This is a genomic window from Halorubrum sp. 48-1-W (assembly GCF_003287355.1).
Lineage (GTDB): Archaea > Halobacteriota > Halobacteria > Halobacteriales > Haloferacaceae > Halorubrum.
In genome coordinates, this window is the sequence record NZ_QMIM01000033.1 from 1 (window position 1) to 51,800 (window position 51,800).

Annotated in this window: 49 protein-coding genes and 1 tRNA gene; 28 read left to right on the top strand and 22 right to left on the bottom strand. The window is 70.2% G+C overall.

Annotated features, from left to right (window positions below; all coding sequences use genetic code 11):
* The first annotated feature begins 325 nt into the window (after positions 1-325).
* Positions 326-775 carry a DUF6653 family protein gene (locus tag DQW50_RS14245; protein WP_112079936.1) on the top strand — a complete coding sequence of 150 codons (450 nt, stop codon included), beginning with the start codon at positions 326-328 and terminating at the stop codon, positions 773-775.
* Between the two features lie 13 nt (positions 776-788).
* Here DQW50_RS14245 and DQW50_RS14250 read toward each other — a convergent pair whose 3' ends face one another.
* Positions 789-1,958 (bottom strand): twin-arginine translocase subunit TatC, encoded by a 1,170-nt coding sequence (locus DQW50_RS14250; RefSeq protein ID WP_112079937.1) that lies wholly within the window; start codon positions 1,956-1,958, stop codon positions 789-791.
* A 111-nt stretch (positions 1,959-2,069) separates the two neighbouring features.
* On the opposite strand from DQW50_RS14250, the gene DQW50_RS14255 reads away from it, so the two are divergent.
* The 3 genes from DQW50_RS14255 (at position 2,070) to DQW50_RS14265 (ending at position 7,881) form a co-directional block, all read left to right on the top strand.
* Positions 2,070-4,316, top strand: coding sequence for a twin-arginine translocase subunit TatC (locus DQW50_RS14255; RefSeq protein ID WP_112079938.1), 2,247 nt, complete (start codon positions 2,070-2,072; stop codon positions 4,314-4,316).
* Between the two features lie 108 nt (positions 4,317-4,424).
* Positions 4,425-7,379 carry an excinuclease ABC subunit UvrA gene (gene uvrA / locus DQW50_RS14260; protein ID WP_112079939.1) on the top strand — a complete coding sequence of 985 codons (2,955 nt, stop codon included), beginning with the start codon at positions 4,425-4,427 and terminating at the stop codon, positions 7,377-7,379.
* Between the two features lie 118 nt (positions 7,380-7,497).
* Positions 7,498-7,881, top strand: coding sequence for a RidA family protein (locus DQW50_RS14265; RefSeq protein ID WP_112079940.1), 384 nt, complete (start codon positions 7,498-7,500; stop codon positions 7,879-7,881).
* Between the two features lie 50 nt (positions 7,882-7,931).
* On the opposite strand, the gene DQW50_RS14270 is transcribed toward DQW50_RS14265, so the two are convergent.
* On the bottom strand, positions 7,932-9,986 hold the full coding sequence (locus DQW50_RS14270; protein ID WP_112079941.1) for a helix-hairpin-helix domain-containing protein: 2,055 nt from the start codon (positions 9,984-9,986) through the stop codon (positions 7,932-7,934).
* A 172-nt stretch (positions 9,987-10,158) separates the two neighbouring features.
* On the opposite strand from DQW50_RS14270, the gene larE reads away from it, so the two are divergent.
* The 7 genes from larE (at position 10,159) to DQW50_RS14305 (ending at position 15,895) form a co-directional block, all read left to right on the top strand.
* Positions 10,159-11,121, top strand: coding sequence for an ATP-dependent sacrificial sulfur transferase LarE (gene larE / locus DQW50_RS14275; RefSeq protein WP_112079942.1), 963 nt, complete (start codon positions 10,159-10,161; stop codon positions 11,119-11,121).
* Between the two features lie 112 nt (positions 11,122-11,233).
* Positions 11,234-11,437 carry a hypothetical protein gene (locus DQW50_RS14280; protein ID WP_112079943.1) on the top strand — a complete coding sequence of 68 codons (204 nt, stop codon included), beginning with the start codon at positions 11,234-11,236 and terminating at the stop codon, positions 11,435-11,437.
* A gap of 73 nt (positions 11,438-11,510) precedes the next feature.
* Complete coding sequence (locus tag DQW50_RS14285; protein ID WP_241964442.1) at positions 11,511-11,813, top strand: glutaredoxin family protein; 303 nt, start codon at positions 11,511-11,513, stop codon at positions 11,811-11,813.
* A gap of 62 nt (positions 11,814-11,875) precedes the next feature.
* Complete coding sequence (locus DQW50_RS14290) at positions 11,876-13,105, top strand: DHHA1 domain-containing protein (RefSeq protein WP_112079944.1); 1,230 nt, start codon at positions 11,876-11,878, stop codon at positions 13,103-13,105.
* On the top strand, positions 13,102-14,091 hold the full coding sequence (locus DQW50_RS14295) for an AIR synthase family protein (RefSeq protein WP_112079945.1): 990 nt from the start codon (positions 13,102-13,104) through the stop codon (positions 14,089-14,091). The genes DQW50_RS14290 and DQW50_RS14295 overlap by 4 nt, the downstream gene beginning before the upstream one ends.
* 77 nt (positions 14,092-14,168) lie before the next feature.
* Complete coding sequence (locus DQW50_RS14300; RefSeq protein ID WP_112079946.1) at positions 14,169-15,344, top strand: acyl-CoA dehydrogenase family protein; 1,176 nt, start codon at positions 14,169-14,171, stop codon at positions 15,342-15,344.
* Positions 15,341-15,895 (top strand): HAD-IA family hydrolase, encoded by a 555-nt coding sequence (locus DQW50_RS14305; RefSeq protein ID WP_112079947.1) that lies wholly within the window; start codon positions 15,341-15,343, stop codon positions 15,893-15,895. Before DQW50_RS14300 ends, DQW50_RS14305 begins: the two co-directional genes overlap by 4 nt.
* Before the next feature lie 51 nt (positions 15,896-15,946).
* Here DQW50_RS14305 and DQW50_RS18535 read toward each other — a convergent pair whose 3' ends face one another.
* Positions 15,947-16,327, bottom strand: coding sequence for a DUF5822 domain-containing protein (locus tag DQW50_RS18535; protein ID WP_241964443.1), 381 nt, complete (start codon positions 16,325-16,327; stop codon positions 15,947-15,949).
* A 121-nt stretch (positions 16,328-16,448) separates the two neighbouring features.
* Between DQW50_RS18535 and panB the strand changes: the two genes are divergently transcribed.
* A complete protein-coding gene (gene panB, locus DQW50_RS14315; protein WP_112079948.1) occupies positions 16,449-17,267 on the top strand; it encodes a 3-methyl-2-oxobutanoate hydroxymethyltransferase in 819 nt (272 codons plus the stop codon).
* Positions 17,268-17,316: 49 nt separating this feature from the next.
* Positions 17,317-18,933: an ATP-binding protein gene (locus DQW50_RS14320; RefSeq protein ID WP_112079949.1), complete on the top strand. Its 1,617-nt coding sequence runs from the start codon at positions 17,317-17,319 to the stop codon at positions 18,931-18,933.
* A gap of 151 nt (positions 18,934-19,084) precedes the next feature.
* Here DQW50_RS14320 and rpl12p read toward each other — a convergent pair whose 3' ends face one another.
* From rpl12p to DQW50_RS14335, 3 genes are read right to left on the bottom strand one after another with little or no spacing between them, the layout of a single operon-like run.
* Positions 19,085-19,414: a 50S ribosomal protein P1 gene (rpl12p, locus tag DQW50_RS14325; protein ID WP_112079950.1), complete on the bottom strand. Its 330-nt coding sequence runs from the start codon at positions 19,412-19,414 to the stop codon at positions 19,085-19,087.
* A 15-nt stretch (positions 19,415-19,429) separates the two neighbouring features.
* Complete coding sequence (locus tag DQW50_RS14330; RefSeq protein WP_112079951.1) at positions 19,430-20,461, bottom strand: 50S ribosomal protein L10; 1,032 nt, start codon at positions 20,459-20,461, stop codon at positions 19,430-19,432.
* Entirely contained in the window at positions 20,458-21,096 is a 639-nt protein-coding gene (locus tag DQW50_RS14335; protein WP_112079952.1) for a 50S ribosomal protein L1, read from the bottom strand. The genes DQW50_RS14330 and DQW50_RS14335 overlap by 4 nt, the downstream gene beginning before the upstream one ends.
* 280 nt (positions 21,097-21,376) lie before the next feature.
* Here DQW50_RS14335 and DQW50_RS14340 point away from each other — a divergent pair, with 280 nt between their 5' ends.
* Positions 21,377-22,921: an acyl-CoA carboxylase subunit beta gene (locus DQW50_RS14340; RefSeq protein ID WP_112079953.1), complete on the top strand. Its 1,545-nt coding sequence runs from the start codon at positions 21,377-21,379 to the stop codon at positions 22,919-22,921.
* Between the two features lies 1 nt (position 22,922).
* Positions 22,923-23,183 carry an acc operon protein gene (locus tag DQW50_RS14345; protein WP_112079954.1) on the top strand — a complete coding sequence of 87 codons (261 nt, stop codon included), beginning with the start codon at positions 22,923-22,925 and terminating at the stop codon, positions 23,181-23,183.
* Positions 23,184-23,239: 56 nt separating this feature from the next.
* Here DQW50_RS14345 and DQW50_RS14350 read toward each other — a convergent pair whose 3' ends face one another.
* Positions 23,240-23,458 (bottom strand): hypothetical protein, encoded by a 219-nt coding sequence (locus tag DQW50_RS14350; protein ID WP_112079955.1) that lies wholly within the window; start codon positions 23,456-23,458, stop codon positions 23,240-23,242.
* Positions 23,459-23,539: 81 nt separating this feature from the next.
* Between DQW50_RS14350 and DQW50_RS14355 the strand changes: the two genes are divergently transcribed.
* The gene (locus tag DQW50_RS14355; protein ID WP_112079956.1) at positions 23,540-25,378 is read left to right on the top strand and encodes an acetyl-CoA carboxylase biotin carboxylase subunit; all 1,839 of its coding nucleotides are present in this window, start codon (positions 23,540-23,542) and stop codon (positions 25,376-25,378) included.
* A 1-nt stretch (position 25,379) separates the two neighbouring features.
* Here DQW50_RS14355 and DQW50_RS14360 read toward each other — a convergent pair whose 3' ends face one another.
* Positions 25,380-25,757, bottom strand: coding sequence for a hypothetical protein (locus DQW50_RS14360; RefSeq protein WP_112079957.1), 378 nt, complete (start codon positions 25,755-25,757; stop codon positions 25,380-25,382).
* A 154-nt stretch (positions 25,758-25,911) separates the two neighbouring features.
* Here DQW50_RS14360 and DQW50_RS14365 point away from each other — a divergent pair, with 154 nt between their 5' ends.
* The 7 genes from DQW50_RS14365 to pyrE all read left to right on the top strand — a co-directional run bounded on the left by DQW50_RS14365 (position 25,912) and on the right by pyrE (position 32,376).
* Positions 25,912-26,958 carry an MBL fold metallo-hydrolase gene (locus DQW50_RS14365; protein WP_112079958.1) on the top strand — a complete coding sequence of 349 codons (1,047 nt, stop codon included), beginning with the start codon at positions 25,912-25,914 and terminating at the stop codon, positions 26,956-26,958.
* A gap of 96 nt (positions 26,959-27,054) precedes the next feature.
* A complete protein-coding gene (locus tag DQW50_RS14370; protein WP_112079959.1) occupies positions 27,055-28,008 on the top strand; it encodes a DUF4129 domain-containing protein in 954 nt (317 codons plus the stop codon).
* Positions 28,008-28,643 carry a hypothetical protein gene (locus tag DQW50_RS14375; RefSeq protein WP_241964444.1) on the top strand — a complete coding sequence of 212 codons (636 nt, stop codon included), beginning with the start codon at positions 28,008-28,010 and terminating at the stop codon, positions 28,641-28,643. Before DQW50_RS14370 ends, DQW50_RS14375 begins: the two co-directional genes overlap by 1 nt.
* Positions 28,640-30,106, top strand: coding sequence for a DUF58 domain-containing protein (locus DQW50_RS14380; RefSeq protein ID WP_112079960.1), 1,467 nt, complete (start codon positions 28,640-28,642; stop codon positions 30,104-30,106). The genes DQW50_RS14375 and DQW50_RS14380 overlap by 4 nt, the downstream gene beginning before the upstream one ends.
* Positions 30,103-30,660, top strand: coding sequence for a hypothetical protein (locus DQW50_RS14385; protein ID WP_241964445.1), 558 nt, complete (start codon positions 30,103-30,105; stop codon positions 30,658-30,660). The genes DQW50_RS14380 and DQW50_RS14385 overlap by 4 nt, the downstream gene beginning before the upstream one ends.
* A gap of 104 nt (positions 30,661-30,764) precedes the next feature.
* Complete coding sequence (gene kdgK1, locus DQW50_RS14390) at positions 30,765-31,721, top strand: bifunctional 2-dehydro-3-deoxygluconokinase/2-dehydro-3-deoxygalactonokinase (protein ID WP_112079981.1); 957 nt, start codon at positions 30,765-30,767, stop codon at positions 31,719-31,721.
* A 106-nt stretch (positions 31,722-31,827) separates the two neighbouring features.
* Positions 31,828-32,376 carry an orotate phosphoribosyltransferase gene (gene pyrE / locus DQW50_RS14395; protein WP_112079962.1) on the top strand — a complete coding sequence of 183 codons (549 nt, stop codon included), beginning with the start codon at positions 31,828-31,830 and terminating at the stop codon, positions 32,374-32,376.
* A gap of 52 nt (positions 32,377-32,428) precedes the next feature.
* Here the strand turns inward: pyrE and DQW50_RS14400 are convergent, their stop codons facing one another.
* Positions 32,429-33,391, bottom strand: coding sequence for a MoxR family ATPase (locus tag DQW50_RS14400; RefSeq protein WP_112079963.1), 963 nt, complete (start codon positions 33,389-33,391; stop codon positions 32,429-32,431).
* Positions 33,392-33,515: 124 nt separating this feature from the next.
* Between DQW50_RS14400 and DQW50_RS14405 the strand changes: the two genes are divergently transcribed.
* Positions 33,516-33,600 (top strand) — tRNA-Ser (locus DQW50_RS14405).
* 96 nt (positions 33,601-33,696) lie between these two features.
* On the opposite strand, the gene DQW50_RS14410 is transcribed toward DQW50_RS14405, so the two are convergent.
* The gene (locus tag DQW50_RS14410; RefSeq protein WP_112079964.1) at positions 33,697-34,008 is read right to left on the bottom strand and encodes a hypothetical protein; all 312 of its coding nucleotides are present in this window, start codon (positions 34,006-34,008) and stop codon (positions 33,697-33,699) included.
* Positions 34,009-34,115: 107 nt separating this feature from the next.
* On the opposite strand from DQW50_RS14410, the gene DQW50_RS14415 reads away from it, so the two are divergent.
* Positions 34,116-35,762, top strand: a complete 1,647-nt coding sequence (locus DQW50_RS14415) for an alpha-amylase family protein (protein WP_112079965.1) — start codon at positions 34,116-34,118, stop codon at positions 35,760-35,762.
* Positions 35,763-35,792: 30 nt separating this feature from the next.
* Here DQW50_RS14415 and htpX read toward each other — a convergent pair whose 3' ends face one another.
* Together htpX and DQW50_RS17915 are read right to left on the bottom strand one after the other, a co-directional pair.
* On the bottom strand, positions 35,793-36,668 hold the full coding sequence (gene htpX / locus DQW50_RS14420; protein ID WP_112079966.1) for a zinc metalloprotease HtpX: 876 nt from the start codon (positions 36,666-36,668) through the stop codon (positions 35,793-35,795).
* 24 nt (positions 36,669-36,692) lie between these two features.
* The gene (locus DQW50_RS17915) at positions 36,693-36,857 is read right to left on the bottom strand and encodes a hypothetical protein (RefSeq protein WP_157964876.1); all 165 of its coding nucleotides are present in this window, start codon (positions 36,855-36,857) and stop codon (positions 36,693-36,695) included.
* A gap of 56 nt (positions 36,858-36,913) precedes the next feature.
* Between DQW50_RS17915 and DQW50_RS14425 the strand changes: the two genes are divergently transcribed.
* Entirely contained in the window at positions 36,914-37,684 is a 771-nt protein-coding gene (locus DQW50_RS14425) for an HpcH/HpaI aldolase/citrate lyase family protein (protein WP_112079967.1), read from the top strand.
* Positions 37,685-37,754: 70 nt separating this feature from the next.
* A complete protein-coding gene (locus DQW50_RS14430; protein WP_112079968.1) occupies positions 37,755-38,675 on the top strand; it encodes an NAD(P)-dependent oxidoreductase in 921 nt (306 codons plus the stop codon).
* Between the two features lie 417 nt (positions 38,676-39,092).
* Here the strand turns inward: DQW50_RS14430 and flaJ are convergent, their stop codons facing one another.
* The 10 genes from flaJ to DQW50_RS14480 form a co-directional block, all read right to left on the bottom strand.
* Positions 39,093-40,829, bottom strand: coding sequence for an archaellar assembly protein FlaJ (flaJ, locus tag DQW50_RS14435; RefSeq protein ID WP_112079969.1), 1,737 nt, complete (start codon positions 40,827-40,829; stop codon positions 39,093-39,095).
* A 4-nt stretch (positions 40,830-40,833) separates the two neighbouring features.
* Entirely contained in the window at positions 40,834-42,507 is a 1,674-nt protein-coding gene (locus tag DQW50_RS14440; protein WP_112079970.1) for a type II/IV secretion system ATPase subunit, read from the bottom strand.
* A gap of 54 nt (positions 42,508-42,561) precedes the next feature.
* Positions 42,562-43,314 (bottom strand): ATPase domain-containing protein, encoded by a 753-nt coding sequence (locus DQW50_RS14445; protein WP_112079971.1) that lies wholly within the window; start codon positions 43,312-43,314, stop codon positions 42,562-42,564.
* Positions 43,315-43,818, bottom strand: a complete 504-nt coding sequence (locus tag DQW50_RS14450; RefSeq protein WP_112079972.1) for a flagellar protein G — start codon at positions 43,816-43,818, stop codon at positions 43,315-43,317.
* Positions 43,819-44,286: a flagellin gene (locus DQW50_RS14455; protein ID WP_112079973.1), complete on the bottom strand. Its 468-nt coding sequence runs from the start codon at positions 44,284-44,286 to the stop codon at positions 43,819-43,821.
* A complete protein-coding gene (locus DQW50_RS14460) occupies positions 44,276-46,156 on the bottom strand; it encodes a FlaD/FlaE family flagellar protein (protein WP_112079974.1) in 1,881 nt (626 codons plus the stop codon). Before DQW50_RS14460 ends, DQW50_RS14455 begins: the two co-directional genes overlap by 11 nt.
* Positions 46,157-46,246: 90 nt before the next feature.
* The gene (locus DQW50_RS14465; protein ID WP_112079975.1) at positions 46,247-46,798 is read right to left on the bottom strand and encodes a chemotaxis protein CheD; all 552 of its coding nucleotides are present in this window, start codon (positions 46,796-46,798) and stop codon (positions 46,247-46,249) included.
* Positions 46,795-47,997 carry a chemotaxis protein CheC gene (locus DQW50_RS14470; protein WP_112079976.1) on the bottom strand — a complete coding sequence of 401 codons (1,203 nt, stop codon included), beginning with the start codon at positions 47,995-47,997 and terminating at the stop codon, positions 46,795-46,797. Before DQW50_RS14470 ends, DQW50_RS14465 begins: the two co-directional genes overlap by 4 nt.
* Positions 47,997-48,353: a chemotaxis protein CheY gene (gene cheY, locus DQW50_RS14475; protein ID WP_112079977.1), complete on the bottom strand. Its 357-nt coding sequence runs from the start codon at positions 48,351-48,353 to the stop codon at positions 47,997-47,999. Before cheY ends, DQW50_RS14470 begins: the two co-directional genes overlap by 1 nt.
* An 87-nt stretch (positions 48,354-48,440) precedes the next feature.
* Entirely contained in the window at positions 48,441-50,855 is a 2,415-nt protein-coding gene (locus DQW50_RS14480; RefSeq protein ID WP_127341341.1) for a hypothetical protein, read from the bottom strand.
* A 233-nt stretch (positions 50,856-51,088) separates the two neighbouring features.
* Between DQW50_RS14480 and DQW50_RS14485 the strand changes: the two genes are divergently transcribed.
* Positions 51,089-51,568: a zinc ribbon domain-containing protein gene (locus DQW50_RS14485; protein WP_112079979.1), complete on the top strand. Its 480-nt coding sequence runs from the start codon at positions 51,089-51,091 to the stop codon at positions 51,566-51,568.
* Positions 51,569-51,800 lie beyond the last annotated feature (232 nt).

Below are 51,800 nucleotides of genomic sequence, written 5' to 3' on the forward strand. Positions count from 1 at the left end.
GTAAGCACCGCAGCGAAGGAGCGGGAGCGACTGAGCGAGGAGCGCAACGAGCCGCGCGAGTCCTCGCGGCTGGGGCTTTGAAGGTGTTCTCCGAAGTCGTACTCACTGCTCTGTAGTACCGAGCGACTGGGGCTTTGGAGGTATTCACCTCGCCAGCAACGATCTCGTTCCTATCAAGTCGATCTCTCACGAAACAACTGTACTATTAGCACTCGTCAGCGACCAGCTGGTTCAGACTAGAATACAGCTGAAGAACAGAACGTCAACGAAACCTGATCGACCGGGTCGGGGGAACCGCTATGCTCCCGGCGGACCGAGACGGAGCATGACTGTCCTCGAGTCGATCCGCGACGCAGTCTGGCGGCGACACGCGAACCCGAAGAGCGGGTGGAGCCGGGTCCTCGTCACGCCGGTCCTGCTGTACGCCGTGTACCGCCGCGACGGGAGGCTCGCTGTCCTCGCGGTCGCGTTCACGATCGTGAACCCGGTTCTGTTCTCGCCGCCCGCGGACGACGACGCGTGGATGACCCGCGTCGTGCTCGCCGAGCGGTGGTGGGTCGAGGAACGCGGGGAGGCGGTCCTCTCGCGGTCGTACCCCGCCGTGCTCAACCTGCTCAACCTCCCCGTCTTCGCGTCCGCGCTCCTGGCCGCGTACCTGAAGCGTCCGGTGTGGGCTGTGCTGGCGGGGCTGGCGTCGATCGGGTTGAAACTTCGCTTCGTCGACGAACTGGTCCAGCGGTACGACGCGGAGGGGTCGACATCGGGCGGGGAGTGAGTCGGCCACTCCGTCAGTTCCCGGTCCAGCGCAGGATCGCGAGCGTCCCCTCGAAGAGGACGATCATCGTGAGCGTGACGATGATCGGGGCCATTCCGGTCGGGTCGGGGCTGAACAGGAACGCGATCCCGAGGAACGAACCCCAGAAGATGAGGCGTTTGTCCTCCAGCCACTGCCGCGTGACGAGGTTCATCATGATCGCGAGCATGATGAAGAGCGGGATCTGGAAGACGATCGCCATGAACGCCAGCATGATCACGATCAGGTTGAACGTCTCCGCGAGCCCGAAGGCGATCGTCGCGGCGTCGGAGGTGTAGGTGGTGAAATACGAGAAGATCGCGGGCAGCACGAGGAAGTGGGCGAACGCGATACCGATCCCACCGAGCACCAGGCTCGTGGGGACCGCTGCGAGGTAGTACCGGCGCTCGTTCTCGTAGAGTCCGGGCTTCATGAACCGATACGTCTGGTAGACGAACGCCGGGAGGCCGACCACGACGCCCGCGAGACCGGCGACCTTCAGCCGCGTCAGCGGCAGTTCCAGCGGCGCGTACAGCCGGGGCCGGTTCTCGAGCGGCGCGGGGATGTGGTACCCCCAGAAGTAGTTGATGAGTTCGGCCGACTCCGTCACCGCGACGAGCGTCGCGAGACCGCCGAAGAGGAAGACGACCGCGAGCCGACGCATCATCTCCTCGATGTGCTCCGCGAGCGGCATCTCCTCGTCGGTCTCGGGCCCTTGAATCCCGCCTACGTCCCCGACGTCTACCGCCGGCGAGGTGCCGCCGTCGCCGGTGACGTCGGGGTCGGAGTCGTCTGAGTCCTCGGCGTCCCCGTCCTCGTCTGAGTCCTCGGCGTCCTCGTCACTGTCGGAGTCGTCGTGATCGTCCCTGTCTTCGCCGGAGTCGTCAGCATCCCCGTCGACCGTTTCGCTCTCGTCGGCGCCGAGATCCGTGCCATCGTCGGGACCACCGCCGTCAGCCTCGCCGGCGGCGGCCTCGATACCCGTGTCCTCGACACCCGTGTCACCGTTCGCACCCGCGCCCTCATCGCCGTCCCCGTCGACCGCGTCTTCGTCGGTCGTGGCGGGCTCCCCCTCGTCGGGCGCGGGCGATCCCCCGGATTCGACCGACTGCGACGGGTCTTCGGGGTCCGATGACTCGTCGCTCGGCCGGTCGTCGTCGTCCATTCACCTTAGGTACGCCACCGGGTGATTATAGGCCTTTTCGGATGGCGCCGCCGGGAGGGGGCGCGGACGCGGTCGAAAAGGTTGATAACGACGACGGTCCTCTCCCGCCGTATGGCGAGTGCCCTCGACGAGGACACCCAACAGTCGCTCGCAGCCGGCCGCGAGTCGGCTCGGGCGTTCCTTCGGTCGATCCAGAAGGACCTTCAGAAGGTGTTCGTCGTCTTCCTGATCGGTTTCGTCGGTACGTTCTGGGCGCTCCGCGTACACGTGTGGGACTACCTCTTCGCGATGACGCGGGAGAACATGTCCGCCGACGTCGCCGCCGAGGCCGACGTCATCGCGACCACGCCCTTCGAGGTCATCCTCCTCCAGGCGAAGATCGGCCTCGTCATCGGCGCGATCGTCTGTCTGCCCGCGTTGGTCTACTTCGCCCGCGACGAACTGCGAGCACGCGGGATGTGGCCGCAATCGCCCGTTTCCCGCTGGAAGCTCGCGGCGATCGGGCTGCTCGGCGCGGGTCTGTTCGCCGTCGGCGTCGCCTACGGCGTCTACGCCTTCTTCCCGATCATGTTCTCCTTCCTGGCGGGCTTCGGGCTCGAGGCCGGCATCGAGCCGACCTACGGCATCGTGATGTGGACGGAGTTCATCGTCTTCCTCTCGCTTTCCTTCGGGCTCGCCGGGCAGATGCCGCTCCTCATCACCGGGCTCTCGTACGCCGAGATCGTCCAGTACGAGACGTTCCGCGACAAGTGGCGCTACGCCGTCGTCGCCATCTTCGTCTTCGGCGCGGTGTTCTCCCCGCCGGACCCCTTCACCCAGCTGATGTGGGCGTTCCCGCTCGTCGCGCTGTACGGCTTCAGCCTCTACCTCGCGAAACTGGTCGTCACCGCGAAGCGCAGTTCCGACCGGATCCGCGTGCTCGGGGCGGTCCGGAACCACTGGAACGTCGTCGGCGGCGCGGCCGTCCTCGGCGCGGGCCTCGTGTACGCCTTCTACGAGTACGGCGGCCGAACCGGGGTCAACGGTCTCCTCCGCACGCTCGGTAGCGACTGGCGCTTTCTCGCACCCGGCGAAGGACTCGGCCTCGATCCGGCGACCGCCACCGCGATATACGTCACGGCGTGGGCGCTCGCGTTCGTGGCCGTCGCGATCCTGTGGGCGGTGTACACCGACCTCGACACCACGAGCGCGGGGTACCGGTACGGCGACCCGACAGCGATCGACCTCGACGAACTCGACGCCGCCGGGATCCGCGCGGCTCCGGAGGAGCCGTTCCTCGAGATGTCCGAGGAGGAGTCGCTCGCGCGGGCGCAGGCCGCGATCGACGACGGCGACCCCGAGAAGGCGCAGGCGATCTTGGACCGCTTCGACGAGGTGACGGCAGACGACGACGAGGCGGGCGACGACGCCGCGGGCGACGCGGACGGCGAGACAGCAGGGGGAGGCGGCGGGGACAGCACCACGGCCGGCGGCGGCGGCAACGTGGGCGGTGGGCTCGCCGGGTCGGTCGGCGACCGCACCTCGCGAGCCTCGTCGACGTTCCTCTCCGAGCTCACCGGCGACGACGAGGCCGAGGAGGACATCGGCGGCTACTACACCGACCTCAAGTTCATCTTCGACTCGGTCCGCTCGAAGTCGTTCGTCCTCCTCGTGGTGTTCGGCGGCGTGATGGGCGCGGCGTTCACCTGGCTGTACCTCGGCGGGTTAGCGGCGGTGCGGGCGGACCTCCAAGGGCGGGTTCCGGCGGAGGTCGGCGGCGGGATCAACATCATCACGCTCCACCCCGTCGAGGCGCTGATCTTCATGGTGAAGTTCTCGCTGCTTCTCGGCGGGATCGCGGTGTTCCCGTTCCTCCTCTACTCGGCGTGGCCGGCGCTCCGTGAGCGCGGGTTCGTCGCCGGGCGGCTCCACCAGGTGTACCTCTGGACGGGCGCGCTCTTCGGCGGGCTGATCGGCGGGTTCGCGCTCGGGTACGCGTACATCGCCCCCCGGCTCATCGGCTGGCTCGTCACCGACGCCGCGAACGCCGACATGATCATCACCTACCAGGTGAGCGACTTCATGTGGCTCGTGATCTTCACCACCATCGGGATCGGCTTCCTCGCGGACATCCCGATCGCGATGGTACTTCTGAACAACGCCGGCGTCCCCTACGACGGCTTCCGCGGGCGCTGGCGGGAGGTCACCGTCGGGATCATGCTGTTCGCGGCGGTGTTCACCCCCGCCGACGTGATCACGATGTTCCTCGTGACGATCCCGCTCATGGTCGCGTACGGGATCGGACTCGGCGTCCTGTACCTCGTCACGCTCGGCGGCCGGCGGAACCTCTCGCCACCGGCCGACATCGTCGGGCGGTAGCGGTCCTGCCCGCGGGACCGCGCTCCGCCCCACGATCGCCGAAATCGACGGCCTCCGATCGCCGAAACCGACGAGTATTCCCGCGCGCGGGCGTAACCCGCGAGCAGAATGAGCAAGGACTACATCGAGGTCCGCGGCGCGGAGGAACACAACCTCACGGACCTCGACGTCCGGATCCCGCGCGAGGAGTTCACGGTCGTCACCGGCCTCTCCGGGTCGGGCAAGTCGTCGCTCGCGTTCGATACGATCTACGCGGAGGGCCAGCGCCGGTACATCGAGTCGCTGTCGGCGTACGCCCGCAACTTCCTCGGGCAGATGGACAAACCGCAGGTCGAGGCGGTCGAGGGGCTCTCGCCCGCCATCTCTATCGACCAGAAGAACGCCGCCAACAACCCGCGGTCGACGGTGGGCACGGTCACCGAGCTCCACGATTACCTCCGGCTGTTGTACGCCCGCGTCGGCGTCCAACACGACCCGATCACCGGCGAAGAGGTGGGCGAACAGTCCGCCCAGGACATGGTGAACCAGATCCTCGAACTCCCCGAGGGGACCCGCGCGAAGGTCGCCGCACCCGTCGTCCGCGACCAGAAGGGCGCGTTCGAAGACCTGTTCGAGGACCTGGTGTCGGACGGGTACGCCCGCGTCGAGGTCGACGGCGAGCCGATGGACCTGACGCTCGACGACCCGGAACTCGACCAGAACTACGACCACACGATCGACGTGATCGTCGACCGCGTGACGGTGAGCCCCGACGCCCGCTCGCGGATCACGGACTCCGTCGAGACCGCCCTCGAGGAGGCCGGGGGCGCGCTCAAGCTGATCGTTCCGGACCCGCCCGCCGACACCCCGTTCGCCTCGAACGCGCGGTCGACCGGGTCGCTGGCGGCGGACGCCGAGGGTGACGACCGGCTCGTCGTCGAGTTCTCCGAGGAGCTCGGCAACCCCAACTCCGACTTCCAGTTCTCGGCGATCGAGACGCGCTCGTTCTCCTTCAACAGCCCGTACGGCGCGTGTCCCGAGTGTGAGGGGATCGGGTCGACGAAGGAGGTGGACGAGGACCTCGTCGTCGTCGACCCCACGAAGCCGCTGAAACACGTCTTCGAGCCGTGGAGCTACAACCGGACGTACTACTCCAGGCAGATCGACAACGTCGCCGAACACTTCGGCGTCGACCTCGAGACGCCCTTCGAGGAGCTCGACGAGTCGGTCCGACGGCAGTTCCTCTACGGCACCGACGACGTCGTCCACTTCGAGTGGACCACGAGGAACGGCACCCGTGAGAAGACCGAACGCTTCGAGGGGGTCATCCCGAACCTGGAGCGCCGCCACGTCGAGACCGACTCCGAGCGGGCCCGCGACCACATCGAGGAGTACATGGCCGTGACGACCTGTCCGGAGTGTGAGGGGACGCGGCTCAAGGAGCAGTCGCGACACGTCCGCGTCGCCGGCACCCCGATCACCGAGGTCAACCGGCTGTCGATCGCGGAGGCGCGCGAGCACTTCGAGGGGATGGAGGACGAACTCGGCGAGCGTGACACGACGATCGCCGTGGAGATCTTAAAGGAGATCCGCGCCCGGCTGGGGTTCATGGAGGAGGTCGGGCTGGAGTACATCACGCTCGACCGGGAGGCCTCGACGCTCTCCGGCGGCGAGAGCCAGCGCATCCGGCTGGCGACGCAGGTCGGCTCCGGGCTCGTCGGGGTGTTGTACGTGCTCGACGAGCCCTCCATCGGGCTCCACCAGCGCGACAACGACCGGCTGTTGAACACGCTCGACGGGCTTCGCGACCTGGGAAACACCCTGATCGTCGTCGAACACGACGAGGAGACGATGCGGCGGGCCGACGAGATCGTCGACATGGGCCCGGGTCCCGGCAAGCGCGGCGGCGAGGTGGTCGCACAGGGCGACTTCGAGGCGATCGTGGACGCCGACGAGTCGGTCACCGGCGACTACCTCGCCGGTCGAAAGTCGATACCCGTCCCCGAGGAGCGGCGCGAGCCCGAGGGCGAACTGGTCGTGCGGGGCGCGCGCCAGCACAACCTGACGGACCTCGACGTGCCCATCGAGCTCGGCACGCTCACGACCGTCACCGGCGTCTCCGGCTCCGGGAAGTCGACGCTGATCAACGACGTCCTCTACAAGGGGCTCGCCCGGGAGATGAACGACAACACGAGCGTCGACCCCGGCGAGCACGACGCGATCGAGGGGATAGAGGGGATCGAGACCGTGCGGCTCATCGACCAGTCGCCGATCGGGCGGACGCCGCGGTCGAACCCCGCGACGTACACCGACGTGTTCGATCACGTCCGCGAGCTGTTCGCGGAGACGAAACTCGCGAAGCGCCGCGGCTACGAGAAGGGACGGTTCTCCTTCAACGTGAAGGGCGGTCGCTGTGAAGAGTGTGGCGGCCAGGGGACCGTGAAGATCGAGATGAACTTCCTCTCGGACGTCCACGTCCCCTGCGAGCAGTGTGGCGGGGCGCGCTACAACGACGAGACGCTGGAGGTGACGTACAAGGGGAAGACGATCGCCGACGTGCTGGAGATGAGCGTCGCGGAGGCGTACGACTTCTTCGCGAGCTACGGGGCGTTGAAGCGCCGCCTGAAGCTGTTGAAGGACGTCGGGCTCGGCTACATGGAACTCGGCCAGCCCTCCACGACCCTCTCCGGCGGCGAGGCCCAGCGCGTGAAGCTCGCCGAGGAGCTGGGCAAGAAGGCCACCGGCGACACCCTCTACCTGCTCGACGAGCCGACGACCGGGCTCCACAAGGAGGACGAGCGGAAGCTGATCGAGGTGCTCCACCGGCTCGTCGACGCCGGCAACACGGTGGTCGTCATCGAACACGAGCTGGACCTCGTGAAGAACGCCGACCGCGTGATCGACCTCGGCCCCGAAGGCGGCGAGGGCGGCGGCGAACTCGTCGCCAGCGGGACGCCCGAGGCGGTCGCCCGGACCGACGACTCCCACACCGGGCGGTACCTCCGTGACCTGCTCCCCGACGTCGACATCGAGGGCCCCCGGAGCGACCGCCGGAAGCCCGCGACGGCAGCCGACGACGACTGATCCGGACCGTCGAAGCGTCTCGGTGGGATCGATCTCACCGGGTCCCGGTCCGATCGCGTCCGTCCGTGCCCCTCCCTGACCCGTAGCTTGATATGCTGGCCCGTCGTCGCTGACGACGATGAGAGAGATCACGAGCGACGACGTTCCGGACGCGCTGGGCCCGTACTCGCAGGCGATCGTCTCGGACGGTACGGTTCACGTCTCGGGCAAGACCGGCGTCGACCCCGAGACCGGCGAGGCCCCGGAGTCGGTCGGCGCACAGACGACACAGACGCTCGCGAACGTCGAACGGATTCTGGAGGCGGCCGGCATCGACGCGGACGCGATCGTCCGGGCAACCGTCTACCTCACCGACATGGACGACTACGACGAGGTGAACGAGGCGTACCAGTCGTACCTCTCCGAGCCGTATCCCGCCCGGACCTGCGTCGAGGTGTCGCGGCTCCCCGCGCCGCTCGACGTCGAGATCACGGTCGACGCGGAGCTCGACGGCGACGAGTGAGGCGGGAACCGGCGACGAGTGAGGCGGGAACCGGCGACGAGTGACCGCGTTCAGAACTTCTCCAACAGGCCGGTGTAGAACCCGCCGCCGCGGTCCTCGGCCAGCTTCTCGACGATGAGCTCCGGCGTCGACCGCGCGAGGTGTCCCTCCCGCGGCGAGCGGTTCACGCGGAGCTCGCCGTCGACGAGCCCGACCGCCTCGATCCCGTCGACGGCCACGTCGTAGTCGGCAGCCTCGCGGATCTCGCGGGCCAGGTGCGAGACGAAGACGGCGGTCGCGTCCTGGTCGTCGAGCGCCTCGAGGATGCCCGCGATGATCTTCGCGGACGCGCCCGGCTCCGTTATCGACTCCAGCTCGTCGACGAGGACGAGCCGGCCGTCCGCGCCCTCGACGAGATCGCCGAAGTCGCGAAGCGTCGCCTCGAACGCCCCCGCGTCGAGGGTCCCCTGGGATTTGGCGTAGTAGTGGACCTCCTCGAAGCGGTCGAGTTCGACCGTCTCGGCCGGGACGGGCATTCCCATCTGCGCGAGGACGACCACGAGCGCGACCAGGTCGAGCGTCGACGTCTTCCCGCCGGAGTTCACCCCCGAGAGCAGCCGTACCCCGTCGACCGCGTAGTCGACCGGCTCGACCGCCTCGAACGGGACGTCGAGCAGCGGCGAGCGACCTCCTTCGATCCGGAAGCCGCCGGGCCGACCGCCCCCGCCGTCATCGTCGCCCGCACCGCCCCCGCCGTCATCGTCGCCCGCACCGCCCTCGTCGCCCCCGCCCGGATCGTGGACCTCGGGCATGACGCAGTCGAAGTCGCGGGCGAACCGGGCGACCGCGAGCTCCACGTCGAGTTCGAGGGCGTCCCGCACGAGCGTCTCGACGGGCTCGCGGAGGTCGCCGAGGTCCGTCGCCAGTTCGGCTTTCAGCCGGGCAGCCCGTCGGTCGCGGCCGGCCGACAGCTCGGTCCGTAGCTGTGAGACGGCCGACCCGTCGCGTTCGACCGGAAACGAGGGGTCGTCGGCGAAGACGCGCTCGGCGAGGTCGACCTCCTCGGGCGCGAGGTCGAGCGCGTCGACGAGGTGCTCTCGGGCGCGCCGTATCGCGGTGTCGTACTCGTCGGCGAGCTCGCGGTCGAGGAGCGAGTCGACGCGCGCGCCCTGCTCGACGAGCGAGAGGAAGTCCGTCCCCTCGATGGTGACGTCGCGCTCGCGGATCGCCTCGCGGAGGTGGTCGTCCGCGACCGACTCCGCGGTCGAGACCGCCGCGTCGAGGTCGTCGACGGCGGCGGTCAGCCGCTCGAGCTCCGCGTCGCCGACGACCGTTCCGTCGTCGTCGAGCCGCGAGAGGGCGTCCCGGAGCGCGTCGGGGTCGACGGCTGGGGGGCGGTCGGCTGCCTCGTGGACCGCCACAGCCGCCTCCAGCCGAGCGCGGTTCTCGGCGAAGAACGCGAGCAGGCGCTCGGGAACCGTCTCGGCGGGCGTCGAGAGCGCGTCCGGCCGGACGTGGACGTCGCCCTCGACGTCCATCCCGGCGAACTCCTCGTCGAGGACGATCACGGTCGCGTACGACCGCGCGAGCTCCCCCACGTCCCGCACCGCCTCTACGGTCTCGACCGACAGCTCCGGCACGCGGGCCTCGGCGCGGGCGTACACCTCGGCGTCGGCGGTCGCCAGACAGCGGTCACGCACCCTGACGGTCGGCGGGTCCGCGAGCGGCTCGACGCCGGAGAGCGCCTCGATGACCGCCGGGTCGGGGTCGCGTTCCGTCGCCTCGGCGGCGAACGCCTGTGCCTCCGCGATCCGGGAGGCCGACGCGCTCGGGTAGAACGTCTCCAGCCGCTTCTCGGCGTAGTCGGTCACCGTGCGCTCCTTCAGCAGACCGAGCGCGTCGCGGTACACCTCCCGTGCCCGGTCGGTCGCCAGCACGCGGCTCGCGTCGTCGTGTCTGCGGCGGATCGCGCCGCGGGCGACGCGGGCCGCCCGCGCCTCGTTCACCCCCGGCGCGCGGGCGATGGCCGCCACGTCGCCGGACTCGACGGTCGCCTCGGGGTCGTCGAGTTCGCGGAGCGCCCGCGCCGTCTTCTCGCCCACGCCGGGGATCGCCTCCAACTCCATTCACCCCTCATATCGCGGCAACCCGCAAAAGGGTGCGGGTGTCGGTGGTCCGAGGCCGTCACGGTGGAGGTCGTCACGGCGGAAGCCGTCACGATGGCCCTCTCACGACGGCGGCACGCTCGCCCCCGGCCGACGCCGATGACCTTTTTCCCCAGGACGACGAACCGCGGCCATGGACCAGGACGCTTCCGCGGTCGGGATCGACGACCCCCTCACAGTGGGAACCGACCGGCTGGACCCCGAGACGGCCGAGAAGGCGCGATCCGCGCGCGATCGGCTCGCAGCCCGCGACGGGGTCCTCGTCGCCTTCTCCGGCGGCGTCGACTCCTCGGTGGTCGCGGCGCTCGCACACGACGCGCTCGGCGAGGACGCGGTCGCGTGTACCGCCCGCAGCGAGACGCTCCCCGCAGCCGAACTCGACGACGCGAAACGGGTCGCCGGGGAGATCGGGATCCGCCACGATACGGTGACCTTCTCGGAGCTCGACGACCCGAACTTCGTCGCCAACGACGGCGAGCGGTGTTACCACTGCCGGACGATGCGGCTCGGCCGGATGTACGACCGGGCCCGCGAGCTCGGGATCGGGACCGTCTGTGACGGGACGAACGCCGACGACCCCGGCGAGGGTCACCGCCCCGGCCTGCGCGCGGTCGAGGAGCTCGACGTCTCCTCGCCGCTCCTCGACGCCGGGATCACGAAAGAGGAGGTCCGCGCGATCGCCGAGGCGTACGGCCTGTCGGTCGCCGACAAGCCGTCGATGGCGTGTCTCTCCTCGCGTATCCCGACCGGACTCGAAGTGACCGAGGAACGCCTCTCGCGCGTCGAACGCGCCGAGACCGTCCTCCGCGAGTGGGGCTTCGAGGGGTTCCGCGTGCGCGACCACGACGGGCTCGCACGGGTCGAGATCGCCCCCGACGAACTGGAGCGCGCGCTCGATCCGGCCTTCGCCGACGCGGTCCACGAGCACCTCACCGACGTCGGCTTCGAGTACGTCACTCTCGACATGGCGGGCTACCGGACCGGCAGCGTCAGCCCCGACAGCGACGGGGCAACCGAAGACGGCGGCGAGGTGGCCGAAGACGGCGACCGGTCCGAAGGCGACTCCCTCGATCTGGATCGACGGTACCCGCGCTGACGCCGCCGGGCGAGGCCGAGGAAGCGTCACCGAGACACGTCAGTCGACTCATATTATCAATCGGGAGAATCCGGCACGAACGCTTATAACTCGTATCGGCCGATCCAACGGCATGGGCGAGGCCAACACGCTCGCGGTGCTCGCGGGCGGGGTCGGCGGCTCCGTCGGCGCGTTCGTCGGCGTCGCGGTCGGCGGGGACCCGATGCGCGTCACGCTGACCACGCTGGCCGTCGCGCTCGTCGTCGGGAGTGCGGTCGTCGCCAGCGCGGTCATCGCCGGCGACGTCGAGTTCTTCGTGGACCCGGACGGCGAGTAGCCGGGGCCGGGCGGTTCAAACCCTCGGGACTCGGATCGAAACGCACTGGTCCCCGGAGGGCGTTTCGACGACCGTGAGCGACACCGACGAGCCGGACCGGGGCGTGGCGACCGCAACCGACACGGACCCGGTCCCGGTCACGATCTACACCCGCGAGGACTGTCACCTGTGTGTCGTCGCCCACGAGACGGTCAGGGACGTCGCGGCCGACCTGGCGGTGGACGTCGACCTCGAACTCGTCGACGTCGACGAGGACCCCGAACTCGCGGACGAGTACGGCGAGCGCGTCCCGTACGTGTTCGTCGACGGAACCCCGGCGTTCAAATACGAGGTCGACGAGCGGGAGCTCAAGCTGAAGCTGCTCGCGGCGTCGTGATCGGCGGGTGAAGACGGGAGCGACCGGTCAGCTATTTACCCGACCGCGACGACGACCCCTCCATGACGGCATCACGCGCGCCGGCGGAGCCGGCGGTCCGGGAGTTCGAGTCGACGGTCGAACGGGTCGACGGCCGGGAGGTCGTGTTATCGGAGACGTACTTCTACGCCGAGTCGGGCGGCCAGCCGGCCGACCGCGGCACCCTCGCGGGCGTCCTCGTCGACGACGTACGCGAGCGCGACGGCGAGGTCGTCCACGTGCTCGCCGAGGACCCGGACGACGCCACCGGAGCGGAGGGAAGTGTGGCGCCGGGCGAGGTCGTGACGGGGGTCATCGACGACGAGTTCCGGACGTACTGTGCCCGGGCACACACCGCCTCACACGTCCTCTACGGTGCGGCCCGCCGGACATGCGAGGACCTCGGGTACGCGGGTTTCGACATCTCTCCCGAGAAGGTTCGCGTCGACCTCACGACCGCCGAACCGCTCGACGACGCTGCCCTCGTCGAGCTCGAGCGGCTCTCGAACCGGGCGGTGTGGGACTCACGCCCGGTCACCTGGGAGGTGCTCCCCGACGCGGAGGCGCGCGACCGCGAGGGGATCGCGTTCAACGCCAAGACCGAGGAGGGCGCGATGGGCGACGGCGCGTCGGTCCGCGTCGTCACCGTCGAGGACTGGGACGTGGCCGCCTGCGGGGGGACCCACGTGGAGAACACGGCGGAGATCGGCCCGATCACGGCGCTCGACCGGTCGAACCCCGGCGAGGGGGTCACCCGCGTCGAGTTCGCGGTCGGCCCGACCGCGGTCGACCGCGGGGCAACGATCCACGCGGCCGCGCTGGAGTCGGCCACGGCCGCCGACACCAACGTCGACGACCTCCCCGGAGAGGTCCGGCGGCTCCGCGGGGAGGTCGACCGGCTGGGGTCGGCGCTCCGGGACGCGCGGTCGGACCTGCTCCGCGCGCGACTCGGCGAGTTCCCGACGGCGGAGGTCGACGGCGTCGCCTGGGCGGTCGGGTCGCTCGCGGACGCCGACCCGAACGACCTCCGAGAACCCGCGACGGAACTGCTCGAGTCGGACGCCGGCGTCGACGCGCTCGCGGCGGTCGGGACCGGGAACGCGCCGTTCGTCGTCGTCGCCACCGCGCCGGACGCCGACGCGGACGCCGGCGCGGTCGTCGATGCGGTCACCGACGAGTTCGGGGGCGGCGGCGGCGGCGGGCCGACGTACGCGCAGGGCGGCGGGCTCGACGCCGACCCCGACGAGGTCGTCGCGTGGTTGCGGGATCGATGACGGGAAAGGTCCCCCCCGAGGCGCTCACGGAGCTCCTCGCAGCGACGGGTGCGACGGACCCGGCGGTCTCGACGGGGCCCGCCCACGGCGAGGACGCGGCCGCGATCGACCTCGGCGACCGGACGCTCGTCGTCGCCACGGACCCGCTGTCGCTCGCGACCGACGCAGTCGGGCGACTCGCGGTCCACGTCGCCTGTAACGACGTCGCCGCGAGCGGCGCGGACCCGCGGTGGCTGACGAACACCGTCCTCGTCCCCGACGCCGACCCGGACCGGCTGTCGGCGATCGCGGCCGACGTCGACGCGGCGGCGACCGACCTCGGCGCGGCGGTCGTCGGCGGTCACACCGAGACGGTGCCCGCGCTGGAGCGCCCGATCCTCTCGATGACGGCGCTCGGGACGACCCACCGCTTCCTCTCGACCGGGGGGGCGACGCCCGGCGATCGACTCCTGCTCACGAAGGGCGCGGGCATCGAGGCGACCGCGATCCTCGCGACCGACTTCCGGGAGGCGTGTGCGGCTGGGGGTGTCGACGAGGCGACGCTCGAGTCCGCTGTGGGCTTCCTCGCGGACGTGAGCGTCGTCCCCGACGCCGCCGCGATCCGGGATGTCGCGACCGCAGCACACGACCCGACCGAGGGCGGGGTCGCCGGCGCGCTCGTCGAACTCGCGACGGCGAGCGCGGCGGTCGTCGACGTCGACCGCGACCGGGTGCCGGTCCGTCCGGAGACGCGCGCCTGCTGTGACGCCCTCGGGATCGACCCGCTCCGCGCGTTCGGCTCGGGCGCGCTGCTCGCGGCGGTCCCCCCCGAACGGGTCGACGGGGCGCTCGACGCGCTCACTACTGCCGGGATCGCTGCTGCCGAGATCGGGTCGGTCCGCGAGCCGGGAACGGGGTCGGGCGGGGACCCGGCCGGCACGCTCCGGCTCGACGGCGAGGCGATCCGTGAGCCCCCGCGGGACGAGCTGTACCGCCTCTGGGAGTGAGGCAGGGGATCCTCCTCGCCCCCAGCCACGCCCGACCCCCCCGCGCACTTTTGCCGGCCGAGGTCGAATTCCGTGGTATGACTGGCGCGCGTGTCGGGTCGGCACTGACCGACGAACAGGCGGCGGTGCGCGACCTCGTCCGGGAGTTCGCACGCGAGGAGGTCCGGCCCGGCGCACGGGCGGCCGACGCGGCGGCGGCGTTCCCCGAGGACGTGTGGGACCGGCTCGCCGAGCTCGGGCTGACCGGGCTCACCGTTCCCACGGCGTACGGCGGGTTCGACGCGGACGCGACGACGTACGCGGTCGTCAACGAGGAGCTGGCCCACGGCTCGCTCGCGGTCGCGACCGCCCTCTCCGTCCACTGTCTCGTGACCTCCTGTCTCGCCGAGTTCGGGAACGCGTCCCACCGCGAGCGGTGGCTCCCCGAGATGGCTGCGGGCCGCCCGGTCGGGGCGTTCTGCCTCTCCGAGCCGCACGCGGGGTCGAACCCGGCGGGCATGTCGACGACCGCAGTGTACGACCCGGACGCCGACGAGTACGTTCTCGACGGCGAGAAACAGTGGATCACCAACGGCTCGCGGGCGGGCGTCGCCGTCGTCTTCGCGAAGGCCGTCGACGGCGACGCCGACGCGCCCGACCCCGACTCGATCACCCAGTTCCTCGTCCCCATGGACGCCGAGGGGGTCGCGGTCGGCAAAAAAGAGGAGAAGCTCGGCCTGCGCGCCTCCGACACGACGCCGATCACGTTCGACGACTGCCGGGTCCCGACAGCGAACCGACTGACCGAGGAGGGTCGCGGGCTCTCGGCCGCGCTCGAGACCCTGACCGGCGGCCGGATCGGCATCGCGGCACAGGCCGTGGGGGTCGCACGGGCCGCCCTCGAGGCGGCGACGGCGTACGCGCGCGAGCGGGAGCAGTTCGGCGAACCGCTCTCCGAGATCGGGGCGATCCGTCACAAGGTGGCGGAGATGTCGACGGACGTATCGGCCTCGCGGCTGCTCGTCCGCGAGGCGGCCCGGAAGGTCGAGGCGGGCGAGGACGCCCGCGTCACAGCCGCGCAGGCGAAGTACCGGGCGAGCGAGGCCGCGATGTCGACCACGAACGAGGCGGTACAGATCCACGGCGGTTACGGGTACACGACCGCGTTCGACGTCGAGCGGTTCTACCGCGACGCGAAGGTCACGGAGATCTACGAGGGGACGACGGAGATCCAAAAGGAAGTCATCGCTCGGGGCACCTTCGACACACGATGACCACCGCCCTCGACACGGCCGACGCGATCGTGTACGACCTCGACGGCACCCTCCTCGAACTCGCGGTCGACTGGGACGCCGTCGCCGACGACGTCGTCGCCGCGTACGCCGCACACGCGCTGGTCCCGCCGACGGGCGACCTCTGGTCGCTGCTCGACGCCGCCGCCGACTACGGCGTCGAGGCCGTCGTCGGGGAGACGATCGCCGGACACGAGCGGACCGGCGCGAGCGCGTCGACGCTCCTACAGCTCGGCGAACGGCTCGCTGCCGGCGAGGACGACCGCCCCGCCGCGGTCTGTTCGCTCAACTGTGAGGACGCCTGCCGGATCGCCCTCGAGACCCACGGCCTCGAGGGGGCGATCGACGCCGTGGTCGGCCGCGACACCGTCGAGACGCACAAGCCCGAGCCGGAGTCGTTGCTGGCGGCGGTCGACGCGCTCGGCGTCGAGCCGGAGCGGGCCGTCTTCGTCGGCGACTCCGAGAGCGACGCGGTCACCGCCGACCGCGCGGGCGTCCCGTTCGTCCCGGTCGCCCACGCGTTCGGGGAGTAGGTCGACCGCTATCGGGAGCCACGGGGCGGGTCGAGGAACGGGCCGACCCAGTCACTTTCCGCCGACTTCTTCGGGCGGCCTCGAGAGGTCGGCGTCGGAACGTGAGGGGTCGGCGTCGGAACGTGAGGGGTCGGCGTCGGAACGTGAGGGGTCGTCGCCGGAACGTGAGGGGTCGGCGTCGTCCGGGTTCGAGTAGCCGTCGCCGGCCTCGGTGCGCCTGGCGTAGACCGCGACCACGACCGCCGTGAGGAACCAGATCGGCGCGCCGACGCGGACCGCGAACGCGGCGCGGGCTCCCCAGGTCTCCAGCGTGACGAAGGTGGAGAGGAGGGCGACGATCGGGGCCCCGACGAGGATCGTGACGACGAACGTCGTCTGCATCACCCATCCGTAGTCGACGCCTTCGACTTCGACCTGCTCGACGGGTTGCACGGGTGGGCTACCGGCGTGGACGGACATATCGATGGCGGTCCGCGGTTCCACCCGCGAGCGATCGAGCCGTCCACCGCGGGATCCCGGCGGTTTTAATCGGACGGGAGACGTTCGTCGATCGATGACCACGACGCGGGGACTCCGGGACCGCGAGGAGCCGATCACGATGCTCACCGCCTACGACGCCCAGACCGCGGCGGTCGTCGACGACGTCGGGATCGACGTCGTCCTCGTCGGCGACAGCATGGGCAACACCGCCCTCGGCTACGACTCGACGCTCCCGGTGACGATGGCGGACGTGCGCTCCCGGACCGCCGCCGTCGCGCGCGCGGTCGAGGACGCGCTCGTCGTCGCCGACATGCCGTTCCTCTCGTTCGGCGTCGAGGAGGCCGAGTCGGTGCGGAACGCCGGGAAGCTCCTCAAGGAGGCCGACGCGGACGCGGTGAAGATCGAGAGCGGCCCACACACCGTCGAGACCACACAGCGGATGACGGACGTGGGCATTCCGGTGATGGCCCACCTCGGGCTCACGCCCCAACACGTCAACCGCCTCGGCGGGTACACCAGACAGGGAACCGACGAGGAGGCGGCAGCGGAGATCCTCGACCTCGCCCGCGCCCACGAGGAGGCGGGCGCGTTCGCGCTGGTGTTGGAACACGTCCCGTCCAACCTCGCAGCCGTCGTCACCGACGCCCTCGAGACCCCGACGATCGGGATCGGCGCGGGCCCCGACTGCGACGGACAGGTCCTCGTCGTCGACGACGTGATCGGGCTCGGCGAGTGGTCTCCGCCGTTCTCCCGGCAGTTCGGCGACGTTCGCGAGGAGATGACGCGAGCGATCGACGAGTACAAGCAGGCCGTCGAGACCGGCGCGTTCCCGTCCGGGGAACACACACACGTCGAGGAGGACCTCGGGGACGTGTATCGAACCGAGGAGTGATGCCGGTCCCGGCGGAGCATATTTGACGCGATGCGTCGTGTGAAAGAGCATGGACGTCCTCTGTGTCGACGGTGACCCGACGTCCCTCGAACGGACGGTTGCGTCCGTGCGACGGGAACTCCCCGACGCGACGCTGTGGTCGGCGAGGACGACCGATGAGGCGCTCGATCTGCTCGCGACCGAGCCGATCGAGTGCGTCGTCAGCGCACACGAACTCCCCGACGGCAACGGGGTCGACCTGCTGGAGTCGGTACGGGCGTCCCACGGACCGATTCCGTTCGTCCTCGCCCCGAGAGCGGGGACCGGCGGCGAGTCGGTCGCGGCCGCCGCGGTCGACGCCGACGTCTCGGCGTACGTGCCGTCGGGGAGCGATGACGGGGGGCGGGACGCGAGAGACGAGGGTCGGAACGCGCGGGAGAGAGATCGGAACGCGCGGGAGGGAGATCGGAACGCACGGATCCGCGCGAGCGTCCGCGAAGTCGCCAGGGAGGACGTCGGCTCGGCTGTGCCCGAGCAGGCTCGCCAGCTCGAGGCGCTCCACGAGGCGAGCGTCGGACTCATCGCCGCGACCAGCCACGAGCGCGTCGCGGAGGTCGCCGTCGCCGCTGCGAGCGACATCCACGGGCTGGAGGCCAGCACCGCGTACCTGTACGACGCCGACGAGAACGTGCTCGAGCCGGCCGCGTCGACGACGGCCGCGTTGAACCTCGCCGGCGGGCCGCCGACGTACCGGCCGGGAGAGAGCATCGTCTGGCGCGTCTTCGAGCGGGGCGAGCCGGAGGCGGTCGAGGACGTCCCGTCCGACCCGGACGCGTACAACCCGGAGACGCCGATCCGGAGCCAGCTCACCCTCCCGCTCGACGGATACGGAGTCCTCGTGTCCGGATCCCACGAGCCGGGGACGTTCGACGAGCGCGACGTGACGATCGGCCGGATCCTGGCCGGGAACGTCGTCGCGGCGCTCGAGCAGGTCGATCGGGCGCGAGAACTCGAAAAGCGGAACGAGCGGCTCGACGAGTTCGTCAGCGTCATCAGCCACGACCTCCGGAACCCGCTCGCGGTCGCGACGGGGAGACTGGAGTTGGCCCGCGCGGACCTGGCCGACGCCGGCGTCGAAACCGAACACCTGTCGAGCGTCGAGTACGCGCTCGGCCGGATCGAGTCCCTGATCGACGACCTGCTCCGGCTCGCGAGGGAGGACGGCGCCGACGTCGACCCCGAACCGCTCCGACTGTCCGAACTCGTCGACCACTGCTGTGGGGTCGTCGACACGGAGGGTGCGACCCTCCGAACGGCGACCGACGGGACGTTCCGCGGGGACCGCGGCCGCGTCCGTCAGTGCTTCGAGAACCTGGTTCGGAACGCGCTCGAGCACGGCGGGGACGGGGTGACCGTCACCGCGGGCGTCCTCGCGGACGGGACGGGGATCTACTTCGAGGACGACGGCTCCGGGATCGCGTCCGAGAACCGCGAGAAGGTCTTCGACGCCGGCTATTCGACCCAACGCGACGGAACGGGGTTCGGCCTGCGGATCGTCGATCGGATCGTCGAGTCACACGACTGGGAGATCCGGGTCACGAAGAGCGAGGCCGGCGGCGCACGCTTCGAGATCACGGGCGTCGAGTTCGTCGCGGACGACACGACCGAGTCAGTGACCCACGACTGACGTCGTGGGGTTTCTCCCCGTGATCCGACGGCCGGGTCGCCGGGTCGAGGTGAACGCCCGTGGACGGCGTTCCCACTCGGCGGAACGAGGGGTTCGAAAAATACCGTACTGTGGGGCGATGTCGCCCCCGTTTCGACGCGACGAGTCGGTGTCAGCCGAAGAGCTCGCCGAGCCCCTCGCCGCCGTCGCCTTCGTCCTCGTCGTCGTCGTCGGCTTCGGCTTCCTCCTCCTCGTCCTCGTCGTCGTCGGCTTCGGCCTCGTCGGCCTCGTCGGCGGCGCCGGCGGCCGCGCCCGCGGCGGGAGCCGCGGCGGCCGTCTCGATGGCCTCCTCGATGTCGACGTCCTCCAGCGCGGCGACGAGCGCCTTGACGCGGGACTCCTCGACGTCGACCCCGGCGGCCTCGAGCACGCCAGTGACGTTGTCCTCGTTGATCTCTTCGCCCGTTTCGTTCAGGATGAGCGCAGCGTAAACGTATTCCATTGGTGTAACCTCGTGTTATCCGAACATCGCGCCGAGACCCTCGCCGCCGTCGTCGCCGTCGTCGGCGTCGTCGTCGGTGGTCTCCTCGGCGTCTTCCGTCTCTTCGTCGGCCTGTTCCTCCTCGTCGGCGGCGTCCGTCTCGGGAGCCGGGGCGGCTTCGATGCCCTGCAGCTCCTCGGGGAGCGCCTCCTCGTCGTCGATCTGTGCGGCGAGCGCGCGGAGCTGGGCGTCGGCCTTCCCGATGAGGTCGGGCACGACGTCCGGGCTCTCGATCGCCGCGAACAGCCCGACCGACTTCGCCTCGCCGACAGCCTTCGCGAGAAGGGTGCCGGCGGTGGCGGCCGTCGGGTAGGCGGCGTTGACCGAGAGGTTGCGCGCGGCGGCCGCGGCGGACTGGACGTCCGCACGGTACTCGTCCACGTCGATGGCGAGCTCGTCCGGCTCGAAGAGGACGCCCTCGGAGTAGACGCCCTTGAGGTCGAGTCCGACTTCCTTCGGCTCGATGCCGAGCTCGGTTAGGACGTTCGCGAGGTCGTCGTCGACGACCTCGCCCTCCTCGAGGACCTTCGAGTCCTCGGTGACCTTGATCGATCCGTCCATGATGCGCGCGGACGCGCCCACGGTCTGGAGTTCGCCGACGAACGGACCCGGATCGACGCCGGTGTCACCCTCGGGGATGACGACGTCGTTCGGGGCGACCTCGCCCGCGTTGATCGGGGCCGGCGTCTTCGAGGCCTCGAGCTGTTTGTAGAGCCCGAAGGGGTTGTCGTTGGTGCCGATGAGCGCGACCTGACCGGAGACGTACTCGATCAGCGCCTCGACGCCCTCGTCGACCTCCTCCAGCGCGCGGACGGTGAGCGTGTTGCGGCTCATCCGGACGTCCGCGGAGCCGTGAAGCTCGCGGCGCATGGCCTGGAGCTGGCGGCTCGGGATGCCGGCGACGCCGACGATCCCGACGGAGTTGAACGAGTCGATGAACTCGACGAGCTCGTCGACCTCCTCGCGTTTCCACTGCGGGATCGTCTCAGTCTTGCGGACGGAGCTCATACGGGCACCTCCTTTGCGGGACCCATCGTGGTCTTCACGTAGATCCCGTCGATGTTGAGCGGGCCCTTCTCGAGGTCGGCCTCGAGTCGGCGGATGATGACGTCGATGTTGTCCGAGATGTCCTCGGCGTCCATGTCCTCCGCACCCACGCGGGTGTGGAAGGTGCGCCGGTCACGCGACCGGAGCTGCACCGTGTTCTTCATTCGGTTTACTGTCTCGACGACGTCGTCGTCCGGCTGTAGGGGAGTCGGCATCTTCCCGCGGGGACCGAGGACGGTACCGAGGTACCGACCGATGTCCTGCATCAGGTTGGCCTCCGCGACGAAGAAGTCGGTCTCGTCGGCCAGGTCCTTCGCGCGGTCGTCGTCGTCCCCGAGGTCGGCGAGTTCCTCGCTGTCGAGGACCTCGTCGGCGACGTCGGCGGCGCGGACGGCGGTTTCGCCCTCCGCGAAGACGATGATGCGTGTCTCCTGTCCAGTTCCAGCCGGCAGCACGACGGACTCGTCGACGCGATTCGACGGATCGTTGAGGTCGAGGTCTCGCAGGTTGATCGCGAGGTCCACCGTCTCACGGAAGTTCCGCTCGGGGGCCTCATCGAGTGCGAGGGTCACGGCCTCTTGTATTGTGTCTGCCATTTTCACCTCCGTAGTACGCAGGTCGCTCCTACGGGTCAGTGAAACAGGCGAAGCCTGTCTCATCGGAGAGTGGCCCATCGGACGTTTAAAACCGTCGAAGCGGCCGTCGGCGTGCGAGTCGCTCACGTTCCGTCCCCCGCTCGATCCGCCTCGAGGCGGGTCGAGGCCGTCCGGGCGAGTCTTTCGACGTTCGTCGATCCACGAAACGTCGGATAGGGGAACCCTTTTGATGTCGCTCGTCGACCCACGAGGTAATGAGTCAGGGTGGTCCGACGTGACGATGGACGACCGCATCGAGGACCTCCGGGAGCGTCGCGAGCGGGCAGAAAAGGGGGGCGGCGACGAGCGGATCGCCTCCCAACACGGGAAGGGGAAGCTGACCGCCCGCGAGCGGATCGACTACTTCCTCGACGACGGCACGTTCCACGAGTTCGATCGGTTCCGCACCCACCGGAACCACACGTTCGGGATGGAGGAGAACCGGATCCCGGGCGACGGCGTGGTGACGGGGTACGGCGAGGTGAACGGCCGGAAGACGTTCGTGTTCGCCCACGACTTCACGGTCTTCGGCGGCTCGCTCGGCGAGGTGTTCGCCGAGAAGGTGTGTAAGGTTATGGACAAGGCGATGGACGTGGGCGCGCCCGTCGTCGGGCTCAACGACTCCGCGGGCGCGCGGATCCAGGAGGGGGTCGCCTCGCTCGGCGGGTTCGCGGAGATCTTCCGGCGGAACACGGAGGCCTCCGGCGTGGTTCCACAGCTCTCGGCGATCATGGGGCCGTGTGCCGGCGGCGCGGTGTACTCGCCGGCCATCACGGACTTCACCTTCATGGTGAAAGACACCTCCCACATGTTCATCACCGGGCCGGACGTGATCGAGACGGTCACGGGCGAGGAGGTGAGCTTCGAGGAACTCGGCGGCGCGGTCACCCACACCGCCACCTCCGGCGTCGCCCACTTCGCCGAGGAGTCGGAGGAGGACGCCCTCGACGGGATCGCCCGGCTCCTCTCGTACCTCCCACAGAACAACGTCGAGGACCCCCCGCGCGTCGAGCCGTGGGACGACCCCGAGCGCGCCGACGAGTCGCTGACCGAGGTCGTCCCCGACGCCCCCCGGAAGCCCTACGACATGAAGGAGGTGATCGGCGGCGTCGTCGACGAGGGCTCCTTCTTCGAGGTCCAGGAGAACTTCGCGAAGAACGTCGTCGTCGGCTTCGCCCGCCTCGACGGCCGGTCGGTGGGGGTCGTCGCCAACAACCCCCGCGTGAACGCGGGCACGCTCGACATCGAGTCGAGCCAGAAGGCCGCGCGGTTCGTCCGCTTCTGTGACGCGTTCAACGTGCCGATCCTCACCTTCGAGGACGTCCCCGGCTTCATGCCCGGCACCGACCAGGAACACGACGGGATCATCCGGCACGGCGCGAAGCTGTTGTACGCCTTCTCGGAGGCGACCGTCCCCCTCCTGACGGTCATCACCCGGAAGGCGTACGGCGGGGCCTACTGCGTGATGTCCTCGAAACACATCGGCGGCGACGTCAACTACGCCTGGCCGACCGCGGAGATCGCGGTGATGGGGCCGAAGGGGGCCGTGAACGTCCTCTACCGCGAGGAGCTGGAGGCCGCCGAGGACACCGACGCGCACAGAGAGGAGCTGATCGACGAGTACCGCGAGGAGTTCGCGAACCCGTACACCGCGGCCGACCGCGGCTTCGTCGACGACGTGATCGAGCCGACCGAGACCCGTGCCCGCCTTATCGACGACCTGGAGATGCTGACGGGCAAACGCGCGGAAGGGCCCGACAAGAAACACGGCAACATCCCGATCTGAGATGGCGACGGATCCACCCGCGGGGCTGTCGATCCCCGACGACGCCGACGACGCGGAGGCGGCCGCCATCGCGGTCGCGGTCGCGGCACACCTCCGCGACCGCGAGGCGGCGGCCGCGGCGGACGACGAAGCGACCGGCTGGCACGGCGACCGCTGGGGGTTCGCCGGCCGCCTAGAGTCGGTGCGGGGCCGCCGCGCGCGCGTCCCCGAGACCGCCCCCGCGGACCCGTGGACAGCGGCCGGCCGGCTCGACCGGTTCTGAAGTGGCCGGGAGGCCGCGGCCGCCCGTCCCGCCCCCCGGTGAGACCTCACCTCGCTTTACTCCTCCGGGTCGGGATCGACGCCGGGGTCGGCCGTGTTCCCACCGCGGATCGCCCCGACGACCCGGTTCACGACGACCGGGACGACGCCGGCGATGACGACGAGGACGCTCACGCGGACCAGGACGGAGGCGTCGGTCAGTACCGAGAGCGCGAGGTAGACGACTGCGCCGGCGAGCACCGACGGCAACACGTAGGGGTTCCCTGCCGAGAGCATACCCGACGATCCGGGCTCGACACCCCTTAACCGTCCCGGACCGACAGAGTGAGGTGCGTATTCCGAGAACGGGCCGACAGCATGTTCGACAAGGTACTGGTCGCGAACCGCGGCGAGATCGCCGTCCGCGTGATGCGCGCCTGCGAGGAGCTGGGCGTCGAGACGGTCGCCGTCTACAGCGACGCGGACAGACACGCCGGTCACGTCCGGTACGCCGACGAGGCGTACAACGTGGGGCCGGCCCGCGCGGCCGACTCCTACCTCGACGGCGGGGCGGTCGTCGACGCCGCGCGCGCGGCCGACGCCGACGCGATCCACCCCGGCTACGGCTTCCTCGCCGAGAACGCCGACTTCGCGGCGCGCGTCGAGGCGACCGACGGGGTGACCTGGGTCGGTCCCGCGAGCGACGCGATGGGACAGCTCGGCGAGAAGACGCACGCCCGGCGGGCGATGGCAGACGCCGACGTGCCGATCGTTCCGGGGACGACGGAGCCCGTCGCCGACGTCGAGGCCGTCAACGAGTTCGGCGCGGAGCACGGCTACCCGGTCGCGATCAAAGCCGAGGGCGGCGGCGGCGGTCGGGGCATGAAGATCGTCGAGTCGCCCGACGAGGCCGAGGAGGCCCTCGAGTCGGCGAAACGCGAGGGCGAGGCGTACTTCTCGAACGACTCCGTCTACCTCGAGCGGTACCTCGAGACGCCGCGACACGTCGAGGTCCAGGTCGTCGCGGACGAGTCCGGCGTCGTCCACCTGGGCGAGCGCGACTGCTCGCTCCAGCGCCGCCACCAGAAGGTGATAGAGGAGGGGCCCTCGCCGGCGCTCTCCGACGAGTTGCGCGAGCGGATCGGCGAGGCGGCCCGCCGCGGCGTCGCAGCCGCCGACTACGTCAACGCCGGGACCGTCGAGTTCCTCGTCGAGGAGGACCCCGACCGCGACCCGGACGACCTGCTCGGCCCCGAGACGCCCTTCTACTTCCTCGAGGTCAACACCCGGATCCAGGTCGAACACACGGTGACGGAGGCGTTGACGGGCGTCGACATCGTGAAGGAACAGCTCCGGGTCGCCGCCGGAGAGGGGCTCTCGATCACGCAGGACGACGTCGAGCTTTCGGGTCACGCCGTCGAGTTCCGGATCAACGCCGAGAACGCTGTCGAGGGGTTCCAGCCCGCGAGCGAGGGTCGGCTCGACACGTACGACCCGCCGGGCGGGATCGGCGTCCGCGTCGACGACGCGCTGCGGCAGGGCGACGAGCTCGTCACCGACTACGACTCGATGATCGCGAAGCTGATCGTGTGGGGGCGAGACCGCGAGGAGTGTCTCGCCCGCTCACGGCGCGCGCTCGCGGAGTACGACGTCGACGGCGTCGTCACGGTCGTCCCGTTCCACCGGCTCATGCTCTCGGACGAGCGGTTCCTCGCGGGCACGCACACGACGAAGTACCTCGACGAGGCGGTCGATCCGGACCGGATCGCCGACGCACAGGAGCGGTGGGGGACGGAGCCCTCGGGATCCTCGGACGAGGACGACGGGGAGGTGACCCGACGCGAGTTCACCGTCGAGGTGAACGGCAAGCGCTTCCGGGTCGACCTCGAGGAGCGCGGTGCCCCGCCGATCCCTACCGGGGGGGCCGACGCGTCCGGCCGACGCGAGCGACCGCCACAGGCGACCGACGCGGACGACGACGATGCGGGCGACGTCGCGGAGGGCGGCGAGGCGGTGACCGTGGAGATGCAGGGGACGATCCTCTCGGTCGACGTCGCGGAGGGCGACGAGGTCGCCGCCGGCGACGTGGTCTGCGTCCTGGAGGCGATGAAGATGGAGAACGACGTGGTCGCCGAGCGCGGCGGCACCGTCGCGAGCGTTCACGTCGCCGAGGGCGACAGCGTCGACATGGGCGACGTGCTGGTCGTCCTGGAGTGAGCTACAGCCCCACGACCGCGACCCCGTATATCGCCACGGCGGCGAGCGCGCCGACGGCGAGCGACTTGAGGTTCAACCGAACCGCGCGCTTCCGGTCGACTGCGAGCGCCTCGGGATCGTCGACCCGTTCCGTCCCGTCGCCCACGTCGAAGACGCCCATGCCGGCGAAGCCGACGCAGAAGCGCTCGCGATACTGGAAGTAGCCCATCGCCGCCCCGTACAGCGGGAACGTCGCGAGAACCAGCGTCCAGCGCGGCCAGCCGACCACGAGGATCGCGGCGACGAGGGCGGCCGCGACGAGGAGCGAGACGACGCCGAGCAGGATCCGACGCCGCTGCTGGGTCGGCCCGATGTTGCAGACCCCGGGTTGATACTCCATGCCCGGTCGACGGTCGGCGCGATGAAAAGGACGTCGCGACGCGACCGGATCGACCCGGCCCCGGACCGGTCCCGCGCGCCGGACCGGGGGGGGTGTCCCCGGCGATCGGTCGCCCGGTAGCAACCCTGAAGGGGGTTCCCGACGACCGACGGACGTGAAACGGATCCAGCTCGGGAACACCGTCTTCGAGGGCGAGAACGACGCCTACCTGATCGAGGCGGACCGGACGACGCTCGTGGACACTGCCGTCGCGATCCCGTCGGTTCGCGCGGACCTGCGGGAGGGGCTCGCGGACCACGGTGTCGCGTTCGCCGACGTCGACGCGGTGGTGCTCACACACTGGCACCCCGATCACGCCGGGCTGGCCGGCGAGATCCAGACTGCGGGCGACGCGGCGGTGTACGTCCACGAGGCGGACGCGCCGCTCGTCGACGGGCAAGAGCGACCCTTCGCGACGGACCCTGCAGCCCAGCGCGAGACGTTCGACCGGTGGGGGCTACCGGCCGACGCGCGCGAGCGGCTGACGGCGTTCTTCGAGCGGTCGGGGACCGACCTCTACGGCCGTGACGCTGTGGTGACACCGATCGTCGACGGCGAGACGATCGACCTCGGCGGGGTGGAACTGGAGACGGTCCACCTGCCCGGCCACACCGCCGGGCTCTGCGCGTTCGCGTTCGACCCGCGGACGATTCCGGGACACGTTCCCGTCCGGGAGGGCGGCGAAGCGGACGGCGGTCACCCCGTGGAGGCGTTCACCGGCGACGCGTTGCTCCCGCGGTACACCCCGAACGTCGGCGGTGCGGACGTCCGGGTCGAGGAACCGCTCGCCGCCTACGCAGACAGCCTCGTCCGGATGGTCGACCGCGACTGGGACGCCGCCCATCCGGGCCACCGCGAGCGGATCGACGAGCCGAGCCGGCGGGCTGCGGAGATCCTCGAGCACCACCGGGACCGCACCCGGCGGGTGCTCGACGTCCTGGCGTCCGGACCGGCCACCGCCTGGGAGGTGTCGGCGGCGCTGTTCGGCGACCTCGAGGGGATCCACACGCTTCACGGCCCGGGCGAGGCGTTCGCGCACCTCGACCACCTCGAGCGCGCGGACGTCCTCGAGCGCGACGGGGCCACGTACCGTCTCCTCGACCCGGACCCGGACGTGACGGACCTGTTCCCGACGACGGCGCTCGACGGCGCGATTCGGTGAGCCGGCTGTTCCGGAAGGCCCGCCGCCGACCGCGCGTCGCCCGGGATCCGCCCTTCCCCCCGAAAGCTATTCCCGCGCGAGCACGCATCTACCGTCGTGAAACGGGAGACCCTCTCGACCGCCCTCCTCGCCCTCCTCGCCGTCGTGGCCCTCGGCGTCGCGGCCGCGACGCTGGACTCCGCGGTCACCGTCGACGGCGGGGGCGGGTTCGCCGGCGGCGTCGAGGGCGGCGCCGGCCCGACGGACGAGTCCGACGAGGTCAGCCCCTCGGAGACGCCGGGCGGGCCGCTGGTCCTGACGCTGCCGCCTATCTGTTACCCCCTCTTGCGGCGGCCGCCGGCGCTGTTGCTCCTCGCGGGGGGCCTGCTCGTGATCGGGGCACTCGCGTACCGCGAGACCGGGTCGCGGTTCGCGGCGGCCGTCGTCGCGGGGACGTTCGGGTTCCCGGTCGGCGTGCTGTGGTACGGGCTCTCGACCTGCCGCGACCCCGCGACGGTCGACGCCCTCGACCTAGGGCTGGCGGGCGAAGAGGAGGGGTTGCTCCCGGCGGGCGGCGGCGGGGGGTCGGGGCTCGCCGGCGGCTCCGGGAACGTCTCGACGCCCGAGGCGGTGTTCGTCGCCGTCGTCGTCCTCGCGGTCGTCGTCAGCCTCCTCGCGCTGGTGGCGGCCGCCGGCGACGACGACGCGTCCGCCGGGAGAGGCGACCGCGCGGCCCCCGAACCGGATCCGGCGGACCCGGACCTCGCCGCGGTCGCGCGAACCGCGGGGAGGGCTGCCGACCGTATCGAGGGCGACGCCGGCGACAACGGGGTGTACCGCGCGTGGCGCGAGATGACCGAGGCGCTCGAGGTCGACCGTCCCGCCTCCGCGACGCCCGCGGAGTTCGCGACAGCCGCGATCGAGGCGGGGGTCGCCGAGGAGCCCGTCTCGGAGCTCACCGAGGTGTTCGAGCGGGTACGGTACGGCGGCGCGGACCCGACCGACGACCGGGAGCGACGGGCGGCGGCAGCGCTACGCAGGATCGAGGCGGAACACGGGGGTGAGCCGTAGTGCGCCCGCTCGCGGTCGTCGGGATCACAGCGGTCGCCGTCGGCTTCCTCTTCGTCGTCGATAGACAGCTCGCGAGCACGCTCGACCTCTCGTGGGTCGTCGTCACGCTGATCGGCGTGCTCGGCGTCCTCCAGGGCGTCCGGTACGCGAGCGCGCGCCGCGACCGGGAGCGGCGATCGACCGACCTCGGCGAGCCCGAACGACGGGAGCGGGCCGTGGTCCCCGGTGCCGACTTCGACGCGACGGTCGCCCGGGCCGCGTCCGTCCGTCGCAGTCGCAGACGAACCGCCCGTGACGACGTGCGGTCGCGCGTTCGAGCGGCCGCGGTCCGCGCGGTCGCCCGGGAGCGGGCCTGCTCACGCGAGCGCGCCGTGGACCTCCTCGATGAGGGAACGTGGACCGACGACCGTACCGCCGCGGCGTTCCTCTCGCGGTCGATCGGCTACCCGATCGGGGATCGGATCCGGGGGAGCCTGCCCGGTCGGTCGACGTTTCGGATCGGCGTGAGCGCCGCCGTCGCCGCCGTCGAACGGACGACGACGGGGATCGGTTCCGGGAGGCGAGCGGGCGAGGAAGAAGCGATCGTCGACGACCGGCGGAACGGGGCCGCCGACGGAACGGAGGCGGACCGATGACGGCCGTCGAACGGGGCCGGGTCGCTCCGACGACGACCACGGCGGAGGAACCCGACGGGCACGGTGGGGACGACGGGAGCGACGGGCACGGCGGGGACGATAGGAGCGACAGCGAGGACGGGAGCGACGGGAGCGGGAACGTCGACCACGACTGCGACGCGCCGACCGAGCGCCGGGCGCTTCGCCCGTTCGACACGGAGCGGTGGGTCGGGATCACCGGGGTCGCGCTCGCGCTCGTCGGGGGGGGCATCGTGCTCAGGCTGCCGGGGATGGTCGTCGTCGGGGCGGCGGCGGTCGGGTACGGCCTGTACGCGCACCTCGGCGAGGCGGGAGAGGCCGAACTCGTGATCGACCGCGAGGTGAGCGACCGGACGCCGAATCCCGGCGACGCCGTGACGGTGACGGTGCGCGCGAGGAACGTCGGCGACGCGCCGTGTTTCGACCTGCGGCTCGTCGACGGGGTGCCGCCGGGACTCGAGGTCGTCGACGGCCCCGCACGGGTCGCCACAGCGCTCCGGTCGGGCGCGAGCGTGACGTTCTCCTACGTGGTCCGCGCGAGCCGCGGGGACCACGAGTGGGGGACGACGCGCGCCGTGGTCCGCAACGCCGCCGGCTCCCGCGAACAGCTGACGGAGCTCGAGACGCCGACCCGGCTGACGTGTACCCCGGAGCTGGCAGCGGGCGGCGAGCTCCCGCTCCGGGGGTTGACGACGGTGTCACACGGCCGCGTCCCCACCGACGTGGGCGGGTCGGGCGTCGAGTTCTACGCCACCCGGGAGTACCGCCGGGGCGACCCGCTGAAGCGGGTCGACTGGAACCGGCGGGCGCGGACGGGCGAGCTGGCGACCCTGGAGCTCCGCGAGGAGCGGTCAGCGACGGTCGTCCTGCTCGTCGACGCCCGCGAGCCGGCGTACGTCGCTGCGAGGCCGGACGCCGACACCGCGGTGGAGGCGAGCGTCGAGGCTGCGGGGGCCGTGTTCACCGCGCTGCTCGCCGGCGGCGACCGCGTCGGGATCGCGGCGATGTCGCCGCACGACTGCTGGCTACCGCCGGGCGCAGGGACCGACCACGCGGTGCGGGCTCGCGAGACGCTGGCGACGGACCCCGCGCTCGCGCCGACGCCGTCGGAGGACCGGTTCTACCGCACCCTGTGGCGCCGCCGGTTCCGACGGCGGCTCCCGGGGAACGCCCAGGTGCTGTTCTTCACCCCGCTCGTCGACGACGCCACCGTCGACACCGCCCGCCGGCTCGACGCGTACGGCCACCTCGTCACGGTCCTCTCGCCGGACCCGACCGCGTCGACGAGCGGGACGTCGCCGGGCACGCCGGGTCGCCGGCTGGCCGCGGTCGAGCGGCGCGATCGGGTCCGGACCCTGCGGGGCGCGGGGATCCGCGTGGTCGAGTGGAGCGACCGGTCGTTCGCGGCCGCGGTCGCGAGTGCGAGCGGACGGTGGTCGCGATGAGCGCGGGCGAGGCGGGCAGGTCACGGGCGGACGGGAACCCCGGGTCACGGGCGGACGGAGACCGCGAACGCGACACGCGACCGCCGACGCTCGCGGTCGTGGTGAGCCTCGTCGCCGCGCTCGCTGGGACGGTCGCCGCGCTCGTCGCCGCGCCGACCGGCGGCGCGGTCGTCGGCGCGTCGCTCGTCCTGCTCGCCGGCGGGTCGCTCCTCGGGTCCGCCCGCGTCCTATCGTGGGGGGCTACCACGGGGATCGCCGGGATCGCGCTCGCAGCGGGGGTCGGCGGCGGCGCGGAGCCGCTCCTCGTCGCCGGCGTGGCGCTCGCGGTCGCGTGGGACGTCGCCGACCACGGCCTCTCGCTCGGTCGCCACGTCGGCAGGGAGGGTCGAACCCGACGGAACGTGACGGTTCACGCCGGGACGTCCCTGCTCGTGGGAACGATCGCCGGCGCCGTCGTCTACGGGACGTACGTCGTCGCGGCCGGCGGTCAGCCGATCGCCGCGCTCGCGTTGTTGTGCTTCGGCGGGGTCATCCTGGCGTCCGCGTTCCGGTGACGGTGGGACGCGTCCGGAGCGACCCGGATCGGCGTCGCTTTTGTACCCGGCGGTCGACGGACGGGCATGGACACCGACGCGACCGGACCGACGGGGGGATCGGCGTGACGGACCTCGTGACGTTCGGCGAGACGATGCTCCGTCTCTCCCCGCCGCCGGGCGAGCGGCTGGAGCGGACCCGCGAGCTCGACGTCCAGGCCGGCGGGGCGGAGAGCAACGTCGCGGTCGGTACGGCGCGGCTCGGCGTCGACGCGGTCTGGTTCTCGAAGCTGCCGGACTCGCCGCTCGGGCGCCGGATCACGAGCGAGCTTCGGAGCCACGGCGTGCGCATCGGCGTGTCGTGGGCCGACGCCGACGCCAGCCGCGTCGGCGCCTACTACCTCGAACACGGCGGCGAGCCGCGGGGGACGAACGTGATCTACGACCGCGCGGACGCCGCGATCACGACGGTCGAGCCAGCGGAGCTACCGACGGCCACGCTGGAGTCGGCCGACTACTTCCACACGACGGGGATCACGCCGGCCCTCTCCGCGACCGCCCGGGAGACGACGCGGTCGCTGTTGCGGACGGCCGGCGACGCGGGCGTCACCCGGACGTTCGACCTGAACTACCGGTCGAAGCTGTGGGACCCGTCGACCGCGCGCGCGACCTACGAGGAGCTGTTCGCGGACGTCGACGTGCTGTTCGTTCCACAGCGGGACGCCCGCGAGGTGCTCGGCCGCGAGGGCGACACGGTGGAGATCGCTCACGGTCTCGCCTCCGAGCACGGGTTCGAATGTGTGGTCGTCACGCGCGGAAGCGGCGGCGCGCTCGCGCTCCGGGGCGGAGCCGTCCACGAGCAGGGCGTCTTCGAGGCGGACACGTTCGACGCGATCGGCACCGGCGACGCGTTCGTCGCCGGCTTCCTCGCGACGCGGATCGACGGCAGTGACGTGCCCACAGCGCTCGAGCGGGGGGCCGCGACCGCGGCGCTCAAACGCACCGTCGGCGGCGACATCGCGGTCGTGACGCCCGAGGAGGTCGACCGCGTCCTCGAGGGCGACGCGGGGATCGACCGGTGAGGGGACGCGAGGATCGACAGGTGAGGCCGACGCGGGGACGACCCGACGGGGCGTCCGTCCCCGCCGTTCCGACCGGTTTATAATCGCTCCGCGATCCGGATCGGACATGACCGACGACGACCGACGGGACGGGCTGATCGCGGCGTTGCGCGCGGCCGACGCCGTGAAGTTCGGCGAGTTCGAGCTCTCACACGGCGGGACGAGCGACTACTACGTCGACAAGTACCTCTTCGAGACCGACCCCGACTGCCTCGGGCGGATCGCGGACGCGTTCGCCGAGCGGCTCGCCGACACCGACGCGAAGCTGGCCGGCGTCGCGCTCGGCGCGGTCCCGCTCGTCGCGGTGACCGCCGAGCGGCTCGGCCGGCCCTACGTCATCGCACGCAAGCAGGCCAAGGAGTACGGCACCGGCAACCGGATCGAGGGACGGCTCGAGGCTGGCGAGGAGGTCGTCGTCTTGGAGGACATCGCGACGACCGGGCGGTCGGCCGTCGACGCGGTCGAGGCGCTCCGGGAGGCGGGCGCGACGGTCGAGCGCGTCCTCGTCGTCGTCGACCGCGAGGAGGGGGCCGCGGAGCTGTTGGCCGACCACGACGTGGAACTGGAGGCGCTGTTGACGGCGACGGAGCTACTCGCCGACCGCGACGCGGCGTAGGCGGGGAACCGTCCGGTCCCTGACCGGGCTCACGGATCCGGCGAGTCCGCGCTCACGCCCCCGGCGGCTCCACCGTCGGGACCGCGACGCGGTCGAGCGCGTCGGCGATCACGTCCGCCTTCGCCACGTCGTTGACGGTCGCGTCCGGCGTCAACACGAGCCGATGTGCGAGCGTCGGCTCCGCGACACGTTTCACGTCGTCGGGCGTGAGGAACGCGCGGCCGGCGACCGTCGCGTTCGCGCGGGCGGCCTCGAAGAGCCGCTGGGTCCCGCGGGGGGAGACGCCGACCGCGACCCGGCGGTCCTCGCGGGTTCGGTGGACGACGGACGCCATGTACGCGAGGAGGTCGTCGTCGACGCGGACCGTCTCGGGGACCGTCCGGAGGTCGGCCACGTCCGCGGGGTCGAGCACGCGCTCGACCGTCGGGCTCCGGTCGGTTCTGCCGGCGCGCCGGCGGAGGATCTCTACCTCGCCGGCCTCGTCGGGGTAGCCGAGCGAGGTCTTGATCATGAACCGGTCGAGCTGTGCCTCCGGCAGCGGGAACGCGCCCTCGCTCTCGACGGGGTTCTGCGTCGCGATGACGTAGAAGGGCGACGGGAGCGCGTGGGTCTCGCCGTCGACGGTGACCTGTCCCTCCTCCATCGCCTCCAACAGCGCCGCCTGGGTCTTCGGCGGGGCGCGGTTGATCTCGTCGGCGAGCACGACGTTCGCGAAGATCGGCCCCGGCGAGAAGGTGAACGTGCCGTCCCGCTCGTCGAAGACGTTCGTGCCGGTCACGTCGGAGGGGAGGAGGTCCGGCGTGAACTGGACCCGCGAGAACTCCAAGCCGAGTGCGGTCGCGAACGACCGCGCGGAGAGGGTCTTTCCGGTGCCGGGGACGTCCTCCAGGAGGACGTGGCCGCGGGCGATGATCCCGAGGGTGACGCGCTCGAGGAACTCGCGGTCGACGACGACCGCGGAGCCGACCTCGTCGATCACGCGGGCACAGGCGTCTGCCGCGTCGGGAACGTCCATGTGAACAGCTGGGACGGAGACGGCAAAAGGGTTGTCGCGGACGGCGGTTTCGGGGACGAACGCCGGACGGCGATCCGGCCGCGATCGAAACCCATAACATCCGAAGCGCCGAACCCGGAGACGAGCCGAGGTAGCCTAGCCTGGCCAAGGCGGTAGATTCGAAATCTACTGTCCATTCGGACACCGGAGTTCAAATCTCCGCCTCGGCGTTTTCTCACGGTCCCGACGCCGTCAGCTTCGTGCGTCGCCGACGGTACCAGCCGCGCGTGTCGCCGGCGGACCTCACCGGCGATCCCGTCCCGAATTCACAGCGGGTTCCCGAGCGACGCCTGTTCCGGATCGACGTCGCCGCGGAGCCGCCGCCGGCGCTTGTCGTAGGCCGCCTCGAGCTTGGCGTTCGTTGCCCGCGAGACCAGATAGAGGTCGGCGACCCCGCCGTCCCGGGGGTGGGCAGCGGCCACCCAGACGTGGCCGTCGCCCGTCGAGAGGTCGTCGGCCCACCGTTCGGCGGCAGCGCGGCTCTCGAAGGCGTGGCGGGAGCCGTCCTCGAAGACGAGCTGACCGACCTTCGCGTTGCGCTTGCGCGCCGAGGGTTTGACCGCGACGACGACGCTCACGACCGCTACTGGGGGCTCGTAGATTAAAAACCCCGTCAGACGGGGAGCACGGCCGCGGACCACCACGATCCGAAAGGAATCACACCCCGGCACCCATAGCGACCGGCATGAGCGAGCCCGAGTGGTACGAGGACGCGACGATCTACTCGTTCGACGTGAAGACGTTCGCCGACGGCGACGGCGACGGGTGGGGGGACTTCCGGGGGGCGACAGACCGGCTGGCGTACCTCGACGACCTCGGCGTCGACGCCGTCTGGATCCGTCCGTTCTACCCGAGCCCGCTGCGGGACAACGGCTACGATGTCGCCGACTACTACGACGTCGACGACCGGCTGGGGACGCTCGGGGACTTCCGGGAGTTCACGGAGCGCGCGCACGACCACGGGATCCGCGTGCTCACCGACCTCGTCTTCAACCACACCTCGGACGAACACGCGTGGTTCAGGGAGGCCCGCGAGGACCCCGGATCCGAGTACCACGACTACTACCTCTGGACGGGCCACCTCGAGGACGCCCACCACCGCGGCAACATCTTCCCCGAGTACGAGGACGGCGTCTGGTCGTACGACGAAACCGCCGGGAAACACTACTTCCACCAGTTCTACTCCCACCAGCCCGACCTCAACGTGGCGAACCCCGCGGTCCGCGAGGAGCTGTACGACGTGCTCCGCTTCTGGCTCGACCAGGGCGCGGACGGCTTCCGGATCGACGCTGCCCACCCCATGTTGATGCCCAAGGGGCACAACGCGACGACGCTCGAGGACACCGACCTCGACGAGCCCATCGACCTGTTCAAGCGGATGCGGGAGGTCGTCGAGGCCGAGCAGTCCGACGCCGTCCTGCTCGCGGAGGCCGACGACGAGCCCGAACACCTCGACTACTACTTCGGCGACGGGGAGGCGTTCCACCTCCAGTTCAACTTCGTGATGAACGCCCACCTCACGTACGCGGTCGGGGTGCGGGACGCGTGGCCGCTCTACCGGGCTCACGAGCTCCTCCCCGACATCGAGGGGATCGGAACCTGGGTGAACTTCCTCCGGAACCACGACGAGTGGAACCTGCTGAAGCTCCCCGAGGAGGCGTTCGAACACGCCCGCGAGTACTTCGGCGACGACGCGGGCGACTCGTGGATCTTCGAGCGGGGCCACAGGCTCCGGCTCGCGGACCTCTACGACGGCGACCCCGACCGGATCGCGCTCGCCCACGCGCTCCTCTTTTCGCTCCCCGGCTCTGTCGCGCTCCAGTCGGGCGACGAGATCGGCATGGGCGCGGACCTCTCGCTCCCCGAGCGGGAGGCGGTTCGCACGCCGATGCAGTGGGACGGCTCGCGAAACGGCGGGTTCTCGACGGCCGATCCCGACGACTGTTACAACCCCGTCGTCGACGAGGGACCGTACGCCTACGACCGGGTGAACGTCGCTGTCCAGCGCGACGACCCCGACTCGCTCCTCGCACGGGTCCGCGAGCTCTCACACGCCCGCGATCGCTGTCCCGAGATCGCCCGCGGCGAGTTCCGGATCGTCGACGCGGAGCCCAAGGAGGTGTGGGTTCACCGGTTCGACCGCGACGGGGACGTCCTCCTCTGCGTCCACAACTTCGCCGCGGAGCCGCGCGAGGCCGTCTGCGGGTTCGACGTCGACGCCGACGCGGCCGAACGCGTCGTCGGCGAGGGCGGATACCGCGTCGCTGACGGCGGGGTCACGCTCGCGCTGGACGCTCACGACTACGTCTGGCTGCGCGGGGAGAGACGGTAGAGAAACGCGCGCGGAGGGTCGTTCCCGACCTCAGGCGGTCTCCATCTCGCGTTCGAGGTCGCGGAGCCGCTCGATCCGCTTCTCGGTCGGCGGGTGCGTGGAGGCGACCCGGCTCAGGAAGCCCGCGCGGATCGGGATGATGAAGAAGGCGTTCATCTCGGAGCTACCGTCGCGGAGGTCCCGGTCCGGAACGCGGTCCATCCGGCCGTCGATGCTGAGCAGCGCGGACGCCAGCGCGCCGGGCTGGCCGGTGATGACCGCCGCGCCGCGGTCCGCGGAGTACTCGCGGTATCGCGAGAGCGCGCGGATGAGCAGAAAGGAGACGATCCAGACGACGATCGACACCGCGATGGCAACGATCACGGGCGCGCCGCCCTGCCGGTTGTTCCCGCCGAAGAGCCACCCCCACCGCACGATGAAGAAGGCGATGGTCGAGAGGAACGACGCGATGGTCATCACCATCACGTCGCGGTTCTTCACGTGGGCGAGCTCGTGGGCGAGCACGCCGTCAAGCTCGTCGGAATCGAGCGTCCGGAGCAGTCCGGTCGTCACCGCGACGGTCGCGTTCTTCTTGTTCCGGCCGGTCGCGAACGCGTTCGGCACGTTCGTGTCGGCGACGGCCACCGTCGGCTTCGGCAGGTCCGCCTGCTGGCTCAGCCGCTCGATCCGGCGGTGGAGATCGGGGTACTCCTCGGCGCTCACCTCGCGTGCGCCCATCCCCCGGAGCGCGAGTTTGTCGCTGAAGAAGTACTGCGCGATCGCGAACCCGCCGAGCATGACCATCGGGAACAGGAAGTCCCCGAAGTACAGCGTCAACACGCCGACGAACACGACGTAGAGGGCGAAAAGCAGGAACATAGTGAACGCCATGCGTCCACGCAGTCCCCAGTCCGTGTTCCAGTCCATACCCGGACGTAGCCGTTCGGCGGATTAAAGGCTACCGGGGATCGACCGCCCGCGCCGTCGTCGACGCGTCGACGGTCCGCCCTCGGCGTCGCTGTCGTCGCCGACCTGGCCCGTCACCCCGTCGCCGACCTGGCCCGTCACCCCGTCGCCGACCTGGCCCGTCACCCCGTCACCGACCTGGCCCGTCACCCCGTCGCCCGTCTCCGTGGGACGTTTCTATGTGGGTGGGGGACGATCCGGCCGACATGCGAGACAACCACACGCTATCGGAGCTCGAACGCGGGAACACGGTCAGCGGCGCGTGGCTACTGTCACACAGCGCGCGATCTGCGGAAGTCCTGTCGCGGACGGACCTCGACTGGGTCGGCGTCGACGCGGAACACGCCCCCTACTCGCCGGACCGCGTCGAGCACGTCGTGCGGGCGATCGAACCCGGCGCCACCCCGATCGTCCGGCTACCGTCGGTGGAACGGGCGGTCTCGGGCGCGACGAAGCACGCGCTCGACGTCGGTGCGCAGGGGGTCATCGTGCCGAGTGTCGAGAGCGCCGCGGAGGCGGAGGCGGTCGTCCGGTCCGCCTACTTCCCCCCGGCCGGCGAGCGCGGCGTCGCCGGCACCACGCGGGCGAACGGCTACGGCGAGGCGTTCGACGAGCACGTGCGCGACACGGCCGCGGAGACGCTCGTCGCGGTACAGATCGAGTCGCCGGCCGGCGTCGAGTCGGTCGACGAGATCGTCGCGGTCGACGGGATCGACGTCGCCTTCGTCGGCGAGAACGACCTCTCGGCCGTGCTCGGACATCCGGGCGAGACCGATCGACCGGCAGTGCGAACGGCCGTCGAGCGCGTCCGCGACGCTGCGGTCGAACGCGGCGTCGTCCCCGGGATCGCCGGACGGACGCCGGCGGAACGGGCCGAACGGGCGGAGCGCGGCTTCCGGTTCTTCCTGCTCGGCGCCGACCTGCGTTTCATGCGCCGCGGCGTCGACGCGTTCCTGTCCGGATCGACGGGCGAATGAGGCCGTCCGAGATCGCCCGCCGACGGGGCCGTGCCGGTGCGTTTTTTTGCCGGCTCCGCGACGTCGGCGCATGGCAACGGTCCTGGTTACGGGCGGACGCGGGGCGTCGGGGACGTGGGTGGTCGAACGGCTCGCGGGCGACCACGAGGTCGTCGTCGCGGACTACGACCATCCCGGCCTCGGCGTCGATCCCGCGCCGAACGTCTCCTTTCGCGCTGCCGACCTCGCGGTGCGGGGCGAGGCGCTCGACGTCGTGAGCGCGGTCGACCCCGACGCGGTCGTCCACTGGGCGGCGATCCCCGTCGCGGGAACGCACCCGGAGGGGCGGGTCTTCGAGACGAACGCGCTCGCCGCTCACAACGTTCTGACGGCGGCGGGGCGCGCGGACGCGCCGGTCGTCCAGGCGTCCAGCGACGGCGCGTACGGCTTCTTCTTCGCCGACCCCACGCCGCTCCCGGACGAGCTCCCGGTGACGGAGGACCACCCGCTCCGGCCCGAGGACCCCTACGGGCTCTCGAAGGTGACCGCGGAGGAGACCGCGGGAGCGGTCGCCCGCCGGCACGGCGTCCCCGTGGTCTCGATCCGCCCCTCGTGGATCCAGTACCCCGGCGCGTACGCCTGCCGGGAGGCGGGGTACGTGGCGGACCGCTCCGCGGGCGCGGGCAACTTCTGGTCGTACGTCGACGTGCGGGACGCCGCCGACCTCGTCGCCCGCGCGGTCGACGACCTCCTCGGCGACGACCCCGCCGTGGAGCCGGGAACCCACGAGGCGGTCAACTGCGTCGCCGTCGACAACGCGCTCGGCCGGCCCCTCCTCGACCTCCTGCGCGAGTCGTACGGCGCGGTCCCCGCCGACTACGCGGTCGACGAGGGCGACGACCGGAGCGCCTACGCGATCGAGAAGGCCGAACGGCTGTTCGGGTGGCAGCCGAGCCGGTCGTGGCGGGACGCCGCCGAGGAGGACGTCCCCGAGCCGACGCTGTTCGAGTAGACCGTGAGGGGAAGGTGTCATAGAACGACTCGCAAGGGGTTGATTTCATCAGAAATTGGATGGATCAGCTGTTAGAACAAGCCTGCTAATAGTACAGTTGTTTCGTGAGAGATCGACTTGATAGGAACGAGATCGTTGCTGGCGAGGTGAATACCTCCAAAGCCCCAGTCGCGAGTCGTGCGAGGGCGACCGAAGGGAGCCCTCGACTGGTGAACGGCCGCGAGGCGCTCCGCACCTCTGGAAGCCGGCGGCAACGCCGCCGGCGACGAAGCCGTGAGCCCTCGCGGCTGGGGCTTTGGAGGTGTTCTCCATGTCACCGACAGCAACGACATAGAGCCGAGCGACTGGGGCTTTGAAGGCGTTCGCCGTCGATCCGCAAGCGACCAGTTACAAGCGATCGACGGACCGAACAGTCTCTCAAATCGACAGGATCGCGTTCACCAGCGTCCGCGTCGCGATCGCCGTCGCCGCCCCGAGCCACGTCAACAGCACGAAGTGGATGTAGCCGTTCGCGGGGTTCCCGCCGTCGATCTTGCGGATCATCTGCGAGGAGAGCGCGGCGTTGAACAACACGACCGCGAGGAGCAGGTACTCGATGAGCGGGATGTCGTACGCGCCGGGGTAGACGATCTGGCCGATGTCCATCTGGTCGATCTCGAAGTCGGCGGTCAACTCGGCGAGGATGGCGACGATCTCCAGCCCGATGAAGAAGGCGAACGTCGCCGCCGCCGTGATGCCGTACAACAGCCCGATGAACGTCACCGCGGACTGCCGGCGCTGCTCGCGGAGCTGGTTGACCGTGTTCATGTTCGAGGAGATCAGCTCGCCGAGCAGCTTCGGGTCGCCGCCCATCTGCCGCCCGACGAGGTACATCTCGGAGAACTTCTGGATGAGGTACGACCGCGTGTCACGCGAGAAGGCGCGCCACGCCCCCTCGGTGCTGATCCGCATGTTGAGCCGGCGGTACAGGCGGGTGATCGCCGGCGAGAGCGCGCCGAAGTCCTTGTCGCGAAGCGTCGTCAACACGTCCGAGGTCGTCGACTGCTTCGCGCTCTCGGTCGCGCCGAGCGCCCGGACGAACGAGGGGAACTCCCCGTCGCGGGCGGTTATCGCCCCCTCTTCGGCCCGGAGGATCACGCCGGTGAGAAACAGCGGGGTGATCGGAACCGCGACGTACAGCGGGAGCCTGACGTCGTCGAGGAAGAAGAGCAGTCCCGGCAGCCCCGGCCCGTACCCGAACATCCCGGCAGCGGTGAAGCCGATGAGCAGGAACGAGAGCCCACTGCCGACCCCGAGCGACGCCCACAGCTTCAGATCGCCGGGCGCGCGCTCCTCGGGGTGGTACCAGATCGGGTCGTACGGCGAGGTGGCCCGGATCATCGCGTAGAAGCCGAGCTGGACGAACACGAAGAGGACGATGACGGCCGAGACCGTCGCCGTCGGGTCGTTGCCCGTCAGGATGGGGAGCACGATGGCGAACACCAACGCGAACGTCAGCGAGAGGATCATCGACATGTACAGGTCCTTCATCACCTCCAGGTTCGACAGCGACGACTCGTAGACCGTCTCGTACTGCGCCAACATGACGTCCTGTTCTGAGACGAGGAAGTCCTCGAGCGACTGGCCGGCCCCGAGGGTGTAGCCGAGGCGATCGAAGAAGTCGGCCATCGCGTCGGAGGGGACCTCCTTGGCGCGTCGACGACACGCGTCGTCGAGGCTCTGGTTCCAGGTGTCGACGAGGTGGACGACCCGACCGATCTCCTCGGCTGCGACCCCGTACTCCTCCTCGTTCGCCAGCGTCCGGAACACCTCCATGCGGTCGATGTTCGTCGTCGACAGCACGGTCATGTGCGTCATCACGAGGTGGAGCTGGTTGTCGATCCGGTTCTCGACGCCGCTGAGATAGATCTTGGGGTAGACCACCGCCGACACCAACGTGAGCGCGCCGAAGAGCGGGATCGGCACCCGCGCAAGGACGGGCAACGGGAGGAGGAACGCCCCGACCACGGTGGCCGCGAACACGAAGATCGCCGGGACGAGCACGTACCCGACGTACTGCCGCTTGGAGATGTCGAGCTTCTCGTAGGAGTCGAACACCTCCTCCGTCAGCTGCATCGCGACCGCGAGCCCGTCCCCCGCTGCTTTCACGTTCATCGACTCACCTGACGTTCCGGTGCATCTCGAAGGGGAGTCCCTCAACGCCGTCGCGCTGGAAGGCGTCTATCGCCCGGTTCACCTCGTGGTAGCCCAGTATCCCCTCCTGTATCATCCGCTCTATCAGCTCCGCACGGAAGTCGAGGTCGTCGTAGATGTCGCGGGTGTCCGCGTACCCCAGGAGCGTCGCGATCTGTTCTTCCAACACGTACGAGTTGTTCATCCCCTGGAAGACGATCTCGTCCTCGACGGGGTCCCAGCTGAACACCTCGCGGGTGACGACGCCCTCCATCTCCTTCGAGTACCCCTCGATCTCCTGGACGCTCGTCACCCGCCGGAGCACGTCGTCGCCCTGTTTCACGCGGTTCTGGAACAGCGCCACGTCGGCGTTGTCCATGAACGTCTCCGGGACGTTGATCGGCTCGGAGGTGAACCGCTGGATCATCGAGACGATGTCGGAGGCGTGGAACGTCAACATGACGGGGTGCCCCGTCTGGGCCGCCTGGAATGCCATGCGCCCCTCGGCGCCCCGGACCTCGCCCACGATGATGTAGTCGGGGCGCGACCGCAGTGCGGCGGCGACCAGGTCGAACATGTCGACGTCCGAGGAGCCCTCGCTACCGCCCTCGCGGGTCAGGAGCTGCTGCCAGGTGTTGTGCGGCGGAACGACCTCGGCGGTGTCCTCCGCGGTGTAGATCTTCGAGTCCTGTGGGATGTACGAGAGGATGGCGTTCAGCGTCGTCGTCTTCCCCGAGGCCGTCTCCCCGACGACGAAGACGGTCTGTTCGTTCTCCAAACAGAGCCAGAGGTACGCCGACAGCTGCGGCGAGAGCGTCCCCCAGTTCGTGATCTGGTTGATCGACAGGGGCACGTCCTCGCCCTGACGGATCGTGAGCGAGGACCCCTTCAACGAGACGTCGTCGGAGTAGATGATGTTGATACGCGAGCCGTCGGGTAGCGTCGAGTCGACGATCGGGTCCGAATCCGAGAGCGGGTCGCCGATCCGCTCGCCCATGTTGCGCAACCAGTTGTCGAACTCCTGGGGCGTCCCGAAGTCCACGGTGGTTTCGAGCATGCCGAAGGTGCCGTGATCCACGTGGCACTCGTGGGGGCCGATCACGTGGATGTCCTCGTTGGCCGGGTCGCGCATCACGGGTTCGAGCGGGCCGAGCCCGACGATGTCGCGGTTGAGCCGGTAGCGGATGTTCTCGTAGGTCTCCTCGGTGACGGAGAGCTTCCCGACGTTGAGAAGCTCCGAGACGGTCGATCGCAACCCCGTTTGGCCGTTCTGGATGTGAGTGACGTCCTCGAGTAGCTCCTCGATGAGGTCGTCGTACTCCGCCTCGGAGCCCGGAGCGGTGTGGCCGCCGCTGGCAGCGAGCAACTTGTTTTTCACCTGGTCGAGGACGGTCGCCTGCGGGCCGGACATCTCCGGCTCGATCGCGTAGTACTTCGTCTCCTGGCCGAGGTCGCCGTACACGTGACAGTAGATCGGCCCGCCGACCGGGTAGAGCACGTTCGGACGCTCCGACTCGTACTCGTCTTTGGGCTCCTCGATGAAGAGCGGGAACTCCCCGGTGATCTGTTTGAACTCCTTGAGGTGTTTCCTGAGATGCGGCCGGCGCATGGCGGCCTGTCGGAGTTCGTCGGACGGTTTCGCCGTGCCGTGTTCGGTCATCGTTCGTGTCCCGTGGTCTCGGTCCCCGCCGACGGTTCCCCCCCGGCGGTCGCATCAGGCGACACTGCGGCTCTCGATGACGATCCCCGTCCCGGAGCGGACGGAGAAGCCGATGGTGTCGCCGACCTGTTCGCCCATGCCCGCGAAGCGTTTCACGTTGATCTGCCGGCGGATGTCGCTGCCGACCTCGATCATCTCGAGTTCGATGAAGACGTCGGCGATCGACCGGAACGGGCCGATCGCGTCGTCGTCGACCGCCGAGGGGTCGACCGTGAGGACGACGACCTTCCCTTGAGAGATGATATCCCGGAAAAACGAGATGATCTCCAGTGCCGCCTGCCGCTCCTCGTTCTTCCGGACGAGCGCCTCGAACGTCGGGTCGTTCCGGAAGATCGCGTCGAACGTGTCGAGGAATATCACGTCCGAGTTCCACATCGCCTCCGCGTTCATCAGCCGCTTGAGCAGCTCCTTGCGCTCGCCGTCGTCGTCCGAGAACGCCCCGCCGGAGTCGAAGTCGGCGTGTAAAAAGAGCAGGTCCTCGTTCAACAGCGGCTTCACCATGTCGTACTCCAGCGAGTGCATCTGGTCGATGAAGCCGCGGACGGTGAGCTCCGTCGACAGCAACGTCACCGACGCCCCCTCCTCGACGAGCCCGTAGGAGAACCGCTGGGACATCGCGCTCTTTCCCGCGCCGTAATCGCCCTCGATGAGCACGATGCTCCCGCGGGGGATCCCGCCCCCGAGCTCCTTGTTCAACCGGTCGCGCTCGCCCAATCCGAGCGACAGCAGGTTGGTTGCGCGGGGCATCTACGCCTCCACCCGGAACCGGAAGGACTCCTCGTCCCCGTTGACCGCGAGGTACACCCGGTGGTCGGTAGTCCCCCCGTCGCCGAGGCTCCCGACGGCGTCGACCGCGTCGAGGTCGATCGTGAGCTCGAGGACGTCACCGCGGCTCCAGGTGGTCGCGCCGTCGACGGAGACGAGCTCGCCGGTCGTCGCGTCCGGGGCGACGTAGTGGCCGTCGAAGACCACGTCGAGGCCGGAGCCGTCCGGCGCGAGCCGCTGTGTGCCGGTGTTTTTGATCAGCAACGTGACGTTCCCGTCCGTGCCGGCGCTCTCGTCGTACACCCCGCCGTTGGGGTCGGAGATGACCGTCACGTCCGTTCGGAGCTGTTGGGTCGCGTCGAGGCTGCCGTCCTCGACGGCCGAACTCACGCGGTCGACGCCGGTGGTGACCGTCCCGACGACGCCGGCGGCGATCACGAGGCTGGCGACGAACAGGATGAGGTGAGAAACCGGGACGCTCGCCATTCAGCCGCTCACCCCCGCGCCGTCGCTGACGCCCGACTCCGTGACGACGACGACGCGGCTCGCGTCCGCGAGGTCGGCGTCGACCGACGCGTCCGGGATCGCGATCGAGAGCGTCTCGCCGTCGAGCCAGAGATCGGTGTCGTCCGTGCCGTCGACGCTCGTCCACGACTCGTCGGCCGCGATGTCGACGTACTCGTTGTCGACGACGAGGCTCACGTCGCTCACCACGAGCCCGACGGTACCCCCGTTGGTCGCGTTCACGACGAGCTCGTCGTTCCCGCTCGCGTTGAACGTCGCGGACTCGATGGAGACCGCCGTGTTCTGGCGTTCGAGCGCTGTCTCGTGGGCGTCGCGTTCACCCTCGGTGACGCGCTCGAAGCCGTTCGCCGCGACGGGGTAGAAGGCGGTGAACGCGACGAACATCCCCGCGACGATGACGGCCGTCGACGCCGAGACGCTAACGCCCATCTCCCCACCCCCCGTCCGCCGGATCGGCGCGGTCGGGCTGTGAGTCCGGGTCGTCCATCGGTCGGGGGGAACTCCCGTTCCAGCCGCGACCGGTATCGGTTCCAGAGCGACCGTCGCGAGCGTCACGTGGCGTCGTGCCGTTCGATCGCTCCCGGGCGGTCCCACCGTCGCGGCCTCGGGGGCCACGGGAGGCGCGGGCGGGTGCCGGAGGCTCACCGCCGAGTATCGACCCGCCGGCGAGGTCGTCCCACCGGTCCAGGAGGACGAGGTGCCTGCCCGTGCCGTTGAGCTGGGTGATGTACCGCAGGCTCCGGGTGTGGTGTTCACGGACCAGCCGGTCGGTTCCCGGACGGTCGACGAGGTTCCGGTCGATCGTCCCGAACCCCGAAAGGAAGTCCCGGAGCCGCGCGGCGGCGTCGGAGCCGACCCACTCGATCCGCTCGTAGTAGTTCACCGCGCGCACCGCGTCGGTGACGTCGCTCTCGGAGACGAGGAACTCCAGCCACTCCATCACGAGCAGGTCGCCGACGTAGTCGCCGGGAAGCTCGGTGAGGTACGGCTTGCCGCGCCGACCCGAGAGGTCGTCGTGCCCGACGTACTCGAAGCCGTCCCCGGTCGCCTCGGCGGGATCGCCGCCCGGTGTCGGTCCGGGCGACCCGGCGGTGGAGCCCGAATCCGGCCCCGCGTGAGCGCCCCCCTCCGGACTGGCGGCCGCTCCGGCGGGGTCGTCCTCGACCCGCTCGCCGCCGACGTCAACACCGGTGTCGTCACCGAGGTCGTCGTCCAGGCCGACATCGAGACCGTCCTCCTCGAACTCGTCCTCCGCGAGGTCGTTCTCCCCGACGCCGTCATCGAAGGCGTCGCCGAGACCGTCGTTCTCGGGGCCGTCTCCCCCGAGGCCATCCTCGAGGTCGGCCGCGAGGTCGTCTTCGTCGAGCGGATCCGCTCCGTCCAAGGCGTCCTCCCCGGATCCCGTCTCGTCGCCGGCGTCGTCGGCCCAGTCGGCCTCCCCGGCGTCGTACTCTTCTTTGAGTTCGCTGAAGCTCTTTCCGTCGTCGTTCATGTCGTCGGTTGTCGCCGCCGGTTCGGTCTCGGACACGGCGTCGGCGGGGTCGCCGTCGTCCGGGTCGCCGTTCGGTTCGTTCCCGTCGTCCGCCGCTGCGAGGTCGTCGAAGCCGTCGAGTTCCTCGTCGTCGAGTAGTTCCTCGTCGAAGAAGCCGTCCGCGTCGGCGCTCGCGAGCTCGTCGTCGAGCTCCGCTTCGGCCTCGTCGTCGCCGTCGTCGTCGAAGAGGCCGAAGGAACTCTCGGCGGCACCGCCGGCGTTGAAGCCGCCGGATTCGTCGACGAAGGGGTTGATCCCGCGGGTGACCATCTCGTAGATGTCGAGCAGGTTTCGGACGTCCTCCTCGATGTCGTCGACCGCGGCGGAGATCTCCTCGTTTTCCGACCGGACCGTCGACACCGTCGACGAGAGGGTGGCGACCTCGGACTCGAGGTCGTCGAGACGCTTCTCCAGCTCGTCGGTGTCGGAACCGCCCCCGCCGTCGCCGAAGCCGTCGTCCCACTCGTCCATGCCGTCGAGGTCGTCGAAACCGCCGCCTCCCATGCCCCCGTCCATCGTGTCTCCACCCCCCAGTCCGTCACCGCTACCTCCCAGTCCGTCACCGCTACCTCCCAGTCCGTCAGCCCCCATTCCGCCGCCCATGCCGCCGTCTCCTCCCGTTCCGTCGCCGAAGACATCGTCGCCATCGTCCGCGTCGTCCCCGCCGTCATCGAGGAACCGGTCGAGAACGCTCGCACCGACGAGCCCCAGCGTGGCGACTGTCCAAACGACCGTCGAGACGCCCCACACCGACAGTTCGAGGCCCATTGTTCACAGCAACCCCCAGACGACACTTCAACCCATTCATCAAAATATCAGCCGTGAGAACACGTGACTGCGGGGCCTGCTCGCCGGGCGTTATAACGTCCGTTCGAAGCCGTCGGCCGCCCGGACGGCGAGGTCGCCGCCAGGTCGGAACCGGACCGTCCGACCGACCGTGTCGCCGACGTCGCTGGCGACGATCGGTATCCGCGCGTCGGCGAGACACTCGCGAGCGCGCTCGACGTTCCGCGGACCGACCGCGTCCGTGAGATCGAGCATCTCCGCGCCGCCGACGAGACGCGCCTCGAGTCGACAGGGCGACGCGCCGGCCGAGACGAGCTCGTCGACGAGCGTGTCGAGCCCCGAATCGACGTACTTCGCCGGGCGGGGGCCTCGTGAAACGTCCCGGTCGGTGGACGGCAGCATGGCGTGCAAGAGTCCCCGGGCGCCCGTCTCCGGGTCGACGAGCGCGACCGCGACACAGGACCCCAATCCGCTCGTCGTCAGGGTCGCGTGGTCGTTCACCACGGCGAGGTCGCCGACACCGACCTTCACGCGTCGGGGGGGATCGCCCCGGTTCGAGGCGGACCGATCCGGGGCGGACCGATCCGAGGCGGACGGGTCCCCCGACGCAGTGAGGTGGTTCATGTCTCGGAGAGGCGTTCCAGCGCCGCCGCCAGTTCGCGCTCGTCGGGGAGCGCGTACACGTCACAGCGCGCCTGGACGCCCTCCGTCCGGATCGTGGCGTCGATGACGAACCCGTAGTCCTGCCGGCGGCTCAGGGAGGCGACGAGCGGGCTGACCGTCGCCGAACCGATGTCGTGGACGAACTCCGGCGGCGAGTGCGAGATGGAGGTACCGAGCACGTTGGCCCAGCCGTCGATGAACCCGCTCGTCATCACGTTTCCGAGCTCACGGAGCGCGTTCTCGGCCATCCCGCCGAGCGGCTCGTCCGGCTCGGTCGGGAGCATCGCCTCGGCGACCGCGGCCGCCGACGCCTCCGAGAAGAGGATCGCCAGGTAGCCGCTCGGTTTCCCCCGGAGCTCGAAGACGGTCCCCGCGTGCGGCTCCGTACCGACCTCGCTCGGCACGTCCGCGAGCGGGACGAACCGGAGTCGGCTCACGTCGACGGTGGTCTCGAGGCCGGTCATCATCCCGACGTTGTCGGCGGCGTTCGCCGAGCCGCGTTTCGCTAACGAGGCGAACGTCGAGAGCGACTCGTACGGGACCGCGGTCGCGTTCGCACCCCCCGCAGTGCCGCCGGCACCTTCAGCGCCCGCGGTCGCCGCCGTGGCCGTCTTGCCGACGACGAGGTCGCGGAACGGGCCGGAGTCGGGAAGCATGTAGATCGAGAAGTCGAGGTCGGTCCCCGTGGCGTCGAGCCGGCTCTCGAAGAGAAAGACGCCGTCGCCGGCGAGCGCGCCGTCCGGGAGCACCGCCGCGCCGTCGGCCTCGAAGTACCGCGGCGGGGTCATGTCGATCGCCCGCCCGAGGTAGTTGGCCCAGCCGTCGAGGAACCCGCCGAGCGCGATGTTGCCGACCTCCGTCACCGCGCTCCGGCCCATCGACGCACTGCCGGGAAGCACCGACAGCAACCCGTCGATCTGTTCGGCGTCGAACGCGAGCACGGCAGCCCCCTCCAACCCCCCGTCGAGCCCGACGCGCACGCCGATCGACTCGCGGCCGGAGAAGGCTTCGGCGAGGTCCTCGCCGGTGGCGACGCTCGCGCCCGTGACCTCGACCGCGAGGTCCGACCCCGTCAGCTCGCCCAGCGCGTTGGCGGCGCGTTCGGCGCCGCGCTCGGCGAGCCGGTTACACGCGCCGAGCGCTCGAACGTCGACGCGCATCAGACCGCCGACCCGATGGCGTCGAGGACGTTCGGCTTCTGAAACGGCTTCGTGATGTACCCCTCCGCGCCGGCTTTGATCGCCGCCTTCATTTTCTCCTCCTGGCCGACGCTCGTACACATTATCACCGTCGCCTCCGGGTCCTCGCCTTTGATCTCCGTCGTCGCCTCGATCCCGTCGCGGATGGGCATCACGATGTCCATCATCACGAGGTCGGGACCGTGCTCGTCGTACATGTTCACCGCCTCCACCCCGTTTTCGGCCTCGCCGACGATCTCGAACTCCCCTTCGAGTATCTCACGGAGCAGGTTCCGCATGAACTCCGAGTCGTCCGCGATTAACACGCGCGTCGCCATATACGCGAACTCGGAGCGAGCGTCCACTTAATCGCTCGCCCGCGGTTCTCATCGTTGAGAACGGGGTGGCTCGGTACGCGGCGGAGTTCACAGCCAGTGGTCGATCAGGTACGTCGCGCCCACGACGACCGTCCCGCCGAACGCCTCGCGGGTGCCGACGGGGATCAGGATCGGACTCGTCGAGGCGGGGGTCCCGTCGGGGCCATCACTTCCGTTTCCTTGAGGATCGGAGCCGTTCCCCTCCTCCGTGCCGTTCTCGGCCTCCGTGCCGTTTCCGGTCGCCGTGTCGCTCTCAGTCTCCGTTCCGTTCCCGGTCTCCGTACCGTTTCCGGTCGCCGTGTCGCTCTCGGTCTCCGTGCCGTCCCTCGATTCCGTTCCGTTCCTCGGTTCCGTTCCGTTCCTCGGTTCCGTTTCGTTCCCGGTCTCCGTGCCGTTTTCAGGTCGATCCTCGTGCTTTTCGGTTCCGCCGCTCTCGTTTGCCTCGTCGTCTCCGTCCGTCCCGTCGTCGATCCGAGTCACGGCCGGGTCAGACTCGACCGTGAGCGTCCCCTCCGTCTCGTCGCCGTCGATCGCCAGCGTGTACGAGTACGTCCCGGGATCGAGGTCGACCGTCGTCCCGTTGAACGTCTCGTTTCGTGGCTCGCCCGGGGCGACGGTCACGTATCGTTCCTCGTATATCTCGCCGCCGGCGACCTCGAGCGACAGCGGTTCCCGGTTCTCGACGACCCCGGCGTTCCGAACCGTCACGGACAGCTCGGAGAGCGTGTCGCCCCGAGTCACGTCGAGTTCGGTCGTCCCGTTGTCGAGCCGAAGCCGGTCGGGGTCGTCGGCGTCCGCGGCCACGATCGCCGTCCGACTGTCGTAGGGCTCCGAATCCACGTACAGGTCGACCCGCAGGCGGTCGCCGGGTCGTGCCTCGCCGATGCCGGGATCGATACTGAAGTTCCCGTCGTCGTCGATACGGACCGTCGATTCCGAGGTTCGCGGCGTCTCTCCGCCGTCGTAGGCGGACACGGCGGTCAACTCGGTCGCGGGCAACAGCGTCGTGGTCCCGGTGACGCCGTCGTCGTCGACGAGGATCTCGCCATCGTCGGTGACGTGATCGTACCGGAGATACCGTTCGCTGACCGAGAACGTCGCGTCGACGGAGGCGCCCGTCTCGTCCCTCGAGAGGTACGGGAACTGTTCGGGGACCCCGTCGTCGCCGACGGAGGCGGCGGCGAAGGGAGGGTCGGCGTCGACGGCATCCGGGTCCTCGGCGAACCGGTACCGCTCGCCGTCCGCCCCGTCGAGTTCGAACTCGACGCGATATTCCTCGCCGGGCTCGAGTCGGTCGCCGATCGCGTTCCCGTCACCCGTGTCGATCACGAGGTAGAACCGACCGGCAGTCGGGTCGTCGGGCGCGGCCTCGAGCTCGCTCGCCGACTCGAAGATCAGCGTGGCGTCCTCGAGCTCGTCGGGGTCGATCCGTGTCGGCGCGCGGTTCCGTTCGGGGTTCGTCTGTTCGATCCGCAGGTGAACGCCCTCCTCGGCGGCGAGCAGGTCGCCGAGGACCGCGCCGGTCGCGTTCTCGCCGGCGGTGACCGGCCCCGCATCGTGCCCGTCGGCGAGGTGTGACATCGCACCCCAGATCCCGGCCGCCTCGACGCCGATCACGAGGCGATCGCCCTTGGTGACGGCGGACCGCTCTACGCCGTCGCTTCGCAGCGAGCCGACCGGCTCGATCCCCTCCGAGTCGGACTCCGGATCGGCCGGCATGGTCGTGAACACCTCCATCTCCTCCGCCACCCGTCGCTCCGGTTCGGTGACGACGAGTTTCGCCCGGTTCGAGGCGTCCGCGGGGGCGACGACGCCGTCGTCGACGGTGAACGTCGCGTTGTCGACGAGCGAGAGCCGGTAGCGCTCGGGGGCGAGCGGGCGAACCGGGCCGTCGGCACCCGTCTCCGACGGGAGCCCCGAGAGGTCACTCGCGATCCGCTCGCCGTCCTCGTCGACGAACTCGAGCGAGCACCCGGAGACGTAACAGCTGGTCGCGCTTCCCTCCTCGCTCGTGACGGACACGTACTCCGCCCCCGTACCGGCCACGCGGGTGTTGAGGGTCAGGGTGACCGAGCCCTCACCCCGGACCTCGATGACGTCGACGAATCCCACCGGACCGTCCGGGTCGGTCAGTCGATTGCCGCCGACGAGGAGGTACTTCGTCCCGTCCTCGACGTCGACGGATATCTCGGCGAGATCGCCGGCAGTCGTCGTGTACGTGTCCGCCCCGAAGGAGGCGTTGACCTGGGCGGGAGCCGCTTCGACCGTTCCCGAACCGTCACCGATAGCTGTCGGTGTCGCGAACGAGTCGGGGGACCCTCCCGCCGTTCCGACCGCAGGAAGCGTGCCGACGAGGAGGGATCCGACGAGGACGACGCCGAGGAGACACGCGGTCACTCGACGGATACGGGTCGCGGAACGGAGGGGAGCGGTCGTCGACGGTGACGGGGGGTACTGTGACATCGTGTAGATCGTCCGCGAGGTCCGATCGAGGGACGGGCGGCCGTCGTTCGGCCTCGACTCCGTCGCACGCCAACTAAAACGTGCGCCCCCGATTATCATCGTGGGAAATCGACTGATCGGTGGTGAAACGGCAGTAGAGCCGCTCTTTCACGTGGATAGCGGAGCCGAAATCCCGAACGAACCGGATCGCGGACCGAAGAGTTAAGCCCGACCGCGATGCCGTTCCGATGAGGATGAAGACCTGTCCCCGCTGTGAGGCGTCGATCGACGACTCCGCCCGGTTCTGCTCGCAGTGCGGCGCGCCGCAGACCGAGGAGGCTGCCGAGGAGCTCGACGAGTACGTACGTCAGCAGGCGGAACAGGTCGCTGCGGAGTCCGGCGGGGTCAGGGGTGACGGCGGCCGTTCGGGTGGCACCGGGTCGGGCGACGTCACCACAGCGGACGTCTTCGGGGTCGCCGTCGAGGAGCTCACCGACCGCGAGCAGCTGTGGCGGCGCGGGTGCTACGTCGTGGGGTACGCCACGGTCGTGGTCGCGCTCACGCAGATCACGAACCCCGGTGCGTGGTTCCTGTTGCTCGGCGGGATCGCGATCCTGCCGCCGACCCGGCGACTGCTCGGGCTTCCCGTCGGGGGGACGTTCAAGCGGGAGGCGATGGCGGGGCTGTACGTCGTGTTCGTGGCTCTCGGGGCGGCGTTGTTCTTCGTGTTATAGTTCGAGAGACGATCGATCTGCGGTTGCGGTTGGCGTCGCCGGCGCTTCGCGCCGGCTTCAAGCGAGAGCTTCGCTCTCGCCCTGCGCCGGTGAGCGCCTGGAGGGCGCGAACCGCCCGCGAGGTCGTCGGCGCGAAGCGCCGACTGCTCGGAAATCTCTGATTTCCGGTGGAGTCGACCGGCCGGAGCAACGCGGAGGCCGGTCGACGAGGCTGGGGAGGCGTGAGGTGCGG

Excerpts from the sequence above, each read along its gene's own strand:
- DQW50_RS14245 (WP_112079936.1), top strand. The coding sequence starts at position 326 with ATGACTGTCCTCGAGTCGATCCGCGACGCAGTCTGGCGGCGACACGCG.
- DQW50_RS14250 (WP_112079937.1), bottom strand. The coding sequence starts at position 1,958 with ATGGACGACGACGACCGGCCGAGCGACGAGTCATCGGACCCCGAAGAC.
- DQW50_RS14255 (WP_112079938.1), top strand. The coding sequence starts at position 2,070 with ATGGCGAGTGCCCTCGACGAGGACACCCAACAGTCGCTCGCAGCCGGC.
- uvrA (WP_112079939.1), top strand. The coding sequence starts at position 4,425 with ATGAGCAAGGACTACATCGAGGTCCGCGGCGCGGAGGAACACAACCTC.
- DQW50_RS14265 (WP_112079940.1), top strand. The coding sequence starts at position 7,498 with ATGAGAGAGATCACGAGCGACGACGTTCCGGACGCGCTGGGCCCGTAC.
- DQW50_RS14270 (WP_112079941.1), bottom strand. The coding sequence starts at position 9,986 with ATGGAGTTGGAGGCGATCCCCGGCGTGGGCGAGAAGACGGCGCGGGCG.
- larE (WP_112079942.1), top strand. The coding sequence starts at position 10,159 with ATGGACCAGGACGCTTCCGCGGTCGGGATCGACGACCCCCTCACAGTG.
- DQW50_RS14280 (WP_112079943.1), top strand. The coding sequence starts at position 11,234 with ATGGGCGAGGCCAACACGCTCGCGGTGCTCGCGGGCGGGGTCGGCGGC.
- DQW50_RS14290 (WP_112079944.1), top strand. The coding sequence starts at position 11,876 with ATGACGGCATCACGCGCGCCGGCGGAGCCGGCGGTCCGGGAGTTCGAG.
- DQW50_RS14295 (WP_112079945.1), top strand. The coding sequence starts at position 13,102 with ATGACGGGAAAGGTCCCCCCCGAGGCGCTCACGGAGCTCCTCGCAGCG.
- DQW50_RS14300 (WP_112079946.1), top strand. The coding sequence starts at position 14,169 with ATGACTGGCGCGCGTGTCGGGTCGGCACTGACCGACGAACAGGCGGCG.
- DQW50_RS14305 (WP_112079947.1), top strand. The coding sequence starts at position 15,341 with ATGACCACCGCCCTCGACACGGCCGACGCGATCGTGTACGACCTCGAC.
- panB (WP_112079948.1), top strand. The coding sequence starts at position 16,449 with ATGACCACGACGCGGGGACTCCGGGACCGCGAGGAGCCGATCACGATG.
- DQW50_RS14320 (WP_112079949.1), top strand. The coding sequence starts at position 17,317 with ATGGACGTCCTCTGTGTCGACGGTGACCCGACGTCCCTCGAACGGACG.
- rpl12p (WP_112079950.1), bottom strand. The coding sequence starts at position 19,414 with ATGGAATACGTTTACGCTGCGCTCATCCTGAACGAAACGGGCGAAGAG.
- DQW50_RS14330 (WP_112079951.1), bottom strand. The coding sequence starts at position 20,461 with ATGAGCTCCGTCCGCAAGACTGAGACGATCCCGCAGTGGAAACGCGAG.
- DQW50_RS14335 (WP_112079952.1), bottom strand. The coding sequence starts at position 21,096 with ATGGCAGACACAATACAAGAGGCCGTGACCCTCGCACTCGATGAGGCC.
- DQW50_RS14340 (WP_112079953.1), top strand. The coding sequence starts at position 21,377 with ATGGACGACCGCATCGAGGACCTCCGGGAGCGTCGCGAGCGGGCAGAA.
- DQW50_RS14345 (WP_112079954.1), top strand. The coding sequence starts at position 22,923 with ATGGCGACGGATCCACCCGCGGGGCTGTCGATCCCCGACGACGCCGAC.
- DQW50_RS14350 (WP_112079955.1), bottom strand. The coding sequence starts at position 23,458 with ATGCTCTCGGCAGGGAACCCCTACGTGTTGCCGTCGGTGCTCGCCGGC.
- DQW50_RS14355 (WP_112079956.1), top strand. The coding sequence starts at position 23,540 with ATGTTCGACAAGGTACTGGTCGCGAACCGCGGCGAGATCGCCGTCCGC.
- DQW50_RS14360 (WP_112079957.1), bottom strand. The coding sequence starts at position 25,757 with ATGGAGTATCAACCCGGGGTCTGCAACATCGGGCCGACCCAGCAGCGG.
- DQW50_RS14380 (WP_112079960.1), top strand. The coding sequence starts at position 28,640 with ATGACGGCCGTCGAACGGGGCCGGGTCGCTCCGACGACGACCACGGCG.
- DQW50_RS14385 (WP_241964445.1), top strand. The coding sequence starts at position 30,103 with ATGAGCGCGGGCGAGGCGGGCAGGTCACGGGCGGACGGGAACCCCGGG.
- pyrE (WP_112079962.1), top strand. The coding sequence starts at position 31,828 with ATGACCGACGACGACCGACGGGACGGGCTGATCGCGGCGTTGCGCGCG.
- DQW50_RS14400 (WP_112079963.1), bottom strand. The coding sequence starts at position 33,391 with ATGGACGTTCCCGACGCGGCAGACGCCTGTGCCCGCGTGATCGACGAG.
- DQW50_RS14415 (WP_112079965.1), top strand. The coding sequence starts at position 34,116 with ATGAGCGAGCCCGAGTGGTACGAGGACGCGACGATCTACTCGTTCGAC.
- htpX (WP_112079966.1), bottom strand. The coding sequence starts at position 36,668 with ATGGACTGGAACACGGACTGGGGACTGCGTGGACGCATGGCGTTCACT.
- DQW50_RS14425 (WP_112079967.1), top strand. The coding sequence starts at position 36,914 with ATGCGAGACAACCACACGCTATCGGAGCTCGAACGCGGGAACACGGTC.
- DQW50_RS14430 (WP_112079968.1), top strand. The coding sequence starts at position 37,755 with ATGGCAACGGTCCTGGTTACGGGCGGACGCGGGGCGTCGGGGACGTGG.
- flaJ (WP_112079969.1), bottom strand. The coding sequence starts at position 40,829 with ATGAACGTGAAAGCAGCGGGGGACGGGCTCGCGGTCGCGATGCAGCTG.
- DQW50_RS14440 (WP_112079970.1), bottom strand. The coding sequence starts at position 42,507 with ATGACCGAACACGGCACGGCGAAACCGTCCGACGAACTCCGACAGGCC.
- DQW50_RS14445 (WP_112079971.1), bottom strand. The coding sequence starts at position 43,314 with ATGCCCCGCGCAACCAACCTGCTGTCGCTCGGATTGGGCGAGCGCGAC.
- DQW50_RS14450 (WP_112079972.1), bottom strand. The coding sequence starts at position 43,818 with ATGGCGAGCGTCCCGGTTTCTCACCTCATCCTGTTCGTCGCCAGCCTC.
- DQW50_RS14455 (WP_112079973.1), bottom strand. The coding sequence starts at position 44,286 with ATGGGCGTTAGCGTCTCGGCGTCGACGGCCGTCATCGTCGCGGGGATG.
- DQW50_RS14460 (WP_112079974.1), bottom strand. The coding sequence starts at position 46,156 with ATGGGCCTCGAACTGTCGGTGTGGGGCGTCTCGACGGTCGTTTGGACA.
- DQW50_RS14465 (WP_112079975.1), bottom strand. The coding sequence starts at position 46,798 with ATGAACCACCTCACTGCGTCGGGGGACCCGTCCGCCTCGGATCGGTCC.
- DQW50_RS14470 (WP_112079976.1), bottom strand. The coding sequence starts at position 47,997 with ATGCGCGTCGACGTTCGAGCGCTCGGCGCGTGTAACCGGCTCGCCGAG.
- cheY (WP_112079977.1), bottom strand. The coding sequence starts at position 48,353 with ATGGCGACGCGCGTGTTAATCGCGGACGACTCGGAGTTCATGCGGAAC.
- DQW50_RS14480 (WP_127341341.1), bottom strand. The coding sequence starts at position 50,855 with ATGTCACAGTACCCCCCGTCACCGTCGACGACCGCTCCCCTCCGTTCC.
- DQW50_RS14485 (WP_112079979.1), top strand. The coding sequence starts at position 51,089 with ATGAAGACCTGTCCCCGCTGTGAGGCGTCGATCGACGACTCCGCCCGG.